The sequence below is a fragment of the Paenarthrobacter sp. TE3676 genome (assembly GCF_056279165.1).
Genome location: NZ_JBWBQU010000009.1, coordinates 112,082 through 168,524, shown reverse-complemented (window position 1 = coordinate 168,524; position 56,443 = coordinate 112,082). Strand labels below are relative to the sequence as shown.

The following is a 56,443-nucleotide window of genomic DNA, read 5'->3' as shown; positions in this document are numbered from 1 at the left end:
ACGGTCTGCACGCCTGGCCACAAGGACAAGGTTGGAGCCCCGGGCGGCAAATTGTCCGGCGAACTCAGCGCCCAGGCCGGAGCTGGCGCCCGTGATGAGTGCAGTGGTGCCCGTGTATGTCATGGTCATGGCGGAGTCCAATCATTTGAGTCGGAGACTAATGTAGTCGCTGTCTACATGGTAGGCAGTGTCTACTTTGTTGTCAATGACTACATTGGCTTAGAATGTAGTCATGACTGACCAGCCCTACCACCATGGCAAACTCCGGAAAGCACTTTTGGACCGCGCCATGGAAACCATCGAAGAAGCTGGCGTGGACGGGCTCTCCTTGCGGCAACTGGCCCGTGAGGTGAATGTCAGCCACGGCGCTCCGGCCAAGCACTTCCGCGACAAGCAAGCCCTGATCGACGCCGTGGCACTGGCCGGCTTTGAGTCGATGAACCGCCGCATCCTTGACGCCGCCCAGTCAGGCGAAGACCTCCGGGAGCGTTTCGTCAATGTTGGGAAGGCCTACGTGGACTTCGCGGTTGAGCACCCCGCCCTACTGACGGTGATGTACTCCACCAAGCACCATCCCGATTCCAGCGAAGAGCTGCGAAGCACCGGCGTGCAAGGCATCCACGTTGCCCGGGCAATGATTGCCGAGGCACAGCAAGCCGGCGTCCTGGCCGCCGGTGACCCCGAAACCCTGGCCATGGTGTGCTTTGTGAGCCTTCATGGCACGGCCCTTCTCGCCGCCGGCGGCCAGTTGGACGGGAATTCAGTGGAGGACGTGGTCACCGCTACCACCGACACATTGTGGGCAGGAATGGCGGCCGGAGTCCCGGCAGCGCAGCTCAACTAAGCTGCACTTGCCCTGCGCGGTGCACAGTTCAGGCCCGGGGAGTTTTCCACACCCAAGGCTTCTTTGGCACGTGACGAGGAGTGAAGTGCGGCAGGGCCGCCTGCAGCGTTCCCGCTGGCAATCCAAGGGACTCCAGTAGCAGGTCACGCACACGTTCTGCAGGAATTCCGACGGCGGCGAGGTCGCCCAGCGTGACGGCTCCGTCGCGCTTCGCCAGCCTCACGCCGTCGTGATTAACAACCAACGGAACGTGGGCGTATTCAGGGATCGGCAACCCGAGCAGCGTCGCCAAATAGGCCTGCCTCGGCGTGGATGGGAGGAGGTCATCGCCGCGCACAACTTGGTCAATTCCCTGCTGGGCGTCGTCAACCACCACCGCGAGATTGTAGGCGGTCACGCCGTCGTTGCGGCGAAGCACAAAGTCGTCCACGACGCCCGCATATTTACCGAGCAACTGGTCCTCAACAGCCCACTCCGAAACCTCCGCCCGTAAGCGGATGGAGGCGGGACGCGTGGCGCGCCGGATCTCACGCTCGGCATGGGAAAGCCGTCGGCACGTTCCCGGATAAGCGCCCTGCGGAGCATGCGGCGCGGAGGGGGCCTCCTGGATTTCCCGTCGCGTGCAGAAGCATTCATAGGTTCGGCCATCGGCCGCCAGACGCGCAATCGCTTCGTCATACAGTGCCGCGCGTTCAGTCTGGCGAACGACGGCGGCGTCCCAACTGACACCAACGGCCCGCAGATCGCGGAGCTGCTCCGCCTCAGCGCCGGAGCGGGCGCGGTCCAGATCCTCAACTCTCAGCAGGAAATCGCGTCCAGTGGACTTCGCGAACAGCCAAGCAAGAACCGCGGTCCTGAGGTTGCCTACGTGCAGTTCGCCGGAGGGGCTCGGGGCGAAGCGGCCAGCAGCAGTCATGATCCAAGCCTATTCGCCGGACAGGGGAGGCAAAGACCGGGGTCAGGCAACACAAGAGCCCCTCAGCTACCGCAACGATCCGGTAGCTCAGGGGCTCTTGCTGTGGCGCCCCAGTGAAGGGACGGGTGCAGAATGACAATGCTGTGAACAAGAGTCAATCAGCGGCTGCTTCCTTGCGGGAAACCTGTGCAGGGCTCCGGGTGATGTTCCGGGTTCCTGATGCCTGCGGGGTTTGGCGGTAGCCGCGACCTGCTTCGTTGTCACCATTTCAGCAGAAGGCATACAGTTGGTGCAACGGACATCATATTGATTGATCGATCTGACCAGTCTCAAGTGAAAAGCTCGACAGGAAGTGGTCACTTTGCAGGAACTCGACGCCACGGACCGTCGGATCCTCGCCGCCTTGGACGAAGATCCGCGCGTGCCCATCATGGTGCTGGCCCAGAAACTTCACCTCGCCCGGGGCACAGTTCAGTCGCGCCTCGAGCGAATGACGGCGTCCGGGGCCCTCCGCCCCAACAGCAGTCGCGTCTTGCCCTCGGCCTTGGGACGTGGCGTGGCTGCCGCCGTCAGTGCTGAGCTCGACCAAAGCCACCTCAACGAAGCTATTGCTGCCCTGCGGGAGATCCCCGAAGTTCTCGAATGCCATGCTCCCGCCGGCGATACCGACCTCATCATCAGGGTGGTAGCCAAAAGCCCGGACGACCTGTACCGGGTATCCGAGGAAATCCGGCTGTGCCCGGGGATCGTGCGCACGTCCACCAGCATGTTCCTCCGCGAAGTGATTCCCTACCGGACCACTGGTCTGCTGGCGGAGTAGGTCTCCTCAGACCGGCGGTCCTATGTTGGTTTTCAGATTCTTCATCACCAGGGTTGATGTGAGGCGCTCCACCGCAGGAAGTGCCGCGAGTTCGTCGTCGTAGAAACGCTGATACGCGGGCAGGTCCGCGGCAATGACCTTGAGCAGGTAATCAGGGGATCCGAAGAGCCGCTGTGCCTCCACAATGTTGGGGCTGGCAGTCACACGCTCTTCGAACTCCGCCATGATGGTGCGCTCCACCTGCTTGAGCGTGACAAAAACAATCGCTTCAAAGCCCAGGCCCACCGCGGCAGGATCGATGTCTGCACGGTAGCCGCGGATCACCCCCGAGGACTCCAAATCGCGGAGCCTCCGATGACATGGAGCCACGGTCAAACCCACCTTGGAAGCAAGGGCTGTGGCAGTCATCCGGCCATCCTCTTTGAGGTGGCGCAAAATAGTTCTATCAATCCCGTCGATCACGCAATTATCTTACCGAAAACCGCCTCGTCCGGGCTAAAAACGGGAACACTTATGGGCCGACTTTCCCTAGAGTTTTCCTACCACCTAGCCTGGGAGAGAAAACTTGAATCCGCAGCTGTTCCTCGCCTTCATGCTCGTCGCCGTCAGCTTGGCGTGCACACCGGGCGTCGACTGGGCGTACTCGATTTCGGCGGGCCTCCGTCAGCGCAGCTTCGTCCCTGCCGTCGCCGGCTTATGCAGTGGTTACGTCATCCACACTTTGCTGATGGCTGCAGGACTGGCCGCCCTCTTGGCTGGAGTTCCAGGACTATTGGGATGGCTGACCATCGCGGGGGCCGCCTACCTGCTCTGGCTCGGCATCGCTACCCTCCGCACGTGGCGAGGTGCCAGCTTTAGTGCGGAAGGCGGCGTCGTGCAGTCCGGAAACCAGCTCCGCACCTTCCTTCAGGGCATGGGCACCAGCGGCATCAACCCCAAGGGCCTGCTCTTCTTCGTGGCGCTGGTGCCGCAGTTCGTCAGCCCCGAGGCAGCACTGCCTGTTCCGGTCCAGTCGGGCTTGCTGGGCCTGACCTTCGTAATCCTCGCCGGGTTGGTTTACACCGCCGTCGCATTGACTTCCAGGAAGCTGCTGGCCTCCCGGCCCGGCGCCGCCCGCGTGGTGACCCTTGTCAGCGGGATCATCATGATCGGGTTAGGGACAGTGCTGCTGTCGGAGCAACTCCTACCGCTTCTACAGCCGGCGGGAGCTTAGGCGGCAAGCAGTTCATCCAGCCGCTCGTATCCTTCGATCACGCCGTAGTCCATCCCTGTAGCCAGGGCCATGTCGCGTGCTTCAACCGAGGGGTAGACCTCGTGCGCCGACATCCTGGTCCTGCCGTCGATTTCCTCGAACGTGGTGGTGCTGATGACCACCTGGTTCGGCGCTCCTTCGAACTCGATTGTCTGGATGATCAACGCGTCGGCCTCGACCGTGTGGAACACGCCGCGGAAGCCGTACATCCCGCTATCGTCGCCGCTTTCGTAGCGCCAGCTCCCGCCGGTGGTGGCGTTGTATTCGGTAATCTTCGTGACCGTGCTGCGCGGGCCCAGCCATTTGGCCAAGAGGTCCGGGTCAACGTGGGCTTTGAAAACTGCACTGACGGGAGCGTCGAATTCGCGGACCGTGTCTACGAACGGCACGCCACTATCAGCGGTGATGGTTGTTGGATTGCTCATTTCGGTTCCTCTTTCTTCTGTGCTGGTGTGTTTTCTTTTTGTTCGTGCGGGATGCCTGCACCCAGCAGCTCGTCCAGCTGCCGGAAGCGTGACTCGGCAATCAGTCTGTACTGGTCAATCCAAGCCGTCAGTCGCTCCAGGGCTGCCGCATCCAAATGAACCGGCCGGCGCTGGGCGTCGCGGGAACGGGTGACCAAACCGGCATGCTCCAGGACCTGTATGTGTTTCGAAACTGCCTGTTTGGTGATGGCGAAGGGTTCGGCCAGCTCATTGACAGTGGCATCTCCCCGCGACAGCCGGGCCACCATGGCCCGTCTCACCGGATCTGCCAACGCCATGAAGGCCCTGTCCAGGGATTCCGACCCCAGGGCATCTTGTTCCATCTCCGCTTCAACCTTTCTTCAACCAAAGCTAATCAACTGACTCGTTGATCAACTGATTGGTTGATTAAAAGAATACGCTTCTTCTGAGCACGGCACAAGGGTGTTTTATTCGCCGCCCAGCTGCCTGAAGTCGTTCTCCCAGAGACGCCGCATCTCAGCGTCCTTGCGGATGACTTCCAAGGTCTCAAGCTCGGCGGGCGGGGCTGGCCGCTTGGATCGCGGAGTGAGGGTGCGGCGGCCTTGGTCAAGCGCGAGCAACGCCCTGTCGGTCAAGGCATCATTCTTCAAGGCCAGGTTGGTTTTCCGACGCCGGAGGACTTCTTTCAAGGCAACCTGGGCCGATTCGAAGTCGCCCCTTGCCCGCTGCGACCGCGCCCGCATCAACAACAGCGCGGCCGACAGGTCATCCGTGTTCAGCAAACCTTCGGTCCATAGCACCACGTCGCGGTGGCGCTCCAGGGAATACGCCGCCGTGCAACGCGCCAATGCAGAAGGCAACGACGGCGGCAAAGTCACCACCGCTTCCAAGGCCGCCTCGGTCATCCCCATTTCGCGGAGACAGTGGGACAACGCCAGAAACACGGCTTCCTCACTGAACAGGACCGGAACTTCGATGCGTTCGGCTACCTCGACTTTGGTGACCACCTGCCCAAGGTACGTAGCCGAGAACTGGCTGGCGTCGTCGTCGATCCTTGTTGTTAAACCGCGCTGCAACAGCTCGGACGCCCTCAGGAATCCGCCATGCTTGTACGTGAGCAGCCCCGCCATCACGTGGCATAAGCCGGCCCAGCCCGGATATGTGCGGCCGAAAGCAAGGAGCCGATCGGGCTCCGTGGAAGTGAACACGGCCTCATGCATGGCCTTCGCCGTCTTGGAGGACAGCATCCTGAGCCTCGGGACATTCCCCACCACGGACAACCTCGCATGGTCGCGGCCGCTGAGGACCCCGGAAAGCACGTCATTGACGCCGTCGGCCAGGCCACGCACCGGCGTGCGGACGTACCCCTCGCGGAAAGGCGTGAGATCGCGGGTGTCATGGAAGATCGTGTGCACACGTCCGTTGGGAGCTTGGCTCATAAATCCATGCTAACCGCCGCTGAACTGGGCACATCCACTGCTATCGGAGGCATTTCAGGAGTATTATGGCGGCGTCGGCAAGGTTTTGCCACACCCCTTGCCGCAGGTCGGCTCTCCATGAGAAGAGCCGGGTAACAGCGTGAAAGGGAGGACTTGATGACCACCGCTTCGCACCCCGCCGAACACCACCACATGATGGGGTTGACGCTTCGCAACACCGCCATGGGCGTTGGCATTGTATTTCTGCTGGTAGGCATCCTGGGCTTCATCCCGGGAATCACCACCAATTTCGGCGCCATGACCTTTGCGGGACATGAATCCGGCGCCATGCTGCTTGGAATCTTCCAAGTGTCCATACTCCACAACATCGTTCACCTGCTGTTTGGCGTGGCCGGCTTGGCCATGGCAAGGAACGCACGCATGGCTCGCCTGTTCCTCCTGGGCGGCGGCGCCGTGTACATCGTTCTTTGGATCTATGGCCTGGTCATCAACCAGGAAACAGCTGCCAACTTCGTCCCGTTCAATACGGCTGACAACTGGCTGCACCTGATCCTCGGCATTGCCATGATCGGGCTGGGCGCCTGGCTGGGCAGGGATGCCATGGACGAAACAACCACAGCACGACGGAAGATGTAGACCTTCCGCACGGCTTGTAAATCGACGACGGCGGCTGCCCCCATGCGGGACGGCCGCCGTTTTGTTTCCGCCGAGATGCCATTTAATGACAATGTTCGCGCTCGTGATGGTCATCTGCTGCCATCTCGGCGGAGGTTTTGAAGGCTCGACGACGGGCTGCCCGGCTACCGCGGGGCGCGGCCACCCAGGCGCGTGGTTACTTTGGCCGCAGCTGCGGCACAGGCTTCACCGAGGCTGTCCAGGGTGTCCTGCGAAACGCGGAATTTCGGCGCGGGGATCAGGACGGACGCCACAATGTCGCCACGATGGTCATAAACGGGCGAGGCCACACCCACTTCTTCAATAGAGGTCTCCCCGAAGTTCACTGCCCAGCCGCGCTTCAAGGACTCCCCGATCCGCTCGAGGTACCCCTCAATTGCGTCCTCGTCCAGACCAGGGAGGGTAATCGAGCCGCTGCGCAACAGTTGACGCACCCGATCTTCGTTCTCCGCGCCAAGGAACACCTGCACCGACGAACTGAGGGCCTCGTTGTATCGCGCCCCCAACGGAGCGAGGTGTTTGACCTGGTGCCGGCTGGGAATCTGTTCCACGCACATGGATTCGTTACCGTTCCACACCATGAGCGCACTCGTCTCCCCCGTGCGCTCAGTGAGTTCGCGCAGCACAGGGTAGGCGACGCGGCGTTCTTCGAGTTCCGCCAGGAGTGGACCCGCCATGGCGATCATTCCCAGCCCCAAGCGGAACCTGCGCGAATCGACGTCGCGCTCTACAAGGTTTTCCTGTTCCAGTGTCGCGAGGATTCGGGAGACGGTGCTCTTGTGCAGGCCAACGCGGCCCGCGATTTCGGTGACTCCCAGGAGCGGCTCGTCGGCGCTGAAGCTCCTCAACACGGCGATGGCGTTGACGATGACGGAGGTACTTTTGCTGTCGCCACTGCCGTTGCTGTTTTCTGGAGCGTCGTTGGATTCCGAGGGAGTCATGGGTTCACTATATTTCGCTTGGGCAGGCGCACCGGCCGGTGGACACCACGCTGTGCCCACCGGCCGGGTCACTAGGCTCCGATGATGTTGTGCTCGGGGCCGAACGGGAACTTGGTGATGTTGTCTGCCCCGTCAGCTCCAACCACCAGGATGTCGTGCTCGCGGTAGCCGCCGGCGCCCGGCTGGCCGTCCAGGACCGTGATCATCGGTTCCATGGATACCACCATGCCCGGCTCCAGAACGGTGTCGATGTCCTCGCGCAGCTCCAGGCCCGCTTCGCGTCCGTAGTAGTGGCTCAGCACGCCGAACGAGTGGCCGTAGCCGAAGGTGCGGTTGGCCAGCAGTCCGTGGCTTACGTAGATCTCGTTCAGCTCGGCGGCGATGTCTTTGCAGACCGCGCCGGGCTTGATGAGTTCCAGCCCGCGCTTGTGGACCTCCACATTGATGTTCCACAGCTCCAGGGAGCGGGCATCCGGTTCGCCGTAAAACAGGGTGCGCTCCAGGGCGGTGTAGTAGCCACTGGTCATGGGGAAGCAATTCAGGGACAGGATGTCGTGTTCCTGAATCTTGCGCGTGGTGGCCCAGTTGTGGGCGCCGTCGGTGTTGATGCCCGACTGGAACCAAACCCACGTGTCACGGATTTCAGAGTCCGGGAACGTTCGGGCGATCTCGTGGACCATTGCTTCAGTGCCGATCAAGGCAACCTCGTACTCGGTGATCCCGGCTGTGATGGCGTTGCGGATGGCCTCGCCGCCGAGGTCACCAATGCGGGCACCATGCTTGATGACCGCAATTTCCTCGTCAGACTTGATCATGCGCTGACGCATCGCAGCCTGCGCGACGTCCACCAGCGTGGCTCCTGAGAAGGCTGCCTGGAACTTGTTGCGGTTGTCCAGCGGCAGCGAGTCATCTTCGACGCCGATGCGGCGCGGGTTGATACCGCGAGTGCGCAGCACTTCCTGGATGGCGTGGATGTAGTTGTCCCGGCGCCAGTCCGTGTACACCAGGTTGTCGCCGTAGCTGCGGCGCCAAGGCATACCGGCGTCGATATTCGCCGTAATGGTGACGGTGTCTTCCTTGGTGACCACCATGCCGTAGGAGCGGCCGAAGTAGGTGAAGAGGAAGTCGGAGTAGTACTTGATGGAGTGGTAGCTGGTGAGGATGACGGCGTCGAGGTCCTTCTCGGCCATGATGCTGCGGAGGCCGCTGAGGCGGCGCTCAAACTCCGCGTCGGAGAAGGTCAGCGAAACCTTTTCGCCGTTGTTGAGGACCTTGGTGCGCTCAAGCTTGGCGACGTCGTTGACGGCCTCGTTCTGGGTGATGGTCATGGTGGTTCCTTTCAATGGGTGGGTTGAACTAGTCCTGCAGCAGGGGCTTCTTGGAAGTCTCCGTGGCGAACAGGACTGCGATGAGGGAAACTATGGCGGCGGCCACGAGGTACCAGCCGGGTGCCAGCTTGCTGGCGGTCATGCCGATCAGGAGGGTGGCCATGAACGGCGCGGTGCCGCCGAACAAGGCGTTGGAGAGGTTGAAGCTGACGGCGAAGCCCGTGTACCGGACCTTCGTAGGGAAGAGTTCGGCCAGGAAACTGGGCAGGGTGCCGTCGTTGAGGGTGAGCATGCCGCCGAGAAGGATCTGAACCAACACGATCACCAGGAAGTTGCGGGTGTCCAGGAGCATGAACGCTGGCACCGTGAGCAGGATGAACAGGACCGACGCGGTGATGAGCATGCGCTTGCGGCCGAACTTGTCCGAGGCGATGCCCGTCAGGAAGATGAAGCCGATGTAGCTGGCCAGGGCAATGGTGGTGGCGAGGAACGACTCCGTGGCGCCGAAGCCCAGCTCCTCCGACAAATACGTGGGCATATAGCTGAGGATCACGTAGAAGCCCACCGCGTTGAGCAGCACCGCGCCCGTGGCGATAACGAGTTGCTTCCGGTACGTCTTGAACATGGCCAACGCGGGAGCCTTGACGCCGTCGTCCTCCTCGGCCAGTTCACGGAACGCCGGAGTGTCCTCCAGTTTGGTCCGGATGTACCGTCCGATCAGGCCCATGGGCGCTGCGAGCAGGAACGGCAACCGCCAGCCCCACTCGTTGAGCTGCTCCGCGCTAAGTACTGACGTCAGCAGGGCGGCAAGCAAGGATCCCAGCAGCAGTCCCGCTGCGGTACTGGCAGGCACGACGGCGGCATACAGTCCGCGGCGATTCGCCGGCGCATATTCCACCAGGAAGGCGGACGCCCCTGCGTACTCGCCGGCCGCGGAGAATCCTTGGACAACTCTTACGAGCAGGAGCAGAATCGGCGCCATTACACCGATGGTGGCGTAGCCCGGGATCAGTGCGATGCAGAACGTGGCCACTGACATCAACACGATCGAGAGCGAGAGCGCCTGCTTTCGGCCGAGTCGATCGCCAATATGGCCCCAGATGAAACCACCAAGCGGCCGCACGAAGAAGCTGATGGCGAAGACGCCGAAGGTTGCCAGGAGGGCTGTCTGCCGGTCTGACTCCGGGAAGAAAACTGTTGAGATGATGCCGGCCAGGTAGCCGTAAACGGCGTAGTCGAACCACTCAACAAAGTTGCCGATGAAGCTGGCGGTGACCACTCGCCGTCGAGTGTCCTTGCTGACTGTGTTGTTGGGGCTGAGGGTGTGGTTGGAGCCGGAGGCGGGTGAAACACCTAGCTCGGCTGCCACAGAGGATTCATTGCTCATGTGTCCACCAAAATCATTGGGGTTGCATTCAACGCAACGCTGTTGCACCAGAGTATGTGTGAGCGACGCCACGGTCAAGGGGTGCTTCTAGAGATTTTTCACGTTGATAATGCGGGACCGGACATTTTGACGCGCGATGCGCCTGTTGCACTCGTCGCACTGAAGTTGCACTCAACGCATCTCCACCGCCGACGCTCTCTCACATCCCCACCCCTTCACTCGATCGCTCTCTCATCTTTTGAAGAAAGTTCGGCGTCGATGGGCAACGGCAGCATCGACGCCACAGCCCAAGTGCGCCCACGGGCGATTGCGGCAGCACCCTAAAAACACCAAAGGGGGAGAAGGGTTGGGCTCAAACCCCCGGGACATGAGAGAGCGACCCGCCCAAACCCTAGGGATGTGAGAGAGGGTCGGGCCCAAACCCGCGGGACATGAGAGAGGGTCGGGAGGGGTGGGGTTATCCGGCAGCGCGCGTCTAAGCGAGGAACGAGCGAGCGCGCAGAGGATGACCCCACCCCCGGAAGGCGCACGCCACAGGCTGACCCGGCCGGCGAACGGCGGACGGGCAGGAGGCCTTAGAGGACCTTGCGGATCGTCTCTTCGAAGCTGACGACGTGGTGCAGGGCGAGCTCAGCGGCGCGGTCTTCGTCGCCGTCGGCTATGGCAGTGAGGAGGTCGGCATGCTCGGAGATGTGGCCGGAAACGGAGGGCATTTTCTCAAGCATGTGGCACCAGATTCGGGTGGCCAGGTTGTCATAGCGAATGAGGACGTCTTCGAGGTGGGCATTGGCGGAGGCTTTATAGATGAGCCGGTGCACTTGGATGTCGTACCGCATGAGTTCCTGGGAGGAATTGTCCTGGCCTTCAAGATCACGGATTGCAGCAGCGACGGCGCGGAGCTCCGAACGCATGGCAGGGCTTGCCATGCGGGCAGCTTTCCGGGAGGCGAGGGGCTCCAGGAGTTCGCGGATCTCGGAGACTTCGGCGAGCTGGGTAATGTCCACGCCGGTGGCGAACGTGCCGCGCCTCGGATAGGAGACCACCAGGTGGTCGCTTTCAAGTCGCTTGATGGCTTCCCGGACAGGAGTGCGCCCGATCCCCAGTTCGGCGGCGATTTGGCCGTCGTTGATGGGGTCGCCGGGTTTGACGTCCAGCATGATGAGCCTGTCGCGCAGCAGCAGGTAGGCGTTCTCCGCCAGGGATGTTCCCTGCGGAGCTGATTCCAGTGCTTCCAATGCAGCGCTCATTGCTCTCTCCCGTCGTCGTACTTCAGTCTGCTGGATGAGTTACCGCAGACCTGTTGACGACCATGTGATCTTCAACATACTATGGCAATAGTTCTAATATATCAGTTGCCTAACAGTCGGCCACTAGACAAGCTTTTGAAGGAGAACACCATGGTTGAACCGCTGATCCGCCCGCTCGCCCAGGCGGACCCGGAGGTCGATCAGGCGATCGCCCAGGAACTCATCCGCCAGCAGTCCACGCTGGAAATGATCGCCTCCGAGAACTTCGCCCCGACGGCCGTCATGGAAGCCCAGGGATCGGTGCTGACCAACAAGTACGCCGAGGGCTACCCGGGCAAGCGCTACTACGGCGGCTGCGAACACGTTGATGTGATCGAGCAGCTGGCGATTGACCGCTTGAAGTCCCTGTTCGGTGCAGAATTCGCCAACGTCCAGCCGCACTCCGGCGCACAGGCAAACGCGTCGGCCATGCACGCGCTGATCACCCCGGGCGACACCATCATGGGCCTGAACCTCGCCCACGGCGGACACCTGACCCACGGTATGCGCATCAACTTCTCGGGCAAGCTGTACAAGGTTGTCCCCTACGGCGTCCGCGAGGACACCCACACCGTGGACATGGCAGAAGTTGAACGCCTCGCCCTCGAGAGCAAGCCGCAGCTGATCGTCGCCGGCTGGTCCGCGTACTCCCGCCAGCTGGACTTCGCCGAATTCCGCCGCATCGCGGACCTGGTGGGCGCCTACCTCATGGTGGACATGGCCCACTTCGCGGGTCTCGTCGCCGCAGGTCTCCACCCCAGCCCGGTGCCGCACGCCCACATCGTCACCAGCACAACCCACAAGACCCTTGGTGGCCCTCGCGGTGGTGTGATTCTCACCAACGACGCCGACATCGCCAAGAAGGTGAACTCCGCCGTCTTCCCCGGCCAGCAAGGTGGTCCGCTGGAGCACGTCATCGCCGCCAAGGCCGTTGCCTTCAAGATGGCCGCCGAGCCGGAGTTCCAGGAACGCCAGGTCCGCGTTCTCGAGGGTTCAAAGATCCTTGCGCAGCGGCTTCTCCAAGACGACGTAGCTGCAGCCGGCATCTCGGTTGTCAGCGGCGGAACAGACGTCCACCTGGTCCTCGCCGACCTCCGTCACTCGGTCCTCAACGGCCAGCAGGCCGAAGACACCCTGCACCGCATCGGCATCACGGTCAACCGCAATGCTGTTCCGTTCGACCCCCGCCCTCCGATGGTTTCATCCGGCCTGCGCATCGGCACCCCGGCCCTCGCCGCACGTGGCTTCAAGGCTGAGGACTTCACCGAAGTTTCGGACATCATTGCGACGGCGTTGATCGCCGCAGCGAACAGCGGCACCCAGGCAGGAACTGAAGCAGGCACCGAAGCTGACGTCACCCTGGACGACGCCACCGCCGTCGAGCTTCGCCGCCGCGTGACCGCGCTGGCGGAGAAGTTCCCGCTCTACCCCCACCTGAACAACAACGGCAACGGCGCCGTAACCGAAGCAGAACTGATTGGAGCAGCCCAGTGAGTGCAGACCACCTCCCCGAACACCCGGACTTCCTCTGGCGCAACCCGGAACCGAAGAAGAGCTACGACGCCGTTATTGTGGGCGGCGGCGGGCACGGCCTGGCCACCGCGTACTTCCTGGCGAAGAACCACGGCATGACCAACATCGCCATCCTGGAAAAGGGCTGGCTGGCCGGCGGCAACATGGCCCGCAATACCACCATCATCCGGTCCAACTACCTCTGGGACGAGAGCGCTGCAATCTACGAGCACGCCCTCAAGCTCTGGGAGATCCTCCCGGAAGAGCTGGAATACGACTTCCTGTTCAGCCAGCGTGGCGTCATGAACCTGGCCCACACGCTGGGCGATGTCCGCGAGAGTGTCCGCCGCGTAGGTGCCAACAGGCTCAACGGCGTGGACGCAGAGTGGCTGGACCCGCAGCAGGTCAAGGAACTCTGCCCCATCCTGAACATCAGCGACAACATCCGCTACCCCGTCATGGGCGCCACCTACCAGCCGCGCGCAGGCATCGCCAAGCACGACCACGTGGCCTGGGCCTTCGCCCGCAAATGCGATGAACTCGGCGTCGATATCATCCAGAACTGTGAAGTCACCGGCTTCATCAAGGACGGCAACCGGGTCACCGGCGTCAAGACCAGCCGCGGCAATATCAACACCGAAAAGGTGGGCCTCTGCGCCGCAGGGCACAGCTCAGTCCTGGCGGAAATGGCCGGCTTCCGCCTGCCGATCCAGTCGCACCCGCTCCAGGCACTGGTGTCCGAACTGCACGAGCCGGTCCACCCCACTGTGGTCATGTCCAACCACGTCCACGTGTACGTTTCCCAGGCCCACAAGGGCGAACTGGTGATGGGCGCCGGCGTGGACTCCTACAACGGCTACGGCCAGCGCGGTTCATTCCACGTGATCGAAGAGCAGATGGCAGCAGCCGTGGAACTCTTCCCGATCTTCGCTCGGGCACACGTGCTCCGGACCTGGGGCGGCATTGTGGACACCACGCTGGATGCCTCGCCGATCGTTGGTCTCTCCCCGGTGGAGAACATGTTCGTCAACTGTGGTTGGGGAACGGGTGGCTTCAAGGGCACCCCAGCAGCGGGCCTGACCTTCGCGCACACCATTGCCACGGGCGCACCGCACAAGCTGAACAAGCCCTTCGCCTTGGAACGCTTCGAAACAGGCGCCTTGATCGACGAACACGGCGCCGCAGCCGTGGCCCACTAGCCAGGACAGGAAAGACATGCTCCTCATTTCATGCCCCAACTGCGGGCCCCGCGACGAAACCGAATTCCACTACGGCGGCCAGGCACACATCGCCTACCCGGAGAACCCCAACGACCTCACGGACCGCGAATGGGCTGAGTACCTGTTCTACCGGGAGAACACCAAGGGCACCTTCGCCGAGCGCTGGGTCCACAGCACCGGCTGCCGCCAGTGGTTCAACATGCTCCGCGACACCGTGAGCTACGAAATCCACTCCATCTACGCAATGGGCCAGCCCCGTCCCGAGCTCGCAAAGAGCACCGCGGCAGGAACAGGCGGAAGCCCGAAGAACGGACCGTCCCAGCCCGGCGAGTTCACCCAAAGCGGGGACTTCGGCCAGGCCGGCGAACCAGGCCTCGCACCCGGCGCCGCAACAACAGGCGCCACAGCACCCACCTCCTCGGAAGGAGTCTAGAAGTGACCAGCAAGAACGCACGCCTCGCCACCGGCGGACGCATTGATCGCAGCATCTCTTGGCGCTTCACCGTGGACGGTCAGGAATTCACTGGTCACCCCGGCGACACCATCGCTTCGGCGCTGCTGGCCAACGGCCACATCAACGCCGGCAACTCCCTCTACGAGGACCGACCCCGCGGCATCATGGCGGCCGGCGTGGAAGAGTCCAACGCCTTGGTCAAGATCGCTCCCCGCTTCCGCGGACATGTCGCCGAGTCCATGCTTCCCGCCACCGCAGTGTCGTTGGTGGACGGCATGAACATTGAGCTTCTGTCCGGCCTGGGGAAACTGGATCCCAACGAGGACAAGGCCGAGTACGACAAGAAGTACGTCCACACCGACGTCCTGGTGGTCGGCGGCGGTATCGCCGGCCTGGCTGCAGCACGCGAAGCAGTCCGCACCGGCGCCCGCGTCATCCTGATCGACGACCAGCCCGAACTTGGCGGATCACTTCTCTCCGGTACCACTGCCCCTGAATTGGCCGAACAGATCGAAGGCAAGCCGGCCCTGGAGTGGGTTGCTGACGTGGAAGCCGAGCTGGTTTCCGCCGGCGAATGCACGGTGCTGAACCGCACCACCGCGTTCGGCTCCTATGACTCCAACTACTTCATTGCAGCCCAGAACCGCACGGACCACTTGAGCGTTCCGGCAGCTTCCGGAGTCTCCCGCCAGCGTATTTGGCATATCCGTGCCAAGCAGGTTGTCCTGGCACCGGGCGCCCACGAGCGTCCCTTGGTATTCGAGAACAATGACCGTCCGGGGATCATGCTCGCCTCGGCCGCCCGCACCTACCTGAACCGTTACGCCGTGGCAGCCGGTTCGCGAGTGGTCATCAGCACCACCAACGACTCCGCTTACGCTCTTGCCTCGGACCTGAAGGCGGCAGGCGTGGCGGTTGCCGCCGTCGTCGATGCCCGTCCGCAGATCAGCGCGAAGGCTGCCGCCGCCGTCGAGTCCGGTATCCGGGTCCTCATCGGCAGTGCCGTGGCCGACACTTCCGCAGACGGAAACGGCCGTCTGGACGGCGTCACCATCCGCAGTATTAACGACGACGGCGAACTCACCTCGGGCGTCGAACAGCTGGCTGCCGACCTGCTTGCAGTTTCCGGCGGCTGGAGCCCGGTGGTTCACCTCCACAGCCAGCGCCAGGGCAAGCTGCGTTGGGATGACGAGCTCGCAGCGTTCATTCCCACCGCTCCTGTAAGGGACCAGCACGTTGTGGGCGCAGGCCGTGGCAGCTTCGAACTCCAGGATTGCCTGGCAGAGGGCATCTCGGCGGGAGCAGCAGCGTCCATCGCGGCCGGTTTCGAATCCGCCACCACTCCCCTAGAGCTGCAGGCACCCGTGGCCAGCGCACCGAGCCGCCAGCTCTGGCTGGTTCCTGGCCAAACCGGCGAACCGGGCGAGTGGCACCACCACTTCGTCGACTTCCAGCGCGACCAGTCCGTGGCCGATGTCCTCCGCTCCACTGGAGCAGGCATGCGGTCCGTGGAACACGTCAAACGGTACACCTCCATCAGCACGGCCAACGATCAGGGCAAGACGTCCGGCGTCAACGCGATCGGCGTCATCGCCGCAGCGCTTAAGTTCGGCGGAGCCGAGAACATCCCGGGCGTCGGTGAGATCGGAACCACCGCTTACCGTGCTCCCTTCACGCCCGTGGCTTTCGCAGCATTGGCCGGCCGCCAGCGAGGCGAGCTGTTTGATCCCGCCCGAGTGACCTCCATCCACCCGTGGCACGTTGCCCAAGGCGCACTGTTCGAAGACGTTGGACAGTGGAAGCGCCCTTGGTACTACCCGCAGGCCGGGGAAGACATGGACACGGCTGTCCTGCGCGAATGCGCCGCCGTCCGCGATTCCGTGGGCTTCATGGACGCCACCACGCTGGGCAAGATCGAAATCCGTGGCAAGGATGCCGGCGAATTCCTGAACCGTGTGTACACCAACGCGTTCAAGAAGCTCGCACCGGGATCCGCCCGCTACGGCGTCATGTGCACCCCGGACGGCATGATCTTCGACGACGGCGTGACTCTCCGCCTGGACGATGACCGCTACTTCATGACCACCACCACCGGCGGCGCAGCCAAGGTGCTGGACTGGCTGGAAGAGTGGCACCAGACGGAGTGGCCGGAACTCGATGTGGTCTGCACGTCCGTCACCGAACAGTGGAGCACCATCGCCGTTGTTGGCCCGAAGTCCCGCGCCGTGATCGCCAAGGTTGCTCCCCAGCTCGCCGAAAACGGTGGCCTGGATGCTGAAGCCTTCCCGTTTATGACATTCCGCGAGACCACGCTGGCCTCCGGAGTGCAGGCTCGTGTTTGCCGCATCTCCTTCTCCGGCGAACTGGCGTACGAGATCAACATCCCGTCCTGGTATGGGCTCAACACGTGGGAAGCCGTCGCTGCCGCAGGCGCCGAGTTCAACATCACCCCTTACGGCACTGAAACCATGCACGTTCTCCGCGCCGAGAAGGGCTACCCGATTGTCGGGCAGGATACCGATGGCACGGTCACACCGCAGGACGCCGGCATGGACTGGATCGTCTCCAAGGCCAAGGACTTCATCGGCAAGCGCTCCTACCTCCGCCAGGACGCAAGCCGTGAGGACCGCAAGCACCTGGTCAGCGTGCTTCCCGTGGACCACTCGCTGAGGTTGCCGGAAGGCACGCAACTCGTGGAAAAGGGCATTCCGGTCAACCCGGCTTACGGACCCGTTCCCATGGAGGGCTTCGTGACCTCCAGCTACCACAGCGCCGCATTGGGCCGTTCCTTCGCCCTGGCACTCATTCAAAACGGCCGCAACCGCATCGGCGAGACCCTGGTGGCCTCGTTGGGAGACCAACTGGTGGACGTGGTTGTTGGCGAAACCGTACTTTTCGATGCTGAAGGGACCCGCAAAGATGGCTGAAACAGCAACACCATCAGAAACAGTCAACCGCGTCCGGGGCGCCCGCCGCAGCCCGGCCGAACACCTGGCTGAGGCCTTCACCTCCGGCTCCGTGCCGGGCACGGTGACACTCACCGAAGTCCCGTACCAGGCCATGGTGGGCATTCGGGTTGACCGAACGTCCGACGCCGGTGCCCGCGTTGCGTCCGTGACCGGCGGCTTGCCTGCCACTTGCGGTGACGTGGCGGGGACGGGTTCCGTGAACACCCTGTGGCTGGGCCCCACCGAGTTCATGGTGGTGGCCCCGGAGGAAGCCCACGATTCGCTGGGCGGATCCTTGGTCAGCGATCTGACCACCGCTCTGGGCAATGACGCCGGCCAGGTGGTGGACTTGTCCGCCAACCGCACCACGTTCGAGCTCTCCGGTAGCCACGCCCGCGCAGTGCTGGAAAAGACCTGCGCATTAGACCTCCACCCTCGCGTCTTCAAGGCCGGCACCGCTGTCTCCACAGAGCTCGCGCACATTCCGGTGATGCTCTGGAAGACCTCGGACGAGTCCTACCGGATCTTTCCCAGGGCCTCGTTTGCCGACTTCCTGGGACGCTGGCTCCTCGACGCCATGCGGGAGTACGCCTCACCAGAGGTCCCCTAATGGCACTAAGTGTGCTTGACCTGTTTTCTGTTGGCATCGGGCCGTCGTCTTCACACACGGTAGGCCCCATGCGTGCGGCAAAGCAGTTCACGGACGGTCTCGAATCGTCCGGCCAGCTCCCGGCTACGGTGCGCGTCCAGGCTGAGCTTTTCGGCTCCCTGGGCGCCACCGGCCGGGGCCACGGCTCAGACAAGGCTGTGGTTCTGGGGCTGCAAGGCCACTCCCCGGAGACCGTGAATACCCACACCGCGGATGACCAGGTGGCAGCCGCAGCGCTCGACGCGGAACTTCGATTGGGCGGCAACCACCGGGTGGACTTCAACTGGGACGAGGACGTGGTCCTGCACCGCCGCAAGTCTTTGCCGGCACACCCCAACGGCATGACGTTCCGCGCTCTGGACCACACGGGCACCGTGCTGCGGGAACGCAGCTACTACTCCATTGGGGGCGGCTTCGTGGTGGACGGGGACGTCTCCGGAGCAGACAAAGTGGTAGCCGATGACACCGTCCTGCCCTACCCCTTCACCACTGCCGACGAACTGCTGGCCATCTGCCTCCGGGAAGGCAAGTCGATCTCGGACATCATGCTGGCCAACGAACTCGTATGGCGTTCCGAGGAAGAGCTCCGCGAACGGCTGCTGGGCATCTGGGCCGTCATGCAGGAATGCGTTGACAACGGCTGCTCTGCCGAGGGAATCCTGCCGGGAGGCCTGAAGGTCCGGCGACGGGCGCCGTCGTTGTTCAAGAAGCTCTCCGAAACTGACGCAGACCTGAACGGTGCGCATTCTGCCGATCCACTCCTCGCCATGGAATGGGTGAACCTGTTCGCCTTGGCTGTGAACGAGGAGAACGCCGCGGGCGGCAGGATCGTCACGGCGCCCACCAATGGTGCCGCCGGTATTGTCCCGGCAGTGCTGCACTATTACACAAAGTTTGTTCCAGGAGCCAACGACGACGGTGTCGTGCGCTTCCTGCTGGCGGCGGCCGCCGTCGGAATCCTGTTCAAAATCAACGCGTCCATCTCAGGCGCCGAGGTGGGCTGCCAAGGTGAGGTGGGTTCCGCCTGCTCCATGGCCGCCGCCGGTCTCTGCGAAGTCCTCGGCGGAACGCCCGAGCAAGTGGAAAATGCCGCCGAAGTGGGCATCGAGCACAATCTGGGCCTCACCTGCGATCCCGTGGGCGGGCTGGTGCAAATCCCTTGCATCGAGCGCAACGCGATCGCCAGCGTCAAGGCCATCAACGCCGCCCGCCTTGCCCTGCACGGCGACGGCAGCCACAAAGTGTCCCTGGACAAAGCCATCAAGACCATGCGCGAAACAGGCGCAGACATGAAATCCAAATACAAGGAGACCTCCCGTGGAGGCCTCGCCGTCAACGTAGTGGAGTGCTAGCCATGACTGCCATCCAAACTGAAACAACCGTCGATTCCTCTCCAGAGACCACGGTGGAGCACGTGCTCACCCTCGACTGTCCCGAAGGTCCCGGAATCGTGCACGCTGTGTCCGGCTTCCTGCTGGAACACGGCTGCGACATCATCGACAACAAGCAGTTCGGTGATCGCGCTGAGGGCCACTTCTTCATGCGGGTCCACTTCGCGTCGACCGGTGATGAATCCACTGTTGACGAGCTTCGTTCTGCGTTTTCTCCCGTTGGCGAGAAGTACGGCATGAACTGGCAACTGGAGCAACAGGGCTACAAGCGCCGCGTGCTGATCATGGTCTCCAAGTTCGGGCACTGCCTGAATGACCTCTTGTTCCGCGCACGGATCGGGGAGCTTCCCATCGATGTGGTGGGCGTCGTCTCCAACCACACAGACCACCAGGGTTTGGCGGAGTGGCACGGGATCCCGTTCTTCCATGTCCCTGTCACGGCTGCCACCAAGCCCGCGGCCGAGGGCCGCCTGCTGGAGATCATCGACGAACTGGACGTGGAACTCATTGTCCTGGCCCGGTACATGCAGGTCCTCAGCGACGATCTGGCACGCAAGCTGGATGGCCGCGCCATCAACATCCACCACTCGTTCCTGCCTAGCTTCAAGGGCGCCAAGCCCTACCACCAGGCATACGCGCGTGGAGTGAAAACTGTGGGCGCCACCGCCCACTACGTGAACGGCGAGTTGGACGAAGGTCCCATCATCGCCCAGCAGGTAGTGGAAGTGGACCACACGTTCGGGCCGGACGATCTCGTAGCCGCCGGCCGGGACACCGAGTGCAAGGCCCTCAGCAACGCCGTTCGCTGGCACTGCGAGGGGCGGATCATCCTGAATGGGAACAGGACGATCGTGCTGAAGTAGGGCCCTGCAAGCACCCCTTTCGATGGTTCCCTGCGCAGACGCTGTTGCGAACGGCGGTGTGTGCAGGGAACCATCGAATTGGCGTTTAAGGACCTACAACCGAGCCAGTCGCGTTGCCAGATGCAGCGCAGCCAGCCTGCCGGTTCCCCGCGGATCCCCGCCACACAGTTCAAAGATCCGTTGGAGCCTGTGATGCAGGGACTGCCTTTCCAGGTGCAGTTCTCTCGCAGCCTGGGCAGTGTTGCACCCGGTATCCAGCCAGACGGCCAGGGTCCGCATCAGTTCGGACTTCTTCAAGCGATCATGCTCGACGACGGCACCCAGCTGCCGCTGTACGAACCCTTCACGCGTGGCCGGGTCCAGCGACTCTTGGGCAAGGAGCTCCACGGCCAGCGTGTCAGCGTCCACGACACCGCCGCCGGCCGAGGGCAAATCCAGCGCGCGACGCGCCTCAGCCAAGGACCACGGCGCCTCACCGATTCCCCTGCCCAAAGGTCCGACGGCCACCAAGGACCCAGCCGGCACCTCCAGCTGACGCAGTGATTCCATGAGCGCACGCCGGGTGGCCGCCCCATCCCCCGCCGCACCTCCGGCCAACGACGCGAGTGCGATCAGTTCCGCATTGTTGGCGTAGCTGGCGCTGTGCGGCACACCTTCACGAAGCAGCGCGTCCACTGCCGGACGAAGATGCCCGGCGCCGGTTGACCGAATCACTACCGCCGCCACCGCGCCCTTAGCTGGGAAACCCGAGGCCGGTCCGAGCTGCTGCAGCTGCCACTGCTGGCTCCCGGAATTGATGGCACGCATGAGCTCGATGCCCGCCAACTCCTTCAGCCCGGGCGGCATGCGTTGCAGCAACGCCAGCCCGAGGATGTCCACGGAACGTTCGCCCGCCACCCGCGCGAGGCCGCCATCGCCGTCGTCGGGCATGTGCAGTTCAAGTCTCGCGGCGAGGACGCCGCGCACCGGCACATCCACCGTGGTGACGGTGCCACGGTGGTCGAACGATCCGGCGGCACCCAGGGTGAGGCCCGACGGTGAGACCAGCCTGGCGCTGGCACCTGTCCTTTCAGACAAAACAGCCAGGAGTTGGTCGAGCCCGCCCCCGTGGGCAAGTTCGGCGGCCATCGCGTGGCTTGCCTGGTCACCGCGCTGAAGGTGCTCCACGGATTCGCTCACCAAGAGCGAATTGATCTCCTGCATGATTCCCACGAACGGGACCACCTGGCGCAGCTCTATGACCGGCAAGCCGGCGGCCTCGGCAACCTCCAGCATGCTCGCCGGAACTTCCGGCAGTGCCGGACCAGTCTCCAGGGCCAACGCGGCGACCCCGCGGGCGGCCAGTTCGCGAACGTAGTCGGCTTGCCGCTCGGCAGTGACGCCGGCGAGAGCCTGGCCTCCACTCAGCAACAACTCGCCGCCACTGAGGAGCGGTGCGATGTCCAATACCTCGCTGGAGTGCACCCAACGGACGGGCCGGTTCAGCGCTTCCGGCACGTTATTAAGGAACCGGGGTTCTGCGGATTTGAGACTTTGGTACTCCAAAGCCGCACCCAACTCTATGGACATGACACTCCGTATTGTTGTTCAGCATTTGATTATACACATCGTATCTTGTTGCTGTGATGCGAGGCACATACGCTGAAAGAGTCCCTTTCAAACACGGAGGCTCTCCCCATGCAAGACAACCTCTCCCCTGCGCCTTCAAGCCCATCGCAGTCAGGTCCGGCAACGGCGCCGGGTCATGACAGCGAAGCCTGGCTTCAGCCCATCCCCGAAGCAGACCGTACCCGCAAAGTCTCCGGACAATTCTGGATCTGGGCGGGCGCCAACCTCGCACCTATCAACTGGGTGCTCGGCGCCCTTGGCATCCACCTCGGCCTCGGTTTCGCTGACACAGTGATCGTCCTGGTCCTGGGTAACCTGATCGGCATGCTGCTGTTCGGCTGCTTCGTTCTCCTTGGCCAGAAGACCGGCGCCACTGGCATGGTGCTCGCCCGCGCCGCTTTCGGTCGTCAAGGCAACTACCTCCCGGCCGCCATCCAAGCCCTGCTGGTGATCGGTTGGTGCGCAGTCAACACCTGGATCATCCTGGACCTGGTCATGGCCCTGTTCGGAACCCTTGGCTGGGTGGATCCCGACGCCAAGAACTACGCCTGGAAGATCGGCGTCGCCACGGCCATCATGGCAGCGCAGGTTGCCATCGCCTGGTTCGGCTACAAGGCCATTGCAGCCTTTGAGAAGTGGACGGTCCCGCCCACCATCATCATTCTGGCCGTCATGTCTTGCGTGGCATGGTTCGGCATGAAGATCGACTGGGGCTATGCAGGACCCGCAGGCAACATCCTCGAGGGGTCCGAGCGCATCGCCGCCATGAGCGCAGTGATGACCGCCATCGGCATCGGCTGGGGCATTACCTGGTTCACGTACGCCGCCGACTACTCCCGCTTCGTCAGCACTTCGGTTCCCAAGCGCAGGGTCTACCTCGCCTCGGTTCTCGGCCAGTTCATCCCCGTAGTGTGGTTGGGCGTCCTCGGCGCAAGCCTGGCCACCAACAGCGGCGAGATCGACCCCGGAAAACTGATCGTCCAGAACTTCGGCGTCCTGGCCCTCCCCGTCCTCCTCATGGTGCTGCACGGCCCCATCGCCACCAACATCCTGAACATCTACACCTTCTCCGTGGCCACCCAAGCCCTGGACATCAAGATCAGTCGCCGCAAACTCAACCTGTTCGTCGGCGTCTTCTCGCTCATTGCCGTCGTATTCTTCATCTTCCAGGAGGACTTCGCCGCGGTGCTCGACGCCTGGCTGATCGGGCTGGTCGCCTGGGTGGCCGCCTGGGGTGGCGTCATGCTGGTGCACTACTTCTGGCTGGAAAAGCGCTGGCCCGCCAAGGTTGACCGTCTCTTCGATGCCGTGGGAACGCACCGCCTGCCCGTCATCAACTGGGCCGGAATCGTGTCCCTCCTGGTGGGGATCTTTTCCACCTGGCTGTTCATGTACGGACTGGTTCCTGCCATGCAAGGCCCCATCGCCGTGGCCCTCGGCGGCTGGGACCTTTCGTGGCTGGCTGGTGGCCTCACCAGCGCTGCGAGTTACGCAGTCCTCGGCCCGCGGGCACACAAGAAATACCTTCTAGCGGATTCGAACCACGTCTCTGTCACGCAGCCGGCCGCACCCGCTCCCGTAGTTTCCGAAAGGACCACAGCATGAACCAGCCCGCTTTCGCTGATTCGCTCCACCCGATCACGTGGCCGCAGGGCTACCAAGCTGCAGCGTCCTTCACTTTCGACGTCGACGCAGAGTCCTGCACCATCGCGCACGATCCTTCCAGCACCCGGCGCATGTCCCTCATGAGCCACCAGTCGTATGGCCCCAAGATCGCGGTGCCGCGCTTGCTTCAGATCCTGGACCGCCAGGACATCAAGGGGACGTTCTTCGTTCCGGGCTTCACGGCGGAAAGCTACCCGGATGTCGTCCGCAGGATCGCTGATGCAGGGCACGAGGTCGCCCACCACGGCTACCTTCACGAGCCAATGCAGGGCATCGACGCTGCAACCGAGGCCAGTTACCTGGACCGGGGACTCGAAGCTCTGGCCAACGTCGCGGGGATCCGGCCAGTTGGTTATCGGGCACCTTGGTGGGAGTTGAACTGGCAGTCGCCGGCACTCCTTGCGGATCGCGGCTTCCTTTATGATTCAAGCCTGCTCGACGGCGATGCCCCCTACCGCATGGCGGTCGCCGAGGGCGATTCCCGGGACATCGTGGAGATCCCCGTGGACTGGGCATTGGATGACTGGGAGCAGTACGGGTTCTACCCGGGAGTCACCGGCAGCGGGGTCATCGAGAGCCCGGCCAAGGCGCTGGAAATGTGGACCCTCGAAGCTCAGGCCCACCACTCCCAGGGCAGCTGCTTCGTCCTGACCAACCACCCGTTCATTTCAGGCCGACCGTCCCGTGCCGTCGCCTTGGAGCAGCTGATCGAGAGGGTCAAGGAGCTGGACGGCATGTGGGTCACCACGCTGGCTGAGATTGCGCAGCACACCAAGGACACCGTGCAGGAAATCCACACCCACGCGCGAATCGAGGTTCCACTGTTCCCGGGAGCCGGCGCAAGCTTCCGCCCCGCGCAGGTCCACGTCCCCGCGCACCACTAGCCCTCCCGTCGAGATGGCATTTCACCCCCATGTTGAACGGCAACATGGGGGTGAGCTGCCATCTCGACGAAGGGTTTTTGGGGGTTTAGCCGTTCACGGCGTTGATCCAGACGCCGATGATCCACGTACTGGCCGCAGCACAGGCGAGTCCGAACTCCACCAGGATGCCGATGCCGGTCGCTTTTAGCGCAGCGCCGCTCGAACGCACAGCTGCACGGAAGTCACGGGTCCGCTGGACTTCACTGAGGAGAAGTCCGACGGCGAACCCAACAAAGAGCCCCACCACGGGAATGACGAACATTCCCACAACACCCAGGACCACGCCGATCAGCACAGACCTGTTGGGGATACCGTGCTGTTTCAGTTTCCTTCCGGTGAGCACGGCACTGGCCGCCATTCCCGCCACCACGAACACCATTCCGACGGCGAAGATCACCCAGCCGAGCGGACCTGCACCTCCCCAGATGGCCCAGGCCAGCAGGCTCGCGCCAATGAGGATGCTCCCGGGAAGTACGGGAATGATGGTTCCGGCGACACCTACCGCAATGGCCAGGCCGCACAGGATGGTCACGATAAGTTCGGCATTCATGGCCCCAAGTCTATGGGCCGCTTGGCCGGCCAGCGGCGCAGCCAGACCGGCTTAACCACAAACGACGGCGACGCTCCCCAGCAGGGGAAGCGTCGCCGTCGTTGGTTCGAAGTCGGTAACCGCTATTCAGTCACTGCGGCAGCGACTGCCGCGGTGACGGCCGGCGCCACTCGGGCGTCCAGCGGGCTCGGCACGATGTAGTCCGCCGAGAGGTCTTCTGCGGCCAGTTCAGCGATGGCGTTGGCTGCGGCGATCTTCATGGCCGGCGTGATGCGGCGGGCCTTGGCGTCGAGTGCGCCGCGGAAGATGCCGGGGAAGGCCAGCACGTTGTTGATCTGGTTCGGGAAGTCGCTGCGGCCGGTGGCAACTACTGCTGCATACTTCCGGGCGACCTCGGGGAGAACCTCGGGGTCCGGGTTGGACAGGGCGAACACGATCGACTGGTCGTTCATGAGCTTCAGGTGTTCTTCGTCCAACTTGGAAGAGGAGACGCCCACAAAGACGTCGGCTCCCGTCAGACCTTCACCCGGACCACCGGTGATGCCGCGCGGGTTGGTCCGCTGGGCCATACGGGCCTTGACGCTTCCGGGGTCGGCCACGAGGTCGGCACGGTCAGCGTTGACCACGCCCTTGGAGTCGAGCAGGATGACGTCCTTGATGCCAACAGCAAGGAGAATCTCGGCAATGGCGATGCCTGCGGCACCTGCGCCGGAGACAACAACTCTGAGGCCGGTGAGTTCGCGCTGAGTCACCTTGGCAGCATTGGTCAGGGCGGCAAGAACTACGACGGCGGTGCCGTGCTGGTCATCGTGCATGACCGGGCAGTCCAAGGCTTCGATCAGGCGCTCTTCGAGTTCGAAGCAGCGCGGAGCCGAGATGTCCTCAAGGTTCACGGCGCCGAAGCTCGGCCGGAGACGGACCAGGGTCTCGATGATCTCGTCCACGTCGGTGGTGTTGAGCACCAGCGGGATGGAGTCGAGATCGCCGAAGGACTTGAACAGGGCCGACTTTCCCTCCATGACCGGCAATGAGGCGCTGGGGCCAATGTTGCCAAGACCCAGAACGGCTGTGCCATCGCTGACCACAACAACAAGGCGTTCAGCCCAGGTGTGCGTGCGGGCAAGTTCGGGATTGGAGTGGATGGCGCGGCTGACCTGGGCGACGCCCGGGGTGTATGCGATGGAAAGGTCCCGCTTGTTATTGAGCGGAACGGTGCTGGAGATGGTGAGCTTGCCGCCTTCGTGTGCCGCGAAGATCTCTTCTTCGCTCAGTACCAGGGCATCGTTATCAGTTGCAATTGTCTCAATGGACACGTCTTTGTCTCCTCAGGCTAGCCGTGAACCCACGGCACGATTCGGGCAGGAACAGAACTGCTGGTGCGGACCAAGGGTGACTGGTCCGGCATTGCTTCTGCAGATAGGGGGCTGCTAGCCGCTTCGGTGTTTCCAGCCTAGGGAAGCGCCGAGGGTACAAGATTCAATACCAAGAGAGACGATTCGAGAGTAAAACGTTCAACCAGCTATAAATGTGATCTACATCATTCCAAAAAACGTGTTCTGACGCCATGCCGGTCTAGACCAGCAGGACTTTCACTCCTCGCCAGTGAGGAGCGTGCACGCTTTCTTGAGATCCTTCTCGGCCTCAAACAGAGATAGCCTGCGACAGCGGACGGCTTGTACCAACCCGCTCACCAGGTGCAACAGGATCCGGGCCCTGACGGCGTCCTTCCCGGGGTCCCTGCTCAGCGACCCAACCACTTCCTCGGACAGGGCATCTATTTCCCGCAGTAGCTGCGCAGTGTCATCGTCCTTGCCCGCGGGCCGGATGAGGCAGTGCTCCACTCCCGGCTGCATGACCCTCAGATGGAAAATCTCCATCATCAAACCGGCGAGGGCGTGGCCTTTGCCTTCCCGCAATCGGACGCCGTCGCGGAGTTCCCGCAGCTGCTGCCGATAGACGGCCAGCATGAGGTGGGCAGTAGAGGGAAAGTAGCGGTAGAGCGTGCCAAGTGGAATGTCAGCGCGGGCGGCAACGTCAGACAAGCTCAAGGTATCGAATTGCCGCTGGGCAAATCCTTCGGCAGTCTTCAGGATGCGGGCATAGCGCAGCTGCTGCCGCGGCGTGGTGGGTGCGGCGGCCATACGGGGCAGCCCCGTGGTCAGGTCAAGGGAGTAGGGTTCCAGTGAGTTTGATGCGGGCATTTCCGGCGATCTCTTGGCAGGCTGACAAGGAAACGGCCGGCTGGGTCAAGGACCGCGGCTGGCCGATCGCATCAATGATACGGGAGCAAAATGACCGTTTGCTGAGAGCTCCCTTTGCACCCATGAGCCACGCCGTTCCCGGCTATCGACCCTGCAGACACATACACTTCATGCAGGTTTGATGGCGCACCGGGAGGAACACGCATGGGGACATTACGACGTCGGATTGCAGCCGCGCTGCTGACCGCCACTGTGGCGGCCATGGCACTTAGTCCGCTACCGGCGTCGGCCGCGCCCAGCAACGGACCAGACCCCATACTCAACGGCGAAGCGTTTGTGGGCAAAAAGCTGACCGCTGACATAGGTGCCTACACTTTTTATAGCTGCGGGGGTGGCAAAGGCCCGGACTTCACGGTGTACTGGACCCGGGATGGCTTCCTCGTGGCCGGCGAAACAACCCGGAGCTACCTCCTTGAGCCCGATGACACAGGCGCCCGGATGGCCGCCCACGTCACGGCCAGCAGAACGGCCTGCGGTGGAGAATCCCTGCACAGCAACGAAACCAAGCCTGTTGGCGCCGTGAACCGGGCGGCAGGATTCACGGGACGCAGCTTCGAACTGTTGACCCGCGCTAATGACGGCTCGCTACTGCTCTACGGGCGAAATGGCAGTGTCTGGGACCCTGCCCGAACAGTGGGATATGGCTTCAACATCTTCAACACGGCATTCTCCCCGGGCGATTTCGACGGCGACGGCAAAAGCGACGTGATCGTGCGCGACTCCGTCGGCGGGCTCTACCTCTTCGGCGGAGACGGGGCCGGGGGATGGAAACCGGCCAAGTCAATCGGCAATGGATGGAACGTGTTCGACTCCATCATCGGCCCGGGCGACTTCAACGGTGATGGCCACAACGACGTCCTGGCAAGAGAACCCGGCGGCGCCCTTTACCTCTACCCGGGCAATGGCGCCGGCGGATGGTTGGCTCGAACCGCCGTCGGGACCGGCTGGAACGTTATGGACGCATTGGCAACCCCTGGCGACTTCAATGGCGACGGCAATGTGGACATCCTGGCGCGTGACCGCAGTGGGTACCTGTTCTTTTACGGAGGCAACGGCGCAGGCGGCTGGTCACGGTCCTGGATGATCGGCGTCGGATGGAACGCGCTCAGGTTCATAGGCGGCGCCGGCGACTTCAACGGGGACGGCTTCCCCGATGTTTACGGGGTGGACCAGCAGGGCCGCTTGCTTGCCTACTACAGCGACGGAAAGACCGGCTGGAAGGGCACCGAGGTTGTAGGCGCAGGCTTTGGATGGTTCACAGCAATCTTCTAGGAAAATCCCAGACGCGGTACCATTAACCGCATAAAGTCTGGGGAGGACACAATGTTTGCTTCATCACGCCCTACGTCCGGCATGCGCCGGGCAATTGCCGGAGTAGCGGCTGCGATCTTTGCAGCAGTAGTACTTGCCCCCGCTCCCGCCATGGCCAACATGGACCCTGAACCTCCAGTAATTACAGGCGCTCCTTATGTTGGTTCCACGCTGACAGTTTCATGGGATCCTATGGCCTATAAGGGCTGCGCCCAGGCCTCCGGGCCCGATACACGCATCTACTGGACTCGCGACGGCGAGTTGGCCGCCGACCATACAACCTGGCCCCACTACCTCCTCGGCGAAGAAGACCGCGGCAAAACCATCGCAGCGCACCTGGTGGCAAACCATCCCTGCGAGGGCCTGGAAGTTGCCAGCGAGGAAACTGCACCGATTTCCGCTTCGAACCGCCCCAATGGCTTCACCAGCCGCGGCGCATTCGAACTCCTGGCCCGCCGCAGCGACGGCGCCTTGGTGATGTACCCGCGCGTGTTCAACAGCTGGGAACCGGCACGGACCGTCGGCGCCGGCTGGAACATCTTCCCCACAGTGCTCTCCCCCGGCGACTTCGACGGCGACGGCAGCAACGACGTCCTGGGTCGGGACTCGGCCGGCGGGCTTTACCTGTACAGCGGCGATGGTTCAGGCGGCTGGAACGGTCCCAGGAAAGTCGGCACCGGTTGGAACATCTTCACGTCGTTGGTGGCCCCCGGGGACTTCAACAGCGATGGCACCAACGACATCCTGGCCCGCGATGCCAACGGAATTCTTTACCTCTACCCCGGGGACGGGGAGGGCGGATGGCTGCCCAGGTCCGTGGCCGGCCAAGGCTGGAACGCCCTGAACGCGATCATCACCCCCGGCGACTTCGACGGCGACACAAACGTTGACATCCTGGCCCGGGACGCTTCCGGCTACCTGAGGCTCTACAGCGGAAACGGCATCGGTGGCTGGAACGGCATGACCGTTGTTGGTCAAGGCTGGAACGGCATGAGCAAGATCGGCAGCGCAGGCGACATCAACGCCGACGGCAGCCTCGACGTCTTTGCCGTGGACGGCTCAGGCCAACTGCGCGCCTACTACGGCAACGGCAATGCCGGCTGGGCTGGTGCTGAAGTGGTGGGCTGGGGCTGGGGCGGGTTCACGGACCTGTTTTAGGTCTATGCGACGCTCTTGATCTTCACCACGAACACTGCTCCCAACAGACCAATCACCGCGGCGGCTACGTATAGCGAGACGTAGCCGCCCAAGTTCTTGACAAAGAGAAAGGCGATGGCTGGAGCCAAAACCTGCGGCAGCGAGTTGGCGATATTGATGACCCCAAGGTGCCTTCCTCGATCCATGGCGGCGGGCAGGACCTCCGTGATCAGGGCGAAGTCCACAGCCAAGTAGGCTCCGAATCCGATCCCCAGCACCGTTGCTCCTGCAATCGCACCGATCCAGGTAGGCGCAAAAGCAAGAATCAGCGAGGCCGCAGCGATGATGGCGGACGAGGCGATAACCAAGGGCTTTCGCTTGCCCATCCCGTCGCTCAGCCGCCCGCCTAGGACGCTGGTGATGATGACTGTGACCGCATACAGCCCTGTGACGACCAAGACCCCGAACTCCGGCTCAATTCCTTCCGTCTCCTTGAGCCGGACTGCGTCGCTGAGAAAGTAGAGCAAGTAGATCGTCACCATGTGATTGCCCGTGCTGACCAGGAATCTGGTCAGCCAGGCCCAAGCGAAATCGGGGTAGCGCTTAGGCGAAACCCAGAAGCCCTGGAGGAATTTCACCATTTTGAAAGCGGGACGCTCGCCGGGCGGCAGGGGCTGATCGTCGCTTTTCAGCAGGTAAAGCACGACGCCGGCCAGCAGCGCCGCGGCGCATACCCAGTAACCGGCGGCAAAGTCTCCGGCTACGACGGCAGCAATTATTGCTCCAACAAGGATGCCCACGGTCTGACCCATGGCTGCCAGGCCGCCCACAGTTCCGCGCTGCGGCACGGGAACACGGTCCGGTATAGCAGCGAAGATCGCCGCGTACATGGCGTTCGCTCCCGCCTGCACCAGACACCAAAGCACCGTCATGGCTGCGACGTTGGGAGCGCCGGCCAAGGCAACAAGGGCCACCGCCCCCAGAATGGCGCCCATCAGGACCCAAGGGACACGGCGTCCAAATCGCGACGTCGTGCGATCGCTGAAGGCGCCAAACAAGGGATTCGCAACCATGGAAACAGCGGCACCACAGCCAGTGACCAAAGCAAGGATTGCTTCCTTTTGGCCTTCATCGAAGTGGGCCGCCTGCTGTCCGAGAAGAACTTGGAGGGGGCCAAAGAACGCTGCGTTGATGCCAAGGTTGACCAGAACAACGCCGGTGACCCAGATCGGCCGAACCCGGGTAACAGGTTCAGCCAGTGCCGTTGCCGTAGCTCCTCGGACTACGGCTGGATCCGGCACCGGGCCCGGTAGATCGGACAAGCTCATAGCAGGTTCCCCCTCATTTCAATGTTTGGACTCAGCCTAGCGCGGTGGAGCGACACTGAACCGCCGTCACACCTTTTTCCACATAGGCCGAAACATCTCCTGCGGCAGCCGTGACGCACACGTTAGTGTGGCCTCAAACCGATAGAGGAGCAGCACTATGAGCGAGCAAGTAAATACCGCCGATCTCTACGACGAACGCGGCGAGGAACTGGAGTCCATCGCTGTTCAGTTTCAGAATTTGGGTGGCCACACACACTTCAGTGGGCCTGTCCGCACTATTCGATGCTTCGAGGACAACGCCCTGGTGAAGACCGTCCTGAGCACTCCCGGGGACGGAGCCGTTCTGGTCATTGACGGCCAGGGGTCGCTGAGGACTGCACTCATGGGTGACATGATCGCGGAAAGTGCCGTAGCAAACGGCTGGGCCGGAGTGGTAATCAACGGAGCCATTCGCGACCGCGAGGCCATCGCCCGCCTCCCCCTGGGCGTCAAAGCTCTGGGCAGCAACCCAAAAAAGAGTGCCAAGACCGGAGTGGGCGAGGTGGACGTTCAACTAGTGATCGATCGCGTGCGGATCCAGCCCGGCGTGATGATTTTCTGCGACACGGACGGCATTTTGGTGGAGCGCTAAACCTTTTGAAGGCGCCGACTTGGAAGAAAAGTCGAAGAAACATTCTCTCGGGGGGAATCAATCGGGCCGTAAGATAGTTACTGAAAGCAACTATCCTGCTTATCCCACTTTTCTGCCACCTCTGGAGAAGATATGTCCAAAACTGCGCCCATACGGGCCGCCGGTGAGGTCCTGACGCATCGTCAGACACTCACCGTCATGGTGGGGCTCATGCTCGGCATGTTCCTGTCCTCGCTGGATCAAACCATCGTGTCCACGTCCATCTACACCATTGCCAATGATCTCGATGGCCTGTCCCTCCAGGCGTGGGCCACCACGGCGTACCTCATCACATCGACGGTAAGCACCCCGCTCTACGGCAAGCTCAGCGATATATTCGGCCGCCGCCCGCTCTACCTGGTGGCCATTGTGATCTTCCTGATTGGCTCCCTTTACGCGGGCTCGGTCCACTCCATGACGGAGCTCGCCATTGCCCGCGGCATCCAAGGCCTCGGCGCCGGTGGCCTGCTGGCATTGGCGCTGACCATCATCGGTGACATCGTGGCGCTGAAGGACAGGGCGAAGTACCAGGGCTACTTCATGTCAGTCTTCGGTATTTCATCCGTCCTCGGCCCGGTCATCGGCGGGGCCTTCGCGGGCTCGGCCAACATCCTGGGCTTCGAAGGTTGGCGCTGGGTCTTCTTCATCAACCTCCCCATCGGGCTCGCCGCCCTTGTAGTTGTCTTCATGTACCTTCACCTGCCGGCACGGCACGTGAAGCAAAAGATCGACTACTGGGGTGCGGCGGCAATCACGCTGGCGATTGTGCCCCTGCTGCTGGTTGCAGAACAGGGCCGCGTTTGGGGTTGGGCCTCCGGCGCATCCTGGCTCTGCTATGGACTTGGCGTGATCGGCATTGTGGCGTTCCTGCTCGCCGAGAAGCGTGCCGGGGACTACGCATTGATCCCGCTGCGTCTTTTCAAGAACACCACTTTCGGGTTGTCCTCGCTGCTGAACTTCATCATCGGCATAGGCATGTTCGGCGCAATCGCAATGCTGCCTATGTACCTGCAGCTCGTGAAGGGGCTGACTCCTACCGAGGCTGGCCTGATGATGATCACGTTTACCGTAGGCATCCTCTTCGGGTCGATCTCTGCCGGCCGAACCATCTCCTCATCCGGCGTATACCGGATCTTCCCGATCCTGGGCACGGCCATCCTGGCCGCTGCAGCCACCGTCATGGGTTTGGTGCTCGGCGTCGATACCGGCCTGTGGGTTCCCGGCCTGATAGCAGTGTTCTTCGGCGTCGGATTGGGCTTCTGCATGCAGCCGCTCACGCTCGCAATGCAGGTGTCCGTCCCGCCCAAGGACATGGGCGTAGGCACTTCCACTGCGGCGTTCTTCCGTTCCATGGGCGGGGCTGTGGGAACGGCAGTGTTCATTTCCATGTTGTTCAGCACGGCGGCCGACAAGATCGCCGAAGGCATGAAGACCGCCGCTTCCAGCCCTGACTACCAAGCCGTGATGACGGACCCGGCTGTGGCATCGGACCCGGCAAACGCCAAGCTCTTCGACTTCTTCAAGAATGGCGCCAACAACGAATCGCTGAACGACACCAGCTGGCTTCACACGGCCAACAGCACACTGACACGGCCCATCACTGAAGGCTTTGCCCAAGCGATCGATATCGTCATGCTCACGGCTGCGGGGCTCATGCTGATTGCCTTCCTGATCAGCTTCGCCCTGCCCAACAAGAAGCTGACGGATCCCAAGGCCGCTGCCAAGGAATCCGTTCCGGCGCACTGATACCTGGACAGATTGAGCCGGCTACTAAAGACCTGGTTCATAGACAAACGGCTCATTACTAGCTCGTTCGTAGAGAACGGCAGGCAGTCTCCGGACCGCCTGCCGTTTTCCTTTGGGTCATTGTAATCCGTGTAATTCGGTCGACAGCTTCTAGTACGAACCTTTTACTTCCAGTACGAACCCTTTATGAGCTCGATGGCCATCTCCAGGTCAACGCGAAGGTCTCGATCCTCCACATCGGACGGCAGCGTGAAACCTGCCTGCATCATCGCGCGCAGCCGTGCGCTGGCGAACTCTTCGGGTCGCCGCCCCTGCAGCCGCAGGGCACGGGAAGCGCAAACAAGCTCGACGGCGGCAACGGTGGCCAGTGCGTCCGCCGTCGATTCCAACTGGGCGGTGGCCACGCTTGCGAAGCTTGCATCTTCCTCAGCCCCGAGTGACAGCACCACCGTCTGCAGGCTTGCCGGCTGGGCGTTGGCCCGAATCCGGCCGACGGCGGCAGCAGCCACATATTCGAGCATCATCACCCCTGACTGACCTGAACCGTCCTCAGCCAGGAAGGGGTGCAGGCCCGTGTATTTCGGGTCGCAAAGGAGGTCGATCCTCCGAAGGTGAGTGGCGCACGCCGCGCCGATGGCCAGCTGCAGCGTATCCACGCGGCGGGCAAGGTTAGTCATCTGGAAGAGCCCGTGGTGAGCGACGTCGTTCGTGCCATCGGACGGCGAGCCGTGAACGAGCGGATTCTCATTGCCCACTGTGACAAGACGGGTCAGCAGAGCATGCAAGCCCGCGAGTTCCTCGGCTTGGGAACCAAAAATCTGCGGCAAGGTCCGCAAGCAGTATGGATCCTGAATGCGGGCAGGCTCGCCGCTGCCGTGAACCATGCCATGGAACATCGTTGCGGCCGAGGCCACCTCTGGGGTATCCGCAGCCGCCGCTACCGCGGGGCTCAGGGCTTCGGAGTTGCCGGACATCGCAATGAAGGACAGTGCAGCCGATGACGCTGCGTTGTCCAAGAGACTCGACAGTTTTTGCTGAGCCAGGATTGCTTGACCAATAGTCAGCGCACTGGAGCTGATGAACGGAAGGGCATCGGCAGTTGCCCACGCCGTTAGGCGAACGGGAACGTTACCGCCACCCAATGGCTGGCGTTCGCCCAGCAAAGTGAGCGCCGTACCGGCCAATGCCTGCAGGTCCGCAGTTCCGATGCCACCGAACTCCCGGATTTCCGGAACGACATCGCTATTGATGAGTTCCACCAATTGTTCGGCAATGGAGGGGTTGATCCCAGATCCGCCGGCCGCCAATTGGCTGAGCCTGACAACCAACATCGCACGAACGGTCCTGCGATCCAGTGCTCTGCCCGCATCCACAGCATGGCTGCGCAGAAGCTTCAGCCCGTGAGTATCCCGGCCCTCGGCTGCCGTCAGCGACACGGTGCGGTTCGCTCCAACGCCGGTCGATCGGCCGTAGACCGGACGCCGCAATGCCGTAGCTTCAGCAGACTTCCGCGATTCGTCCATTCGGACCAAAGCTTCCGGAGCCAGCACGACGTCTTCGCCGTCGGCTACTGCGACGACATCGGCCAAGTCCAGCGTCGAGCCATCAATCGTGACCATAAACCGGTCCTTTCCAGTCAGTTTCCGGCACTAATCCGTTTCCGGGGCAGCGCAGTAGAAGCAGTCCTCCGGACAAGACAACTGGTTTTGTTCGACACCTGCACTATCTCGGATGTCAGGCTGGAAGACCAGTGGGGAGAGTTGTGCCGTCATCGTTCACCAAGGGTCAACTGAAACCCGTCCTCAGTGTGAAAGAGCTTCCGAATCCCTGTCCTGGAAAGGATCCAGAGAATTGTGCCATCCGCGGTTCTATCATCCACAGTCCCCCGAAACGGATTGTGGCCCCCTTTTGTCATTGTCACCCGTGTTCCGATAGCGACTGATGCCCACGTTCCCGGGCTTTCCCTGTCCATGGTGCGTTTCCTCGCTCTCCGATGCGTGTGCTGATCGTTTGTTATTCGAACTGATGCCTAGGTTGCCCCAGGACGGCCAGGCAAGAATGCGTTGCATAGCCGTCCCGGGATGTCCTTCGAGATGCAGCTAGCGCGTGCTTGCGGTCTCGTTCATGGGGATGCGGACGCCGCGTTCGTTGGCGACCTCGACGGCGCGGTCGTAGCCGGCATCGACGTGGCGGATGACGCCCATGCCGGGGTCGTTGGTCAGGAGCCGTTCGAGCTTTTCCGCGGCCAGGTCCGTGCCGTCAGCAACGGAGACCTGCCCGGCGTGCAGCGACCGGCCAATACCGACACCGCCGCCGTGATGGATCGACACCCAGGTAGCACCCGAAGAGGTGTTGATCAGGGCGTTCAGCAACGGCCAGTCAGCAACCGCGTCCGAACCATCGGCCATGGACTCGGTCTCCCGGTACGGGGACGCCACCGAGCCCGAGTCCAGGTGATCACGGCCGATCACGATCGGGGCCTTGACCTTGCCCTCCTTCACGAGCTGGTTGAACAGCAGGCCGGCCTTGGCGCGTTCGCCGTACCCAAGCCAGCAAATACGCGCCGGCAAACCCTCGAACTCCACCCGGTCCGCAGCAGCATCCAACCACTTGTGCAGGTGCTTGTTCTCCGGGAACAACTCCTTGATGGCTTTGTCCGTGACGGCAATGTCTTCCGGGTCCCCCGACAGCGCAACCCAGCGGAACGGGCCCAAACCCTCGCAGAACAACGGACGAATATAGGCCGGAACGAAGCCGGGGAACTCAAACGCCCGCTCGTACCCGCCCGTGCGTGCCTCGTCACGGATCGAGTTACCGTAATCAAACACCTCAGCACCAGCGTCCTGGAACTCCACCATCGCCTGGACCTGCCGTGCCATGGACGCCTGGGCTTTCTTGGTGAACCCTTCCGGATCCGCCGCGGCCTCAACATGCCACTCCGCCACGGTAATGCCCTCCGGCAGGTAGGACAGGGGATCATGGGCACTGGTCTGGTCCGTGACCACATCAAAGGTCACCTCCCCGGCCTTATGCCGACGCAGCAGTTCCGGGAAAACCTCCGCGGCGTTGCCCACATACCCCACAGACCAGCCGCGGCGCTCGTCCTTCGCGGCTTGGACCTTCTTGATCGCAGCATCCAAATCCGTTTCGACCTCATCCAGGTACCGCTTACCCACACGCCGACGCAGGCGGGACTCGTCGACGTCGACAATCAGGCACGCGCCGTCGTTCAACGTCACCGCCAGCGGCTGCGCCCCGCCCATGCCACCACAACCACCGGTCAACGTCAGCGTCCCGGCCAACGGGCCCTCCGTGGAACCCTCCGCGGCGGGGGCCGGGTGACGGCCCTCCGCAGCCAGCTTGTTCCCCACCGCAGCGAACGTCTCATACGTGCCCTGCAGGATGCCCTGCGTACCGATGTAAATCCACGACCCGGCCGTCATCTGCCCATACATCATCAAACCCTCAGCCTCGAGACGGCGGAACTCAGGCCACGTCGCCCAATCCCCCACCAGGTTCGAGTTCGCGAGGAGAACGCGCGGAGCCCACTCATGAGTACGGAACACACCCACCGGCTTGCCCGACTGCACCAGGAGCGTCTCATCCTTCTCCATCGTCTCCAACGTCCGGGTAATCGCATCAAACGCAGCCCACGAACGGACAGCACGACCCGTGCCCCCGTAAACCACCAGATCATCCGGACGCTCAGCAACCTCCGGATCCAGGTTATTCATCAACATGCGCAACGGCGCCTCGGTCTGCCACGACTTGGCAGTAAGCTCAGTACCCCGCGCGGCCTTAACCGGACGGGCACCAGTAGTGAAATCGGCAGTCATTCTTTACTCCTCTAAAGCAGCCAGCTAAATGAACCAGCAGGGATTTAGCCCAGGTTCTTGGTCTTGAGCCATTCCTTGGCGATTTCGCCGATGTCCTCGAACTTGGCCACACGACCGTTCATCTTGATCAGGTCCTCAGTGGTGAGCGCAGCAGAGACCTTGTCCAGTGTCTCCTTGACGGTGTCCGTGGACTTCTTCTCATTGATGACCGGCACGATGTTCTCGGAAAGGAAGAGGTTCTTGTTGTCCTCAAGCGCCACGAGGTTGTTCTCAGCCAACGCGGGATCGGTACTGAAGAGGTCGGCTACCTGTACCTGACCGGAAAGGAGGGCGTTCAGCGTGAGCGGCCCACCGGCGTCGAGCGCTGAAAATTCCTTGAACTCAAGGTTGTAGACGGACTTCAGGCCGGCAACGCCGTTGAGGCGGGTCTTCCACTCCGGCGGGCCACCCAACACCAGTTCCTTGGCAACGGGCTGGAGGTCTTCGATGGTCTTCAGTTTGTACTGGTCAGCGATTTCCTTCTTGACGGTCAGGACGTCCTTGTCCTCCGCTTCGGAAGCAGTCAGTGCGGTCAGGCCAGCCGGGATCTTTGTGGTCAATTCCTTGGCAACGTCCTCGGACGACACTGCCTTGGTGGCGGAGTCGAGGTACTGCAGGAGCGCGCCGCCGTATTCAGGCATGAGGTCGATGGAACCGTCCTTGAGCGCGGGGATAGTGACCTCGCGGCTGCCAATGCTCGGCTTCTCAGTTACCTCGACACCCTTGGCTTTGAGGGCTTCGGCGTAGATCTTGGCGATCAGCTGGCTCTCGGGAAAGTCCGCGGAACCTACGATAATGCTGTCGCCCGAACCCCCTGCTGCGGCTGTGTTGGATGAGCTCATGGGGTCCCCGCCGCCACAGGCGCTCAGGGTGATGGCAGCGACGGCCGCCAAGGTGAATCCAGTGAGGTACTTCTTCATGTCAACTCTCCTGAAATGGGTGCTGCAAGGCATGCAGCGGCCAGGTTGGGGTGGGTGGAGGTGAATCTTGTGCGCCGAACCACCGGCGCCGGTGTTGGTTAGACCGTGACGGGGGTCTTCACGGGTTCGGCCACAGCGGCCGACTTGATGGTGCGCCGGGTCAATCCGGGTGAGACAACGCGGCGGGTGATGAAAGCGAGAAGCTGGTCGAAGAACAATGCCAGCAGGGCGACCAGAACGGCGCCGGCGACCATTTGTCCGTAATCGTTCTGGGCCTTGCCGTCGATCAGGAGGCGGCCCAGACCGCCAAGCGAAATGTATGCGGCGATGGTCGCAGTCGAGATGATTTGCAACAGTGCGCTGCGGACACCGGACAAAACCAGCGGAAGAGAGCAGGGCAGCTGGACGTCCGTGAGGATCTTCATGGTGCGGAAGCCCATGCCTTTTGCGGCGTCGACGGCGGCAGCATCCACAGCGCGCACGCCGGCGTAGGTGTTGGTCAGGATAGGCGGAACTGCCAGAAGAACCAGCACGATGAGACTTGGAAGTATGTAGCCCATGCGGGATGGGAAAGCTGGCGAGATGAGCAGGACCAGCAAGATCAACAAGCCAACGCTGGGAAGTGCCCGGAGCGCGTTGGCAAGGCCGGCGATCATGAACACACCTTTGCCGGTCACACCAATGTAGATACCCAGCGGCACGGCAATGATGGCGGCAATTGCCAAGGCAATAAGGGAGTACAGGAGATGCTCAGCGATCAACGTTGGAATGCCGTCTGCGCCGCTCCAGTGTGCGGGGTCGAACAAGTAATTCACGATGCCACCACCTTGGGGGTCCACGGTGTCAGCCACCGGTTGATGAGGATAATCAGCCCGTCAAGGATCATGGCGAGGACCACGCAAAGCACAATGCCGGCGATGATCGGAGTGTAGAAACGGAGCTGGAAGCCCTGTGTGAAGAGGGAGCCGAGCTGCGGTATACCCAGCAGGGCGGCGACAGATACGAGACTGACGTTGGAGACGGCGGCGACGCGCAAGCCTGCGCAAATCACCGGGACACCCACGGGAAGTTCAACTTTCAGAAGGCTCTGGTATCCGCGATAACCCATGGCCTTGGCAGCTTGGACGGTATCCTCCGGAACGGAATCGAGGGCATCTGCCACCACACGGACCAGCAGGGCCACGGTGTAGATGGTCAGTGCGGCCACAATGTTGAGCGGATCCAGGATCTTGGTACCCAGGACCAGGGGAAGGAGCACGAAGAGCGCCAGGGAGGGGACTGTGTAGAGCAGCCCGGCAACACCCACCAAGAGCGGGTAGATCCGCCGACTGCGGTGCGCCCACCAGCCAAGAGGCAGTGCGATGAGCAGCCCCAGGATCAGCGGGGTGACGGCCAGCAGAACGTGCCAGCCCAGCAGGAACACAATGTTGTCGAACTGGCGGCCCAGCCACTCGAAGTTCATCAGATCGTCTCCAGGTGTGGTTCGGCCTCGATAGCCTTGACCACGTCCGTTGCAGACACGGTCCCAATCAATTCGCCATGCTCGTTGACAACCACGCCGCGGCGGCTGGGTGAGGAGAGGGCAGCGTCGAGCAGCTGCCGCATGGTTCCTGATGCTGCTGCCGGGATCCCGCTGAGATTCAGGTTCTCCCGCTTCACTTCACCATTGAGGAGCTGAGTCTGAGCCCAACCGAGAGGCTTCCGGCCGCCGTCGACCACCAACACCCAAGCGCCCAGCGCCTTGGCGCGAGCCTCATCCGCAGAAGCACCCAGGTGAACCACGGCTTCTTCGCCGATAGCCACGGCGCCAGCGGTTTTCGTAAAGCCGAGGGAGCGGTAACCGCGGTCACGGCCCACGAAATCGGCCACGAACTCGTCTGCGGGCGCAGTGAGTAGCTCTGAGGGGGACGCCATCTGTGCAAGCTTGCCGCCCACGCGCATCACGGCAACCTGGTCCCCGAGCTTGAGGGCTTCGTCGATGTCGTGGGTAACCATGATGATGGTCTTGCCGATTTCGCGCTGCAGGCGCAGGAACTCCTCCTGAAGCTGGGCGCGTACGACAGGATCCACGGCACTGAAAGGCTCATCCATCAGCATGAACGCCGGGTCAGATGCGAGCGCGCGGGCAACACCCACACGCTGCTGCTGGCCACCGGAAAGCTGCCAGGGATAACGTTTGGCGAAGCTCGCGGGCAGCCCAACACGCTCCATCAGTTCGAGCGCCTTGGTCCGGGCCTTCTGCCGGCTTTCCCCGAGCAGTAGCGGCATGGTGGAGACGTTGTCCACGATGGTCTTGTGCGGGAAGAGCCCTGCGTGCTGGATGACGTATCCGATCCTGCGGCGGAGCAACGCTGCGTCCATGCCGGAGGTGGGCTGATCATCCAGGTAGATGGTGCCGCTGGTGGGTTCGATGAGGCGGTTGATCATCCTCAGGGAGGTGGTCTTGCCGCAGCCGGAAGGACCAACAAGGATGGTCAGCTTTCCGGTGGGGGCTTCCAGGTTGAGGCCATCGACTGCCACCGTCCCGTCAGGGTAGGCCTTGGTGACATTTTCAAATTTGATCATTTACTTTTCCATGCTTTCCTGGGGCACTTCATGGTTTTCGTCGGGTTCCACGAGGATGGTGTCGGCTACCTTCACCAGTTCCTCGCCAAATGTGTGGGCCTTCGCCTCGTCCAAGCGGTAGCTGGGCACCACGATGCTGAGGGCTGCCACTGTTCGGCCGCCGATCACAATGGGTGCGGCGACGGCCGTTATGTCGTCTTCAACGCCACTCCGCACGATGGCGTAACCGCGGCCGTTTTGTCCGCCTGTCAGCACCTTGCCAGCGGCGGACCCGTCCAGCGGGATGCTCCTGCCGACCCAACTGGTGTGCCGGACAGAGCGGGTACCTTCGACGATGGCTATGTAGATTCCGGTTTCCCCAGGACCGGGAATACTCAAGTAGCAGGACTCGCCAGTCTCAGCCACAAGCCGCTTCATATGCGGCGTGCAAAGCGACACCAAGGATTCCTGGCCTAATGCCAGCGCTCCCAGCTGAATGACACTTGCGCCCGGGCGAAAGTTGCCCCCGGGATCCCGCGTCACGAAGCCGCTGCCTTCCAAGGTGCGGAGGAGGCGGAGCGCGGTACTGGCCGACAGGTCTACCACCCGCGCTGCGTCACTGAGGCTGATGGAGCCGTCAGTACAGACCGCACTGAGGAGGGCCAGCGCCCTCTCGACTGTTCGGGTGGAAGAATCAGCTGCCACTGCCTGACCTGCTTTCAAGTGGTCTACATCACCATGTCTTGCCACTTAGTAAAAATCACTTTTCACCAAATGGCAAGAGTTTTCTGAAATTTGCGTGAAATTCCAGTTATGAGACGTCGTGGCTCCTCAAGTGGGGCCTGGCATGTTTCCACCACGTAAATAGTCGCCGAAGCCCTTGTCATGTGGTGGCATCTGGTTTTTACTTGGTGGCAGTCTTCAATCGGAGGAAAAACGTGGAAACCGTCAATCAGCTCCTTGCCTCAATCCAGGACGTGGGCCGCGACGCGGTGCGCGGAGGCTACTCCAGGGCCGTCTATACAACACCCGAACTCGATCTCAAGGAGTGGTTCGTCGAGCAAGCCCAGCAACGCGGTCTCGATGTCCAAACGGACAGGAACGGCATTATCTGGGCATGGTGGGGCAAGCCCCATGACGGCGCCCTCGTCACCGGGAGCCACCTCGATTCGGTGCCCGGCGGGGGTGCCTTCGACGGTCCGCTCGGCGTCGCTTCCGCGCTGGCCGCCGTCGACATCCTCAAAGCCCGTGGAGTCCAGCCGCCACGATCGCTGGCAGTCACCGTTTTTCCAGAGGAGGAAGGGTCGCGCTTTGGCGTGGCGTGCCTGGGTTCGCGGCTCCTCACCGGCGCGATCGACGTCGGGAAGGCCCTGAACTTGCGCGATATCAACGGCGACTCCTTCGCCGACGTCGCCAGCTCCAATGGGCTGGATCCCCGCCACATAGGCCCGGATCCGGAAGCCATGGCGCGCATCGGCGACTTCGTTGAACTGCACGTCGAACAGGGAAAGGGCCTGGGGCAAAACGGTCCTGCCATCGCCGTAGGAAGTTCGATCCTGGGCCACGGCCGCTGGAAGATCAGCGTCAACGGCCAAGGCAACCACGCGGGCACCACTCTCATGGCAGACCGCGCCGATCCGATGGTTGCAGCCGCACAGATCGTCTTGGCCGTTCGGGAAACAGCTGCCAAGCAACCCGACGCCCGTGCAACAGTGGGGCGCCTGACGCCCGTTCCGGGCGGGACGAATGTGATCGCCTCGCGCGTGGACCTTTGGCTGGACGCCCGCCACCCCGACGACGCCGTGACCGCCCAACTCATCGAAGCGATCTACCGCGCAGCCCAGGGCGTCGCCGCGGCGGAAGGTTGCACCGCGACCCTCACTGAAGAGTCCTACAGCGATACTGTGCACTTTGATGCCAACCTAAGCCGTCGCCTTACCAACCTTCTGCCGGGAGCTCCAGTGCTGGCAACCGGCGCAGGGCATGATGCCGGCGTACTGGCCGGCCACGTCCCCTCCGCGATGCTCTTTGTCCGCAACCCGAGCGGCATCTCACACTCTCCGGAGGAGTACGTAGCCGATGAGGACGCCTCTGCGGGTGCTGTAGCGTTGGCAGATGTTCTGGAGGGACTCCTATGAGCACGTTCTGGTGCGAGACCGCCGTTATCGCGGGCGGTGGCGACGACGACACGGGCCTTTCGGAGGTAGCTACGGGCGTGCGCGTGGAAACTATCGATGGCCGAATCTCCGCCATGGAAAGCGGCACGCAGCCCCAACCCGGCGACACGAAACTGATGGGCGTCGTCTTCCCTGCGGCTGCCAACGCACACTCGCACGCCTTCCACAGGATCCTCCGCGGAAGAACGCACGACGGGCGCGGAGATTTTTGGGTGTGGCGGGAGCAGATGTACCGAAGCGCGTCGGAGCTGACTCCTGAGAAGTACGAAAAGCTCGCCGCTGCAGTGTTCGCTGAGATGGTGGTGACAGGTTTCAGCAGCGTGGCCGAGTTCCACTACGTCCACCACCAACCCGGTGGTGCGGCGTACCCAGAACCGCACGCCATGGAGTTGGCCCTTGCCCGCGCGGCAATGTCCGCAGGAATCCGCCTGACACTTCTGGATACCTTGTATTTGTCCGGCGGAATCGGCACCTCGCTCAGTCCCGGGCAGGCTAGGTTCGGGGACACGGACGTGGAAGCGTGGCTGGACCGGTTGCGTTCCCTCCGGACAGCAATAGCGCAGGAGTTTCCGCCCGAGAAGGTGGCCGTAGGAGCCGCCCTGCATTCCGTCCGCGCCGTGCCCGAAGAGGCCCTGAAGGTTGTTGCCAAGCAACTCCCTCGCGACATTCCCCTTCACATTCACCTGAGCGAACAGCCTGCCGAAAACGAAGCCTGCTTGGAGGCCTACGGCACCACTCCCGCGGGTCTTTTGGAACGCCACGGCCTCCTGTCTCCCAAGCTTTCAGCAGTCCATTCCACGCATCTGACCCAGCAGGATATTTCCATGCTGGGCGCAGCATCAACCACCGTGGTGATGTGTCCCAGCACGGAAGCCGACCTTGCGGACGGGATCGGGCCCGCCCGTGAACTTTCCGACGCCGGAGCCACTATCGCCTTGGGCACCGACCAGCACGCGGTGATCGATCCTTGGATTGAAATGCGCACCTTGGAACACGGAGAGCGGCTAGGCAGCGGTCAGCGCGGAAGGTTCTCACCGCGGGAACTGCTGCTGGCCGCAACGGAAGGAGCAGCGCGCTCCATGGCTACACCGGTCGCCTCGTCCGCACTAAGGGTCGGCGCGATCTGCGACCTCATGGTTGTCGATCCCGCGTCCACCCGGACTGCCGGTTCCCGTCCCCTGCAATTGGCTTTCAGTGCGACGGCCAGCGATGTAACGCAGGTAGTCATCGCCGGTGAATTGATTGCTTCCTACGGAGTGCACACGCGCCTCGGTGCACCTGGAGACCTTCTGACTGCAGCACTCAAGGAGTTCTCCTAGCCGCGCCTTCAGCGCCCGCAGCCTGACGACGGCGGCACCCCACTTGGCTACATGAGTCACCAACCGTCATCGTGCTTTGTGTTCAATTGTTGGACTCAAGCACCCGCATACCGGACTCAGAGCGCGTTACAGACGCTCACAGTGAACTCCCAGCCACCAGACAGGCGGTACTGCGTTAATGATCTGAATGCATGTCACGTCCGTCACTTGATTGGAACTTGGCGGATATGACGTGCCACACTGTGTAGCGCGAGTGCACCGGCGTCCCCGTCGGACAGCCGACGACGACCCGCACTTCGCTTACCAAACCCCATTCCCCAAGGGAGACCCATGTCCAGTTCCAGCCCCGAAGGCGCGCCCCCTGTTTCACGGAAGGTGATCGGCCTGGCCGTCGCCGGTGCCGTGGGCGGGTTCCTCTTCGGCTTCGATTCGTCCGTGGTCAACGGTGCCGTGGATGCGATGGCGGACGAGTTCGTCATGAGCGAGGCACTAACAGGCTTCGCCGTCGCCGTTGCCCTGTTGGGCTGCGCCGCCGGCGCCTACTTCGCCGGCAAGATCGCGGACAGGTACGGCCGCATTCCCGCCATGAAAATCGGCGCACTGCTCTTCCTGGTGAGCGCAGTGGGAACCGGGCTTGCGTTCGGCGTTTGGGACCTCATTTTCTGGCGGCTGGTGGGCGGCCTGGGCATTGGGCTTGCCTCGGTTATTGCCCCGGCTTACATCTCGGAAATTTCACCACGGCACGTACGTGGCCGTTTGGCATCGCTTCAGCAGCTCGCCATCACCACGGGTATCTTCGCAGCCCTGCTTTCCGACGCGGTGCTCGCTAATTCGGCTGGTGGTGCGGACGGCACGTTGTGGCTGGGCATTGAAGCCTGGCGCTGGATGTTCATCGCTTGTGCCTTGCCTGCCGCGGTGTACGGCTGGATCGCTTTCCGCCTGCCGGAGTCCCCACACTTCCTCGTGCTCAACGGCAAAGAAGACCAAGCCCGCACCATCTTCAACAAACTGATCCCCGGCGATGACATCGAACGCCACATCCGCGAGATCCAGGAATCCATCCAACAGGAAAAGCTCTCCACCAAGAAGGGCTCGCTGCGTGGTAACAGGTTCGGCCTGCTGCCAGTGGTCTGGATCGGCATCATCCTGTCTGTGCTGCAGCAGTTTGTTGGCATCAACGTGATCTTCTACTACTCCACCACGCTGTGGAAGGCAGTCGGGTTCCAGGAAAAGGACTCCCTGACGATCTCCGTCGCCACGTCCGTCACGAACATCCTGGTGACCCTGGTGGCCATCGCTTTGGTGGACCGGATCGGCCGCCGCCCCATCCTTCTGACCGGCTCCATCGGCATGGCCGCGTCCCTCGGCGTTATGGCGCTGGCCTTCTCCTCCGCTGTTGGTACCGGCTCCGAAATCAGTCTTCCAGGCGCTTGGGGTCCCGTGGCCCTCGTGGCTGCCAACGTCTTCGTCATCAGCTTTGGTGCCTCATGGGGTCCGCTCGTGTGGGTGCTGCTGGGAGAGATCTTCCCGTCGCGCATCCGCGCCCGAGCCCTTGGCCTCGCAGCCGCAGCGCAATGGATCGCGAACTTTGCCATCACGCTTAGCTTCCCCATCATGGCGGCAGGATCGCTGCCGCTGACGTACGCCATGTACGCAGCCTTCGCTGCGGCGTCGTTCTTCTTTGTCATGTTCAAGGTGCCCGAAACGAACGGCATGTCCCTGGAACAGGCCGAAACGCTGTTCGTTCCGAAAGGCGCACCCGTAGCACCGCTGCCCGTGACCTCCGACGAAGCAAAGTAGCGCAGGAAAAGCCCGGCGGATTGGAACTGGTCCAATTCGCCGGGCTTTTTGTGGTTCACGGGAGGATCACACCAAGTGTGGTTCGTGGGATATTAGGTAGCCGCGTCCTCCGAAAGCGACCAGGATAGCTATAACCATGGCAGCGGCACCGGCGAAGAACGGCACCTGCGGGCCAAAGTGCTCACCCAGCTGGGCTGCTGCGAATGGTGCAAGCGCGCCACCCATCCAGCGCACAAAGTTGTAGCCGGCGGATGCAACGGGGCGCGGTGAATCAGAGACACCCATGGCCAGTTCCGTGTAAACCGTGTTGTTGATGCCCAGAAGGGCACCTGCCGCAATGACAAGCACGACGACGGCTGTCACCGAGTGCCCAGCGGCCAATCCCAAGCCGATCAGGTCGAGCATCAGCGCCGCTAGTGTTCCGGTCAGGACTTTGACGGCCCCGAACCGCTTCTGGAGCACCGGCGCCACGAACACCGAGAACACGGCCACGGCAACACCCCAACCGAAGAAGACTGCCCCGATGCCATAGGCATCCATGCCGAGGATGAAGGGAGTAAAGGCGAGGATGGTGAAGAAGCCGTAGTTGTAGAACAACGCGCTGGCGGCAGTAGCGCGGAGGCCCCTATGCCCGAGCGCCAGCAGCGGATCCCTGAGGCGGGACTTCTTGGCGGGAGCGGCTGTTTTAGGCAACAATGCGAGAAGTGCAATGAAGGCCGCAGCCATCAGCACTGCGGTGCCGAAGAAGGGTGCGCGCCACTGCCAGCCACCCAAGAGGGCCCCTAGCAGCGGGCCGAGCGAGATGCCCAAACCCAGTGCTGCCTCGTAAAGGATGATGGCCGTCCCGGTGCCGCCACTTGCCACCCCCACGATCACGGCCAAGGCAGTTGCAACGAACAATGCGTTACCAAGACCCCAGCCTGCCCGGAACCCCACCAGTTGTTCAACGCTGCCGGAAAGGCCCGACAACGACGCGAACACCACGATGATCGCCAACCCGATCAACAGGGTCTTCTTTCCACCGATCCTTGAGGACACGAATCCACTGATCAACATGGCAATCGCCGTCACCAGGAAGTAGCTGGTGAAAAGCAGCGAGACTTCACTTGTGGATGCCTCAAGGTTCTTAGCGATAGCCGGAAGAATCGGATCGACGAGCCCGATGCCCATGAAGGCGAAAACGGCCGCGAGCGCAGTGGCCCACACCGCCTTGGGCTGTTTGAGGAAGGAAGCTTTCTCAGCTTCCAAGACAGTTTCAGTGGTTGTTTCGGCGCTTGCTGAAGCGTCAGCCAACTGGCGTGACATTCAATGGCTCCTTGTCGGTGCGGGTTTTTCTTAGTCGTGCTGGTTTCTTAGTTTTGGAACGAGCTGTTGAGCTTGGCGATCACGGGCAAGGTGGCTGCGAGATGTTCAATTTCGTCTTGGCTGAGGTCCTGCAGCAGCTCAGCCACCATGGCGTTGCGCCGCTGGTTGGCAGAGGCGACGGCGGCCGTCCCGACTTCGGTGATGACCACTTGGACAGCTCGCGAATCGTCGGGATCCTGCTTGCGGGTGACCAGGCCTGCACGCTCAAGCTTGATGATTTGCTCTGTAGCGCTGGGGACTTTAATGCCCAGGTTCTTGGCGATATCGCCCACGCGGAGGCCGCCGTCGGAAATCATGGACAGCAGGCTGAGTTGCGCGGCGGTAAGGTCACCTTCAGGATCAAGACGACGGAACATGTACACGCCGAGTCGTAGTGACTCACGAAATTCCTGCGCGAGATCAAGTAGCCGCGGATCAAAAGAGCTCATATTTAGGTACCCTAATAGTTAGGGTACCTAATAGTCAAGTTCCGACTGGTGAAGGTGGTCTGCGCACATGCCCGGGCAGGGGCGGTGCGGACGATCGGTAGCTATGCCCTGTTGGCGTGCCGACCTCCAGCGTGTGGACATCTTCGACCACCTGCTTCGCCGTCCAGCCAGGGTTTTCCTTGGTCTGATTGCATGCTTCGCAGAGTCCTGCGCTGTTGTCAACGGTTGTGGTGCCACCTGAATGCCACGGGACGACGTGATCGATATGCCTGATGGGCGCGTCGCAGTAGGGCGTGCGGCAGGTGTCGTCCCGGACTTCGATAAAACGCCTCAACCTCGGCGGGAAGAGTCGCGCCTTGGAGTCCATGGTGATGAGTTCCCCCGTGGACGGCGCTGTATAGAGTCGGCGAAGCCACACGGCGAACTCCTCGTCCTGCTTTGGCGCCGGACCACCGCCCGTCGCAGCAGCCCCTCCAGCGCCAACAAGGCCTCTTGCCCACGCCGCCGGGACTATCCCGTAGCCCTTGATCCGGGCCGGCTCGCCGTCTCCCTGCAATAGCGTGCGGTCCGTCATGATGACCTCCAGGTCGACACCGCTGATCCCGCCACGCCTGCCGGTGATGCGTTCGACAAGGGTATCTGCCATGACTTGTCCGCGGGTCCGGGAGTCCCCACCAGAACGTGCAGAGTCTGCCTTGCGGGTCAGCGCGGCATAGACGGCAACCCCTTGGGCTACAGGAAGCAGTGCAGTCAGGTAAGTCATAGCGTCCGGCGCCGGGCGCAGGGTGACTGTTCGCTCCGTGGCGGCATGACTGGCACGCTGGGCAACGGAACGGGGATCGCGCCGGTAGGCGGCGGCTTTCGCGGCGGCGATGATTGCTTTGTCACCGGCGCCCTCGAAGGTGCCCGCATCAGGTGCAAGTTCCTCGTCCACGGCGCACCGATCTTCCGCGGAAAGGCCAGCCGTCTCTCTTACGAGCAAGTTTGCGCGCCATTCACTGAGCTGGCCCGATTCCAACGCGGCCAGGGTGCGTGGCATCTCGGTGACCAACGCCTTCGCGAGTCCAAGGAGACGGGAGCCGCGGTTCGGCGATTCACGCCGGGCCAACGCAAGCTGAGCGGCGACACCTTGCCCCTGCTCCGAAGCGGGAACACCAGCAACAGTCTGCTCACGCCGTTGCGCAAGATCCAAAGCCACCGCAGCACGGGCCTGCAGGCCGGTAACGGCCCACTTCAAGTCTTCGAGCCCACGGATTTGGTCGATCAGCTCGCCGCTGCCGATGCCGAGAGGGACAGCGCCCAGGAGGGTGCTGAGTTGAGAAACGCAAGGTACGGAGTCACCATCAGACCCAGCCCTCTCCCCGCGGGCAACTGCGGCCGAATCAATCGCTTGCTGCTCCTGAATCTTCTCCATGGCCCAACTCTTCCAGCGGGGTCAGGGGCACGGTAAGGCGGGAATTTCCCTATGTGGAAAACACGGACAAGCCACTCTCCTACAGCGTGAGCTTCATGCCCTCGTGGCTCGCGACAAAGCCCAGCCGCTCATAGAAACGATGAGCCGAAACGCGGGACTTATCCGTGGTGAGCTGCACCAGCGAGCAGCCACGCTCCCGGGCCTGGTCAATAGCCCACTGGATCATGAGCGCACCCACACCCTGCCCCCGCAACACCTCAGAAACCCTAACCGCCTCGATCTGCGCCCGCCAGGACCCCTTGCGGGAGAGGCCCGGGATGTAGCTGAGCTGGAAGGTAGCCACAACATCGCCGTCGAGTTCGCCCACCACCAAAAGGTGTGCGGGGTCGGCGTCGATCGCGTCAAAAGCCCGCTCGTACGGCACTAAATCGTCGGCACTTTCGCGGGTAGCGCCCAGCTGATCGTCGGCCAGTAACGCGAGCATCCGCGGCAGGTCACCTTTCCGTGCACGCCTGAGGATGAAGGTTCCACGTTCGACGGCGGCGGTAAACAAAGCGGGCACGGCACCGGATTGAGTAGTCACCACCCCAGCCTGCCATCCGACAGAACAAACCCGGAACTCAGTATTGCTAAGTACCGGTACTTAGTTCTACTATGTAGTGGTAGCTAGTAATACTGAGTAGCGAGGGAGGTGTCCGATGGGCAAGCAAATGACGGAGATGCTCAAAGGCACATTGGAGGGCATCGTTCTGGCCCTCCTGACCGGGAAGGCAGCGTACGGATACGAGATCACCACGCTGCTCCGGGAGCAGGGATTTACTGAGATCGCTGAAGGCACCGTGTACGCGCTGCTGGTCAGGATCGAGCAAAAGGGGCTGGTGGACGTTGAGAAGCGTCCGTCCGAAAAAGGGCCGCCCCGCAAGGTATACACGCTCAATGCACAGGGCGAAAAGGAACTGAACGAATTCTGGAACACATGGAGCTTCTTGTCCGGACGGATTGAAGAGCTCCGCAAGGAAGGAAAATAGCATGGCAGCGAAATGGATCGAACTGGTCACCGGATCACTCGAACAGAAGAAGCAGTACAAGCAAGCCAAGGCAAGGATGAATGCCCTGCCTGAGCCCTATCTGACCGTGGCCACCGCCTTCAACCGATACCTGATGTACTACGGCGGCGTCACTGAGGGCGACACCATGGTGCAGATGTTTACCGACTTGGCTGACCTATGGGAACGGGCCGCAATCGACGGTACGCCCGTGGGCGAAATCGTGGGCGGAGATCCCATCGAATTCGCCGAGAGCTTCGCCCAGGCCTACGGCGGTAAGCGCTGGATCGACAAGGAACGCGAGCGCCTTACCAAGGCAATCGATAAAGCGAAGGAGGCGGAATCATGACCGCTGCATCAATCCGCGTAGAGGGCATTGAGAAGTCCTACAAGGATCTCCACGTGCTCCGGGGTGTGGACTTTGAGGTAGCTTCCGGCAGTATCTTTGCCTTGCTGGGCTCCAATGGAGCGGGCAAGACCACCATGGTGAAGATCCTGTCCACACTGCTCAAAGCGGATGCCGGCTCGGCCGCCGTCGAGGGCTTTGATGTCGCCTCCGAGTCGCTTCGGGTGAGACAGTCCATCAGCCTCACTGGGCAGTTCGCGGCCGTGGATGAAGTCCTGACCGGCAAGGAAAACCTGGTCCTGGTGGCCAAGCTGCGTCATCTGAAGAACCCGGGCGGCATCGCGGACGAGCTGCTGGCGCAGTTCAGCCTCACCGAGGCTGGGTCCCGAAAGGTGGCGACATACTCCGGCGGTATGCGTCGGCGCCTGGACATTGCCATGAGCCTGATCGGCGACCCGAAGGTGATCTTCCTGGACGAACCCACTACCGGCCTCGACCCGGAGGCCCGGCTGGAGGTATGGCAGATTGTCAAGAATCTCGCCAAGCAAGGAACCACGGTCCTGCTCACCACGCAGTACCTGGACGAAGCCGAGCAGCTCGCGGACCGGATTGCCATCCTGCACGCCGGACGCATCATCGCCAATGGCACCCTCTCCGAGCTCAAGCAGCTGCTGCCACCGGCCAAGGTGGAGTACGTGGAGAAGCAGCCGAGCCTGGAGGACATCTTCCTGGCCCTGGTGGGAACAGGTACCAACGAGTCAGTAAAGGACAGGTCATGAACACCCATTTCTTCGCAGACACCTCGGTCCTGCTGGGCCGTTCCATGCGGCACATCTTCCGGAGCGTTGACACCATCATCACCACTGCGATCACCCCGATCGCCCTGATGCTGCTGTTCGTCTACGTGTTCGGCGGAGCCATCAGGACCGACACCGAGAACTACGTAAACTACCTGCTCCCGGGCATTATGTTGATCGCGATCGCCTCCGGCATCGCTTACACGGCAGTCCGGCTGTTCACGGACATGCAGAGCGGCATCTTCGAGCGGTTCCAGTCGATGCCGATCGCACGCTCTTCGGTTCTCTGGGCGCACGTGCTGACGTCGCTGGTGGCCAACGGACTCTCGCTGGTGATCATCGTCCTGGTGGCACTCCTCATGGGCTTCCGCACTTCGGCCAACGTGCTGGACTGGCTGGCCGTCGCAGGCATCCTGGCACTCTTCACCCTGGCGCTCACGTGGATTGCGATCATCGCGGGCCTCTCAGCGAAATCGGTGGATGGCGCCGGCGGGTTCTCCTATCCGCTGATCTTCCTGCCCTTCATCAGCTCGGCCTTCGTTCCGACGGAGACCATGCCCGGCCCGGTCCGCTGGTTCGCCGAAAACCAGCCGGTAACGTCAATCGTGAACACCATCCAGGACCTGTTCGCCCAACGCCCGGTGGGTGGCGATATTTGGGTGGCCCTGGCTTGGTGCCTGGGGATCCTCATCGTCTCTTACGCCTTTGCCACAGCTGCCTACAAGCGCCAGATCGCCTAGCCGCCGCAGCCAAAGTACGGCGCCAATCACGGCCTAAGCTCCCCCTCCAACCAAGGCGGGAGCTTTCGCCATGCAGACCGATTCGCCATGAGCCAGGCATTAGCTATAGCTTTATCGAACAGATTTGTAACGGCCGTCACCATTTTGACGGGTCCTTCGAAGGGTTCTTGAACTAATGTCCGATCAGACAACACAGGGGAAGCTCCACGTCTCCAGCAGGGACAGCGAGCCCCATCTGTCACGCTCGCTCAGCAACCGCCACATTCAGCTCCTTGCCATCGGCGGCGCCATCGGAACCGGCCTCTTCATGGGCTCCGGCAAAACCATCTCCGTCGCCGGCCCCTCCGTGATCTTTGTGTACATGATCATCGGATTCATGCTGTTCTTCGTCATGCGGGCCATGGGCCAGCTGCTGCTGTCCAACCTGAACTACAAGTCCTTCAGCGACTTCGCAGGCGATCTCCTGGGCCCCTGGGCAGGCTTCTTCACCGGGTGGACCTACTGGTTCTGCTGGGTAGTCACCGGCGTGGCAGACGTCATTGCGATTGCGGGCTACGCCAACGAACTGTGGCCGGGAATCCAACTCTGGATCCCGGGTATCGCCACCATCATCATCCTGCTGCTCCTCAACCTGCCCACCGTGAAGGCCTTCGGTGAGACCGAATTCTGGTTCGCCCTCATCAAAATCGTGGCCATTGTGGCGCTGATAGTGGTGGGCCTGGTGATGATCTTCACCGGCTTCCAGTCAAACGCAGGAACCGCGAGCTTCACCAACCTCTGGAGCCACGGTGGCTTCTTCCCCAAGGAGTTCATGGGCTTCGTGGCCGGCTTCCAAATTGCCGTCTTCGCGTTCGTGGGCATCGAACTGGTGGGCACCGCCGCCGCTGAAACGAAGAACCCGGAGCACAACCTCCCCCGCGCCATCAACGCCATTCCCCTGCGCGTCATGCTCTTCTACGTAGGCGCCCTCATCATCCTCATGTCCGTCACCCCGTGGACAGAATTCAAGGCGGGCCAGAGCCCCTTCATTGCCATGTTCTCGCTCGCCGGCCTCGGCATGGCAGCTACCGTGGTCAACCTCGTAGTGCTCACCTCGGCTATGTCGTCGGCCAACTCGGGCATCTACTCCACGTCCCGCATGGTGTACGGCCTGGCCCACGACGGCGACGCACCCAAGCTCTTCGGCCGCCTCTCCAGCCGCAAAGTACCCCAGAACGCACTGTTCCTCTCCTGCGTCCTGCTGCTGGCCGGCGTCGCACTTCTCTACGCGGGCAAGGACGTTGGCGTGGCATTCGACATGGTGACCACCGTGTCCGCCGTCTGCTTCATGTTCGTCTGGTCGATCATCCTGGCCAGCTACCTCGTGTACCGTAAACGCCGCCCCGAGCAGCACGCGGCCTCGCCGTTCAAGATGCCAGGCGGCATCCCCATGGTGTGGGTGGTGTTCGCGTTCTTCGCGTTCCTCGTGTGGGCCCTGACCACGCAGGCGGATACGCTCACCGCGCTGCTGGTGACGCCCATCTGGTTCGCCATCCTCGGCGTTGCCTACGCTGTGGTCCGCAAGTCGCCCCTGCATCAGGCCCGCGTGGCCGAGTGGACAGCAATGTCCGAAGGCGAAACCGCGGCAGCGCGCTAACGCTGAAGCAAGCAGAATTGACGACGTCGGCACCCGAGCCTGGGTGCCGACGTCGCGCTTTATTCTGTAGGCAGGAGCGTCAGGCGAAGTACACGCCGATGCGGTTGCCGTCGATCTCCTCTATGCGGATATCGATGTCGTAGACGTCGTGCAGCATCCCCGCACGCATGATGTCCGCGGGCGTGCCCTGATGGATGAGGCGGCCGTTTTTCATGGCCAGGATGGTGTCCGAGTAGCAGGATGCAAAGTTGATGTCGTGCACCACCAGGACGATGGTCTTTCCGAGCTCATCGGACAAACGCCTCAGCAGCCGCATCATTTCCACGGAGTGCTTCATGTCCAGGTTGTTGAGCGGCTCGTCCAGCAACAGGTATTCCGTGTCCTGGGCCAGGACCATGGCGATGTAGGCACGCTGACGCTGTCCGCCGGAGAGCTCGTCCACGAACTTGTCAGCCATGGATGTGAGGTCCAGCTGTCGGATGGCCTCGTCAACGTGCTCAAGATCCTCAACCGTTGGCCGCCCGCCGCTGTGCGGAAAGCGCCCGAATGCCACGAGGTCGCGGACCGTGAGCCGCATCGTCAGGTGGTTTTCCTGCCGGAGGATGGCCATGGTCCTGGCGAGTTCCTTGCTGGGCGTCGCCGTGACGTCCAAGCCGGCAACGGACACTCCCCCGGCGTCCATGGGCTGCAGCCGGCTGATCAGCGAGAGCAGCGTGGACTTGCCGGCCCCGTTGGGACCGATGATGGACGTGATGCCGCCGCGTGGAATCTCGCAGGACACGTCATCCAGCACGGTGGTGCCGCCGTAGCGCTTGGTCACGTTGCGGACGGTAATCATGGACGGACCCCGGTCATAACAGTGGTCATTTGAGCGAGCCTTTCAACAACAGGTAAAGGAAGAGGATGCCGCCCGTGAACTCGATGATGACGCTCAAGGCAGTGGCGAAACCGAACACCCGTTCCAGTAACAACTGGCCGCCCACCAGTGCGATCGCACCAATAAGGACCACGATCGGCAGCAGCCACGCATGCCGGAATCCACGGCAGAGCTGGTAACCGAGGCTGACAACCAAGAGCCCGAAGAACGTCACCGGCCCCACAAGAGCAGTGGAAATCGCCACCAGCAGCGAGCACGCGAGCAGCACCCGCATCACCACGCGTTTGTGATCGACACCCACGTTGATGGCCACTTCACGGCCCAGCGCCAGCACGTCCAAAGTGTGCCGCATGCGCCACACAGCAACGCACACAAGGGCAATCAGCACAGCGGAAACCCCCAGCAACCCTGGATCCACGTTGTTGAAACTGGCAAAGAACAGGTCCTGCAGGATGATGAATTCGCTCGGTTCCATCAGCCGCTGCAGGAGCGAGGAGAAACCACGGAACAAGGTACCGAGCACGATTCCCACGAGCAACAGCAGGTGCAGCGATCGCGTGGCACCCGTGAACATCCACCGATACAGGAATGCGCTGAACCCCACCATCAGCAGGATCTCCACCCCGAACTTGAGCGTGGAAGGAGCGGTCGCCAGCGTCGCGGCACCGGCAACGAACGCCAGGGCGGTCTGCACCAGGATGTACAGGGAATCGAAGCCCATGATGGAAGGCGTCAGGATCCGGTTGGCCGTCACGGTCTGGAAGAGCAGTGTGGAAACACCCACCGCCACAGCCACCAGCAGCATCGCTGACACCTTGATGGCCCGCCGCGGCAGGATGTAGGCGATGTTGCCTTTGAGGTCGATCGTCAGGAAAACGGCAACAAGCACGACGGCGGCAATCGCCAAAGCGGCGATCACCAGTCCCGGCGGGGTACTTCGGATGGCGTCGCGCATTCGGGTGCGGGCGGAGAGGCGGGGTGTGGCCAGGAATGTTTCAGGCATTGCGTTTCCTCAAAAGCAGGAAGAGGAAGAGGATGGCGCCCAGTACGGACATGACCATGCCCACGGGAACCTCGTAGGGGAAGCGGATGGTCCGGCCGATAATGTCGCAGACCAACACGAATGCCGCTCCAAAAAGGGCTGTCCAAGGAACCGCACGGCGGAGGTTGTCGCCGAACAGCAGGGAAACGATGTTGGGAACCACCAGGCCGAGGAACGGCACGGCCCCCACGGTGGTGACCACAACAGCCGAAATCAACGAGACAATCATCAGGCCGAGCCGCATGGTCCGGGCGTAGTTCAGGCCAAGGTTGGTAGTGAAGTCCTGCCCCATTCCGGCCACGGTGAACCGGTCGGCAGCAAACAGGCCCACCAACACCAGCAAGGCCACGATCCACAGCAGTTCATACCGTCCACGGAGCACGCCGGAGAAGTCGCCGATCATCCAGTTACTCAGGGTCTGGAGGAGGTCGAAGCGGTAGGCGAAGAACGTGGTGACGGCAGCAATGATGCCGCCCAGCATGATGCCCACCAGCGGAATCAGCAGGGTGTTACGGGCGGGCAGTCTACGGAGAATGGCCAGGAAGAG

At 62.2% G+C, this 56,443-nt stretch carries 54 protein-coding genes (2 of these 54 cut by a window edge); 25 read left to right on the top strand and 29 right to left on the bottom strand.

Features of this window, described 5'->3' with window-relative positions; genetic code table 11:
- A protein-coding gene (locus ACZ881_RS20120) for an SDR family NAD(P)-dependent oxidoreductase (protein ID WP_454812095.1) crosses the window boundary here: on the bottom strand, window positions 1-129 show its 5' portion. The gene continues 663 nt to the left of window position 1, outside the view; only the first 129 of its 792 coding nucleotides appear in the window; it begins with the start codon at window positions 127-129; the stop codon falls past the left edge of the window.
- Between the two features lie 103 nt (window positions 130-232).
- Here ACZ881_RS20120 and ACZ881_RS20115 point away from each other — a divergent pair, with 103 nt between their 5' ends.
- Window positions 233-844 carry a TetR/AcrR family transcriptional regulator gene (locus ACZ881_RS20115; protein ID WP_476117748.1) on the top strand — a complete coding sequence of 204 codons (612 nt, stop codon included), beginning with the start codon at window positions 233-235 and terminating at the stop codon, window positions 842-844.
- Between the two features lie 28 nt (window positions 845-872).
- On the opposite strand, the gene gluQRS is transcribed toward ACZ881_RS20115, so the two are convergent.
- Window positions 873-1,760 carry a tRNA glutamyl-Q(34) synthetase GluQRS gene (gene gluQRS / locus ACZ881_RS20110; protein WP_476117747.1) on the bottom strand — a complete coding sequence of 296 codons (888 nt, stop codon included), beginning with the start codon at window positions 1,758-1,760 and terminating at the stop codon, window positions 873-875.
- A gap of 361 nt (window positions 1,761-2,121) precedes the next feature.
- On the opposite strand from gluQRS, the gene ACZ881_RS20105 reads away from it, so the two are divergent.
- Window positions 2,122-2,580 (top strand): Lrp/AsnC family transcriptional regulator, encoded by a 459-nt coding sequence (locus ACZ881_RS20105; RefSeq protein WP_024818488.1) that lies wholly within the window; start codon window positions 2,122-2,124, stop codon window positions 2,578-2,580.
- A 6-nt stretch (window positions 2,581-2,586) separates the two neighbouring features.
- Here the strand turns inward: ACZ881_RS20105 and ACZ881_RS20100 are convergent, their stop codons facing one another.
- Complete coding sequence (locus ACZ881_RS20100) at window positions 2,587-3,042, bottom strand: Lrp/AsnC family transcriptional regulator (protein ID WP_091463568.1); 456 nt, start codon at window positions 3,040-3,042, stop codon at window positions 2,587-2,589.
- A gap of 103 nt (window positions 3,043-3,145) precedes the next feature.
- Between ACZ881_RS20100 and ACZ881_RS20095 the strand changes: the two genes are divergently transcribed.
- A complete protein-coding gene (locus tag ACZ881_RS20095; RefSeq protein WP_476117746.1) occupies window positions 3,146-3,793 on the top strand; it encodes a LysE family translocator in 648 nt (215 codons plus the stop codon).
- Here the strand turns inward: ACZ881_RS20095 and ACZ881_RS20090 are convergent.
- The 3 genes from ACZ881_RS20090 to ACZ881_RS20080 all read right to left on the bottom strand — a co-directional run bounded on the left by ACZ881_RS20090 (window position 3,790) and on the right by ACZ881_RS20080 (window position 5,717).
- A complete protein-coding gene (locus tag ACZ881_RS20090; RefSeq protein ID WP_091463577.1) occupies window positions 3,790-4,257 on the bottom strand; it encodes an SRPBCC family protein in 468 nt (155 codons plus the stop codon). The genes ACZ881_RS20095 and ACZ881_RS20090 overlap by 4 nt on opposite strands.
- Window positions 4,254-4,640: an ArsR/SmtB family transcription factor gene (locus ACZ881_RS20085; protein WP_476117745.1), complete on the bottom strand. Its 387-nt coding sequence runs from the start codon at window positions 4,638-4,640 to the stop codon at window positions 4,254-4,256. Before ACZ881_RS20085 ends, ACZ881_RS20090 begins: the two co-directional genes overlap by 4 nt.
- Before the next feature lie 105 nt (window positions 4,641-4,745).
- Window positions 4,746-5,717: a hypothetical protein gene (locus tag ACZ881_RS20080; RefSeq protein WP_178993524.1), complete on the bottom strand. Its 972-nt coding sequence runs from the start codon at window positions 5,715-5,717 to the stop codon at window positions 4,746-4,748.
- Between the two features lie 156 nt (window positions 5,718-5,873).
- On the opposite strand from ACZ881_RS20080, the gene ACZ881_RS20075 reads away from it, so the two are divergent.
- The gene (locus ACZ881_RS20075; protein WP_091463589.1) at window positions 5,874-6,353 is read left to right on the top strand and encodes a DUF4383 domain-containing protein; all 480 of its coding nucleotides are present in this window, start codon (window positions 5,874-5,876) and stop codon (window positions 6,351-6,353) included.
- 164 nt (window positions 6,354-6,517) lie between these two features.
- Here the strand turns inward: ACZ881_RS20075 and ACZ881_RS20070 are convergent, their stop codons facing one another.
- From ACZ881_RS20070 to ACZ881_RS20055, 4 genes are all read right to left on the bottom strand, one after another.
- Complete coding sequence (locus ACZ881_RS20070; RefSeq protein WP_476117744.1) at window positions 6,518-7,333, bottom strand: IclR family transcriptional regulator; 816 nt, start codon at window positions 7,331-7,333, stop codon at window positions 6,518-6,520.
- A 71-nt stretch (window positions 7,334-7,404) separates the two neighbouring features.
- A complete protein-coding gene (locus tag ACZ881_RS20065) occupies window positions 7,405-8,661 on the bottom strand; it encodes an aminopeptidase P family protein (protein ID WP_476117743.1) in 1,257 nt (418 codons plus the stop codon).
- Window positions 8,662-8,689: 28 nt separating this feature from the next.
- The gene (locus ACZ881_RS20060; RefSeq protein WP_476117742.1) at window positions 8,690-10,048 is read right to left on the bottom strand and encodes an MFS transporter; all 1,359 of its coding nucleotides are present in this window, start codon (window positions 10,046-10,048) and stop codon (window positions 8,690-8,692) included.
- Between the two features lie 575 nt (window positions 10,049-10,623).
- Window positions 10,624-11,295: a GntR family transcriptional regulator gene (locus ACZ881_RS20055; RefSeq protein ID WP_091463598.1), complete on the bottom strand. Its 672-nt coding sequence runs from the start codon at window positions 11,293-11,295 to the stop codon at window positions 10,624-10,626.
- Window positions 11,296-11,445: 150 nt separating this feature from the next.
- Between ACZ881_RS20055 and glyA the strand changes: the two genes are divergently transcribed.
- Genes glyA through purU form a run of 7 tightly spaced genes read left to right on the top strand, consistent with a single transcriptional unit; the run spans window position 11,446 to window position 20,371 of the window.
- On the top strand, window positions 11,446-12,828 hold the full coding sequence (glyA, locus tag ACZ881_RS20050; protein WP_218652458.1) for a serine hydroxymethyltransferase: 1,383 nt from the start codon (window positions 11,446-11,448) through the stop codon (window positions 12,826-12,828).
- Entirely contained in the window at window positions 12,825-14,045 is a 1,221-nt protein-coding gene (locus ACZ881_RS20045) for a sarcosine oxidase subunit beta family protein (RefSeq protein ID WP_091463603.1), read from the top strand. The genes glyA and ACZ881_RS20045 overlap by 4 nt, the downstream gene beginning before the upstream one ends.
- A gap of 16 nt (window positions 14,046-14,061) precedes the next feature.
- Window positions 14,062-14,499, top strand: a complete 438-nt coding sequence (locus ACZ881_RS20040) for a sarcosine oxidase subunit delta (RefSeq protein ID WP_402940005.1) — start codon at window positions 14,062-14,064, stop codon at window positions 14,497-14,499.
- Between the two features lie 2 nt (window positions 14,500-14,501).
- Window positions 14,502-17,447 (top strand): sarcosine oxidase subunit alpha family protein, encoded by a 2,946-nt coding sequence (locus tag ACZ881_RS20035; RefSeq protein WP_476117741.1) that lies wholly within the window; start codon window positions 14,502-14,504, stop codon window positions 17,445-17,447.
- Entirely contained in the window at window positions 17,440-18,078 is a 639-nt protein-coding gene (locus tag ACZ881_RS20030; protein ID WP_476117740.1) for a sarcosine oxidase subunit gamma, read from the top strand. Before ACZ881_RS20035 ends, ACZ881_RS20030 begins: the two co-directional genes overlap by 8 nt.
- Window positions 18,078-19,469: an L-serine ammonia-lyase gene (locus ACZ881_RS20025; protein ID WP_429330749.1), complete on the top strand. Its 1,392-nt coding sequence runs from the start codon at window positions 18,078-18,080 to the stop codon at window positions 19,467-19,469. Before ACZ881_RS20030 ends, ACZ881_RS20025 begins: the two co-directional genes overlap by 1 nt.
- A gap of 2 nt (window positions 19,470-19,471) precedes the next feature.
- Window positions 19,472-20,371: a formyltetrahydrofolate deformylase gene (gene purU, locus ACZ881_RS20020; RefSeq protein ID WP_091463620.1), complete on the top strand. Its 900-nt coding sequence runs from the start codon at window positions 19,472-19,474 to the stop codon at window positions 20,369-20,371.
- 93 nt (window positions 20,372-20,464) lie between these two features.
- On the opposite strand, the gene ACZ881_RS20015 is transcribed toward purU, so the two are convergent.
- On the bottom strand, window positions 20,465-21,940 hold the full coding sequence (locus tag ACZ881_RS20015; RefSeq protein ID WP_476117739.1) for a PucR family transcriptional regulator: 1,476 nt from the start codon (window positions 21,938-21,940) through the stop codon (window positions 20,465-20,467).
- A 108-nt stretch (window positions 21,941-22,048) separates the two neighbouring features.
- On the opposite strand from ACZ881_RS20015, the gene ACZ881_RS20010 reads away from it, so the two are divergent.
- Together ACZ881_RS20010 and ACZ881_RS20005 are read left to right on the top strand one after the other, a co-directional pair.
- Complete coding sequence (locus ACZ881_RS20010; RefSeq protein WP_474662089.1) at window positions 22,049-23,584, top strand: purine-cytosine permease family protein; 1,536 nt, start codon at window positions 22,049-22,051, stop codon at window positions 23,582-23,584.
- Window positions 23,581-24,528: a polysaccharide deacetylase family protein gene (locus tag ACZ881_RS20005; RefSeq protein WP_454812121.1), complete on the top strand. Its 948-nt coding sequence runs from the start codon at window positions 23,581-23,583 to the stop codon at window positions 24,526-24,528. The genes ACZ881_RS20010 and ACZ881_RS20005 overlap by 4 nt, the downstream gene beginning before the upstream one ends.
- Before the next feature lie 85 nt (window positions 24,529-24,613).
- Here ACZ881_RS20005 and ACZ881_RS20000 read toward each other — a convergent pair whose 3' ends face one another.
- The 3 genes from ACZ881_RS20000 to ACZ881_RS19990 all read right to left on the bottom strand — a co-directional run bounded on the left by ACZ881_RS20000 (window position 24,614) and on the right by ACZ881_RS19990 (window position 27,318).
- Window positions 24,614-25,117, bottom strand: coding sequence for a DUF456 domain-containing protein (locus ACZ881_RS20000; protein WP_091463635.1), 504 nt, complete (start codon window positions 25,115-25,117; stop codon window positions 24,614-24,616).
- Window positions 25,118-25,239: 122 nt separating this feature from the next.
- Window positions 25,240-26,430: an NAD(P)-dependent malic enzyme gene (locus ACZ881_RS19995; protein ID WP_476117738.1), complete on the bottom strand. Its 1,191-nt coding sequence runs from the start codon at window positions 26,428-26,430 to the stop codon at window positions 25,240-25,242.
- 276 nt (window positions 26,431-26,706) lie between these two features.
- Window positions 26,707-27,318 (bottom strand): TetR/AcrR family transcriptional regulator, encoded by a 612-nt coding sequence (locus tag ACZ881_RS19990; RefSeq protein ID WP_091463639.1) that lies wholly within the window; start codon window positions 27,316-27,318, stop codon window positions 26,707-26,709.
- Between the two features lie 204 nt (window positions 27,319-27,522).
- Between ACZ881_RS19990 and ACZ881_RS19985 the strand changes: the two genes are divergently transcribed.
- Both ACZ881_RS19985 and ACZ881_RS19980 read left to right on the top strand, forming a co-directional pair.
- Window positions 27,523-28,650, top strand: a complete 1,128-nt coding sequence (locus tag ACZ881_RS19985; protein ID WP_476117737.1) for an FG-GAP repeat domain-containing protein — start codon at window positions 27,523-27,525, stop codon at window positions 28,648-28,650.
- A 51-nt stretch (window positions 28,651-28,701) separates the two neighbouring features.
- Window positions 28,702-29,847, top strand: coding sequence for an FG-GAP-like repeat-containing protein (locus ACZ881_RS19980; protein ID WP_476117736.1), 1,146 nt, complete (start codon window positions 28,702-28,704; stop codon window positions 29,845-29,847).
- A 2-nt stretch (window positions 29,848-29,849) separates the two neighbouring features.
- Here the strand turns inward: ACZ881_RS19980 and ACZ881_RS19975 are convergent, their stop codons facing one another.
- Window positions 29,850-31,154 (bottom strand): MFS transporter, encoded by a 1,305-nt coding sequence (locus tag ACZ881_RS19975; RefSeq protein WP_476117735.1) that lies wholly within the window; start codon window positions 31,152-31,154, stop codon window positions 29,850-29,852.
- A 157-nt stretch (window positions 31,155-31,311) separates the two neighbouring features.
- On the opposite strand from ACZ881_RS19975, the gene rraA reads away from it, so the two are divergent.
- Entirely contained in the window at window positions 31,312-31,785 is a 474-nt protein-coding gene (gene rraA / locus ACZ881_RS19970; RefSeq protein ID WP_054809070.1) for a ribonuclease E activity regulator RraA, read from the top strand.
- A gap of 132 nt (window positions 31,786-31,917) precedes the next feature.
- Entirely contained in the window at window positions 31,918-33,570 is a 1,653-nt protein-coding gene (locus tag ACZ881_RS19965; protein ID WP_476117734.1) for an MDR family MFS transporter, read from the top strand.
- 164 nt (window positions 33,571-33,734) lie between these two features.
- Here the strand turns inward: ACZ881_RS19965 and ACZ881_RS19960 are convergent, their stop codons facing one another.
- From ACZ881_RS19960 to ACZ881_RS19930, 7 genes are all read right to left on the bottom strand, one after another.
- Entirely contained in the window at window positions 33,735-35,189 is a 1,455-nt protein-coding gene (locus ACZ881_RS19960) for an aromatic amino acid ammonia-lyase (protein ID WP_476117733.1), read from the bottom strand.
- A gap of 480 nt (window positions 35,190-35,669) precedes the next feature.
- Window positions 35,670-37,406 carry a urocanate hydratase gene (locus ACZ881_RS19955; protein ID WP_476117732.1) on the bottom strand — a complete coding sequence of 579 codons (1,737 nt, stop codon included), beginning with the start codon at window positions 37,404-37,406 and terminating at the stop codon, window positions 35,670-35,672.
- Between the two features lie 44 nt (window positions 37,407-37,450).
- Entirely contained in the window at window positions 37,451-38,365 is a 915-nt protein-coding gene (locus ACZ881_RS19950; protein ID WP_178993627.1) for an ABC transporter substrate-binding protein, read from the bottom strand.
- A gap of 98 nt (window positions 38,366-38,463) precedes the next feature.
- The gene (locus ACZ881_RS19945; RefSeq protein ID WP_476117731.1) at window positions 38,464-39,216 is read right to left on the bottom strand and encodes an ABC transporter permease; all 753 of its coding nucleotides are present in this window, start codon (window positions 39,214-39,216) and stop codon (window positions 38,464-38,466) included.
- Window positions 39,177-39,827 carry an ABC transporter permease gene (locus tag ACZ881_RS19940; protein WP_014923069.1) on the bottom strand — a complete coding sequence of 217 codons (651 nt, stop codon included), beginning with the start codon at window positions 39,825-39,827 and terminating at the stop codon, window positions 39,177-39,179. Before ACZ881_RS19940 ends, ACZ881_RS19945 begins: the two co-directional genes overlap by 40 nt.
- Entirely contained in the window at window positions 39,827-40,930 is a 1,104-nt protein-coding gene (locus ACZ881_RS19935) for an ATP-binding cassette domain-containing protein (protein WP_091463662.1), read from the bottom strand. Before ACZ881_RS19935 ends, ACZ881_RS19940 begins: the two co-directional genes overlap by 1 nt.
- Window positions 40,931-41,659 carry an IclR family transcriptional regulator gene (locus ACZ881_RS19930; protein WP_178993631.1) on the bottom strand — a complete coding sequence of 243 codons (729 nt, stop codon included), beginning with the start codon at window positions 41,657-41,659 and terminating at the stop codon, window positions 40,931-40,933.
- A 188-nt stretch (window positions 41,660-41,847) separates the two neighbouring features.
- On the opposite strand from ACZ881_RS19930, the gene ACZ881_RS19925 reads away from it, so the two are divergent.
- The 3 genes from ACZ881_RS19925 (at window position 41,848) to ACZ881_RS19915 (ending at window position 46,205) form a co-directional block, all read left to right on the top strand.
- Window positions 41,848-43,047, top strand: a complete 1,200-nt coding sequence (locus ACZ881_RS19925) for an allantoate amidohydrolase (RefSeq protein ID WP_476117730.1) — start codon at window positions 41,848-41,850, stop codon at window positions 43,045-43,047.
- Complete coding sequence (locus ACZ881_RS19920) at window positions 43,044-44,405, top strand: formimidoylglutamate deiminase (protein WP_476117729.1); 1,362 nt, start codon at window positions 43,044-43,046, stop codon at window positions 44,403-44,405. The genes ACZ881_RS19925 and ACZ881_RS19920 overlap by 4 nt, the downstream gene beginning before the upstream one ends.
- 330 nt (window positions 44,406-44,735) lie before the next feature.
- Window positions 44,736-46,205, top strand: coding sequence for a sugar porter family MFS transporter (locus ACZ881_RS19915; protein ID WP_091463674.1), 1,470 nt, complete (start codon window positions 44,736-44,738; stop codon window positions 46,203-46,205).
- Window positions 46,206-46,271: 66 nt separating this feature from the next.
- Here ACZ881_RS19915 and ACZ881_RS19910 read toward each other — a convergent pair whose 3' ends face one another.
- From ACZ881_RS19910 to ACZ881_RS19895, 4 genes are all read right to left on the bottom strand, one after another.
- Window positions 46,272-47,510, bottom strand: coding sequence for an MFS transporter (locus ACZ881_RS19910; RefSeq protein WP_476117728.1), 1,239 nt, complete (start codon window positions 47,508-47,510; stop codon window positions 46,272-46,274).
- 47 nt (window positions 47,511-47,557) lie between these two features.
- Window positions 47,558-47,998: a MarR family winged helix-turn-helix transcriptional regulator gene (locus ACZ881_RS19905; protein WP_476117727.1), complete on the bottom strand. Its 441-nt coding sequence runs from the start codon at window positions 47,996-47,998 to the stop codon at window positions 47,558-47,560.
- A gap of 34 nt (window positions 47,999-48,032) precedes the next feature.
- Entirely contained in the window at window positions 48,033-49,412 is a 1,380-nt protein-coding gene (locus ACZ881_RS19900; protein WP_476117726.1) for an HNH endonuclease, read from the bottom strand.
- A 79-nt stretch (window positions 49,413-49,491) separates the two neighbouring features.
- Complete coding sequence (locus ACZ881_RS19895; protein ID WP_474662078.1) at window positions 49,492-49,998, bottom strand: N-acetyltransferase family protein; 507 nt, start codon at window positions 49,996-49,998, stop codon at window positions 49,492-49,494.
- Between the two features lie 112 nt (window positions 49,999-50,110).
- Here ACZ881_RS19895 and ACZ881_RS19890 point away from each other — a divergent pair, with 112 nt between their 5' ends.
- The 5 genes from ACZ881_RS19890 to cycA all read left to right on the top strand — a co-directional run bounded on the left by ACZ881_RS19890 (window position 50,111) and on the right by cycA (window position 53,977).
- Window positions 50,111-50,440 carry a PadR family transcriptional regulator gene (locus ACZ881_RS19890; protein WP_091463688.1) on the top strand — a complete coding sequence of 110 codons (330 nt, stop codon included), beginning with the start codon at window positions 50,111-50,113 and terminating at the stop codon, window positions 50,438-50,440.
- A gap of 1 nt (window position 50,441) precedes the next feature.
- Complete coding sequence (locus ACZ881_RS19885) at window positions 50,442-50,807, top strand: DUF1048 domain-containing protein (RefSeq protein ID WP_091463690.1); 366 nt, start codon at window positions 50,442-50,444, stop codon at window positions 50,805-50,807.
- Entirely contained in the window at window positions 50,804-51,583 is a 780-nt protein-coding gene (locus tag ACZ881_RS19880; protein ID WP_178993646.1) for an ABC transporter ATP-binding protein, read from the top strand. The genes ACZ881_RS19885 and ACZ881_RS19880 overlap by 4 nt, the downstream gene beginning before the upstream one ends.
- Entirely contained in the window at window positions 51,580-52,341 is a 762-nt protein-coding gene (locus ACZ881_RS19875; RefSeq protein ID WP_476117725.1) for an ABC transporter permease, read from the top strand. The genes ACZ881_RS19880 and ACZ881_RS19875 overlap by 4 nt, the downstream gene beginning before the upstream one ends.
- A 175-nt stretch (window positions 52,342-52,516) precedes the next feature.
- The gene (cycA, locus tag ACZ881_RS19870) at window positions 52,517-53,977 is read left to right on the top strand and encodes a D-serine/D-alanine/glycine transporter (protein WP_476117724.1); all 1,461 of its coding nucleotides are present in this window, start codon (window positions 52,517-52,519) and stop codon (window positions 53,975-53,977) included.
- Window positions 53,978-54,056: 79 nt separating this feature from the next.
- On the opposite strand, the gene ACZ881_RS19865 is transcribed toward cycA, so the two are convergent.
- The 3 genes in view from ACZ881_RS19865 to ACZ881_RS19855 are tightly spaced (at most 25 nt apart) and all read right to left on the bottom strand, a layout consistent with a single transcriptional unit that may run on beyond the window.
- On the bottom strand, window positions 54,057-54,815 hold the full coding sequence (locus tag ACZ881_RS19865; protein WP_476117723.1) for an iron ABC transporter ATP-binding protein: 759 nt from the start codon (window positions 54,813-54,815) through the stop codon (window positions 54,057-54,059).
- Window positions 54,816-54,840: 25 nt separating this feature from the next.
- Window positions 54,841-55,857, bottom strand: a complete 1,017-nt coding sequence (locus ACZ881_RS19860; protein ID WP_243836613.1) for an iron chelate uptake ABC transporter family permease subunit — start codon at window positions 55,855-55,857, stop codon at window positions 54,841-54,843.
- A protein-coding gene (locus tag ACZ881_RS19855; protein WP_476117722.1) for an ABC transporter permease crosses the window boundary here: on the bottom strand, window positions 55,850-56,443 show its 3' portion. Its footprint extends 414 nt past the window's final position; 594 of the gene's 1,008 nt are visible here — the last part of the coding sequence; the start codon falls outside the window, past its right edge; the stop codon is at window positions 55,850-55,852. The genes ACZ881_RS19860 and ACZ881_RS19855 overlap by 8 nt, the downstream gene beginning before the upstream one ends.

Bases quoted from the DNA above. Each gene is read 5' to 3' on its own strand.
- ACZ881_RS20030 (WP_476117740.1), top strand. From the start codon at position 17,440: ATGGCTGAAACAGCAACACCATCAGAAACAGTCAACCGCGTCCGGGGC.
- ACZ881_RS20040 (WP_402940005.1), top strand. From the start codon at position 14,062: ATGCTCCTCATTTCATGCCCCAACTGCGGGCCCCGCGACGAAACCGAA.
- ACZ881_RS19975 (WP_476117735.1), bottom strand. From the start codon at position 31,154: ATGAGCTTGTCCGATCTACCGGGCCCGGTGCCGGATCCAGCCGTAGTC.
- ACZ881_RS19965 (WP_476117734.1), top strand. From the start codon at position 31,918: ATGTCCAAAACTGCGCCCATACGGGCCGCCGGTGAGGTCCTGACGCAT.
- ACZ881_RS19920 (WP_476117729.1), top strand. From the start codon at position 43,044: ATGAGCACGTTCTGGTGCGAGACCGCCGTTATCGCGGGCGGTGGCGAC.
- ACZ881_RS20060 (WP_476117742.1), bottom strand. From the start codon at position 10,048: ATGAGCAATGAATCCTCTGTGGCAGCCGAGCTAGGTGTTTCACCCGCC.
- ACZ881_RS19950 (WP_178993627.1), bottom strand. From the start codon at position 38,365: ATGAAGAAGTACCTCACTGGATTCACCTTGGCGGCCGTCGCTGCCATC.
- cycA (WP_476117724.1), top strand. From the start codon at position 52,517: ATGTCCGATCAGACAACACAGGGGAAGCTCCACGTCTCCAGCAGGGAC.
- ACZ881_RS19955 (WP_476117732.1), bottom strand. From the start codon at position 37,406: ATGACTGCCGATTTCACTACTGGTGCCCGTCCGGTTAAGGCCGCGCGG.
- ACZ881_RS19890 (WP_091463688.1), top strand. From the start codon at position 50,111: ATGGGCAAGCAAATGACGGAGATGCTCAAAGGCACATTGGAGGGCATC.
- ACZ881_RS20025 (WP_429330749.1), top strand. From the start codon at position 18,078: ATGGCACTAAGTGTGCTTGACCTGTTTTCTGTTGGCATCGGGCCGTCG.
- ACZ881_RS20005 (WP_454812121.1), top strand. From the start codon at position 23,581: ATGAACCAGCCCGCTTTCGCTGATTCGCTCCACCCGATCACGTGGCCG.
- ACZ881_RS20015 (WP_476117739.1), bottom strand. From the start codon at position 21,940: ATGTCCATAGAGTTGGGTGCGGCTTTGGAGTACCAAAGTCTCAAATCC.
- ACZ881_RS19985 (WP_476117737.1), top strand. From the start codon at position 27,523: ATGGGGACATTACGACGTCGGATTGCAGCCGCGCTGCTGACCGCCACT.
- ACZ881_RS20000 (WP_091463635.1), bottom strand. From the start codon at position 25,117: ATGAATGCCGAACTTATCGTGACCATCCTGTGCGGCCTGGCCATTGCG.
- gluQRS (WP_476117747.1), bottom strand. From the start codon at position 1,760: ATGACTGCTGCTGGCCGCTTCGCCCCGAGCCCCTCCGGCGAACTGCAC.
- ACZ881_RS20080 (WP_178993524.1), bottom strand. From the start codon at position 5,717: ATGAGCCAAGCTCCCAACGGACGTGTGCACACGATCTTCCATGACACC.
- ACZ881_RS19880 (WP_178993646.1), top strand. From the start codon at position 50,804: ATGACCGCTGCATCAATCCGCGTAGAGGGCATTGAGAAGTCCTACAAG.
- ACZ881_RS20055 (WP_091463598.1), bottom strand. From the start codon at position 11,295: ATGAGCGCTGCATTGGAAGCACTGGAATCAGCTCCGCAGGGAACATCC.
- ACZ881_RS19990 (WP_091463639.1), bottom strand. From the start codon at position 27,318: ATGCCCGCATCAAACTCACTGGAACCCTACTCCCTTGACCTGACCACG.
- ACZ881_RS19960 (WP_476117733.1), bottom strand. From the start codon at position 35,189: ATGGTCACGATTGATGGCTCGACGCTGGACTTGGCCGATGTCGTCGCA.
- ACZ881_RS20090 (WP_091463577.1), bottom strand. From the start codon at position 4,257: ATGAGCAATCCAACAACCATCACCGCTGATAGTGGCGTGCCGTTCGTA.
- ACZ881_RS19900 (WP_476117726.1), bottom strand. From the start codon at position 49,412: ATGGAGAAGATTCAGGAGCAGCAAGCGATTGATTCGGCCGCAGTTGCC.
- ACZ881_RS20010 (WP_474662089.1), top strand. From the start codon at position 22,049: ATGCAAGACAACCTCTCCCCTGCGCCTTCAAGCCCATCGCAGTCAGGT.
- ACZ881_RS19860 (WP_243836613.1), bottom strand. From the start codon at position 55,857: ATGCCTGAAACATTCCTGGCCACACCCCGCCTCTCCGCCCGCACCCGA.
- ACZ881_RS20070 (WP_476117744.1), bottom strand. From the start codon at position 7,333: ATGACTCCCTCGGAATCCAACGACGCTCCAGAAAACAGCAACGGCAGT.
- ACZ881_RS19875 (WP_476117725.1), top strand. From the start codon at position 51,580: ATGAACACCCATTTCTTCGCAGACACCTCGGTCCTGCTGGGCCGTTCC.
- ACZ881_RS19885 (WP_091463690.1), top strand. From the start codon at position 50,442: ATGGCAGCGAAATGGATCGAACTGGTCACCGGATCACTCGAACAGAAG.
- rraA (WP_054809070.1), top strand. From the start codon at position 31,312: ATGAGCGAGCAAGTAAATACCGCCGATCTCTACGACGAACGCGGCGAG.
- ACZ881_RS19940 (WP_014923069.1), bottom strand. From the start codon at position 39,827: ATGAACTTCGAGTGGCTGGGCCGCCAGTTCGACAACATTGTGTTCCTG.
- ACZ881_RS20115 (WP_476117748.1), top strand. From the start codon at position 233: ATGACTGACCAGCCCTACCACCATGGCAAACTCCGGAAAGCACTTTTG.
- purU (WP_091463620.1), top strand. From the start codon at position 19,472: ATGACTGCCATCCAAACTGAAACAACCGTCGATTCCTCTCCAGAGACC.
- glyA (WP_218652458.1), top strand. From the start codon at position 11,446: ATGGTTGAACCGCTGATCCGCCCGCTCGCCCAGGCGGACCCGGAGGTC.
- ACZ881_RS19915 (WP_091463674.1), top strand. From the start codon at position 44,736: ATGTCCAGTTCCAGCCCCGAAGGCGCGCCCCCTGTTTCACGGAAGGTG.
- ACZ881_RS20075 (WP_091463589.1), top strand. From the start codon at position 5,874: ATGACCACCGCTTCGCACCCCGCCGAACACCACCACATGATGGGGTTG.
- ACZ881_RS19865 (WP_476117723.1), bottom strand. From the start codon at position 54,815: ATGATTACCGTCCGCAACGTGACCAAGCGCTACGGCGGCACCACCGTG.
- ACZ881_RS20065 (WP_476117743.1), bottom strand. From the start codon at position 8,661: ATGACCATCACCCAGAACGAGGCCGTCAACGACGTCGCCAAGCTTGAG.
- ACZ881_RS19980 (WP_476117736.1), top strand. From the start codon at position 28,702: ATGTTTGCTTCATCACGCCCTACGTCCGGCATGCGCCGGGCAATTGCC.
- ACZ881_RS19935 (WP_091463662.1), bottom strand. From the start codon at position 40,930: ATGATCAAATTTGAAAATGTCACCAAGGCCTACCCTGACGGGACGGTG.
- ACZ881_RS19905 (WP_476117727.1), bottom strand. From the start codon at position 47,998: ATGAGCTCTTTTGATCCGCGGCTACTTGATCTCGCGCAGGAATTTCGT.
- ACZ881_RS19910 (WP_476117728.1), bottom strand. From the start codon at position 47,510: ATGTCACGCCAGTTGGCTGACGCTTCAGCAAGCGCCGAAACAACCACT.
- ACZ881_RS20085 (WP_476117745.1), bottom strand. From the start codon at position 4,640: ATGGAACAAGATGCCCTGGGGTCGGAATCCCTGGACAGGGCCTTCATG.